Source organism: Cupriavidus sp. YAF13, from assembly GCF_052113425.1.
Classification (GTDB): Bacteria; Pseudomonadota; Gammaproteobacteria; order Burkholderiales; family Burkholderiaceae; genus Cupriavidus.
Window position 1 is genome coordinate 1 of record NZ_JBFRDD010000042.1, and the last position, 56,361, is coordinate 56,361.

Sequence of the window (56,361 nt, forward strand, 5' to 3'; positions counted from 1 at the left end):
GTTGATAGCAAGGTGCCGCTCGCGCCGGTACGGCAGGGCATCAAATGGCCGGGCAGCCACCGCCAGAGACAAAACCACGAAACCACCAAGTCAGGCAGGATCGTGGCGCTSCGCACCGCGAACGGCAGATGCCCGAACGCTCACCGCGCAAAGCGATSAGGGGCACCACCACGTGACCATTGGGTCATGCAGTAGCGATGTCCTTCGGGCCGGTTGGACATGCCAGCCAACACTCCGCGCCGTACGACGCAACCACTGCCACACATAAGCCTGATTGCTCTGCTCCCGGCAGGGCGGCTTTCTTTTCGTTAGTTTTCTTTGCCGGTCAAAGAAAAGTGACCGGCAGCCCCCGCAGGGGGATGTCGTATGGCTTTTGGGTCCAAAAACCATCGCCGCCCAAAGAAACAGCAACCAACCCCGCAGGGCAACATCGTATGGCCCTTGGGTTCAAAAACCAACACCGCTCAAATAAACAGCGACCAACCTTCCATCCCCCCTTACCCCCCATCATTCCCTCAACGCACACTCCACCACCTCCGCCCCCACCAACGTCTTCAAAACCTGCGGATCAATACTAACCAGATACCCCCTGCGGCCCCCATTGATATAGATCCGCTCCAGCGCCAACACACCCGCCTCAACAAAAACCGGCATCCGCTTGCGCGTCCCGAACGGCGACGTTCCCCCCACCAAATATCCACTGTGCCGCTGCGCCACCTCCGGCTTGCACGGCTGCACGCTCTTGTGCCCGGTTTGCCGCGCCAGGTTCTTGGTAGACACCGAACAGTCTCCATGCATCAGCACGATCAGCGGCTGCGCACGCTCGTCTTCCATGACCAGGGTCTTGATCACCGCGTGCTCCTCCACGCCAAGCTGGCGCGCCGATTCCCCCGTGCCGCCATGCTCGACGTAGGCATAGGCATGCTCGCCAAAGGCAACCCCATGCTGCTTGAGGAACTGGGTGGCGGGGGTTTCCGAAACGTGTTTGGTCTTGCTCATGATGGATGACGGATCGCAATGACCGCGCTGGCAACCTAGCCGCGCGGATGGTGGTGCTGGTGCAGCTCGCGCAGGCGCTCGCGCGCCACGTGCGTGTAGATCTGCGTGGTGGAAATATCGGCGTGCCCCAGCAGCAACTGCACCACGCGCAGGTCCGCGCCGTGGTTGAGCAGATGGGTGGCAAAGGCATGCCGCAAGGTGTGCGGTGACAGCGGCGCGTAGATCTCGGCTTCGCGCGCGTGGCGCTTGATCAGGTGCCAGAAGGCCTGGCGCGTCATGCCGTCGCCGCGCTGGGTGACGAACAACGCTTCGCAGGCACGCTCGCCCAACAGCGCAGGCCGGCCTTCGGCCAGGTAGCGGCGCAGCCAGTCGCCGGCCTCGGTGCCAAACGGCACCAGGCGCTCCTTGTTGCCCTTGCCGCCCACCACGCGCGCCACGCCCTCGTTCAGGCTGATCTCGATGGTCTTCATCTGCGTCAGCTCGGACACACGCAGGCCGCTGGCATACATCAGTTCCAGCATGGTGCGGTCGCGCAGGCCAAGCGGCGTGGCGGTGTCGGGTGTCTCCAGCAGCGCCTCGACCTGGGCTTCGGTCAGCGTCTTGGGAAAGCGCGGGGGCTGCTTGGCCGGGCGCAGCAGCAGGCAGGGATCGGCCGTGATCATGTGCTCGCGCAGCGCCCACTGGAAAAAGCGCTTGAACACCGTCAGGCGCCGGTTGGCGGACGAGGCGCGGGTTTCCAGGTGGCGCGAGGCGAAGTAGCCGTTGAGGGCGCTGTCGTTCACCGCCAGCAGCGCGCAGGTGCCCGAGGCATGCAGCCAGCGCGACAGCAGCGCCAGGTCGCGCCGGTAGGCGTCGATGGTGTTCTGCGCGAGGCCGTCTTCGAGCCACAGCGCGTCACAGAAGCGGTCGACCAGGGCCAGGTCGGCGAGCAGGGCTGGGCTGTCCTCGGTGTCGATGGTGTCGATGGCGGCTTTGCCGCTTTCGATGTCGTCTTCGATGTCGTCGAAATGGCCGCTGTCGTCGCTGTCGTCGCTGTCGTCGCCGTCGTCAATCTGCGCAATGTCGTTCATGCCAGCATCACCCCTTCGTGGCGCAGCAGCCAGCGTTTGATGTCAAGGAAGAAGCCGTCGCCGTCATGGTTGGCAAAGCCGCCGATGCCGCTGGCGCCAACCACGCGATGGCAGGGAATCACCAGCGGGAAGAAATTCGCCCCGCACGCCTGCCCGACCGCGCGCGGCGCGCTGGCGATCTGCCGCGCCACCGCGCCATAGGTGGTGACCTTGCCACGCGGCACGTTCGAGATCGCTTGCCAGACCCGGCGCTGGAACGCGCTGCCGACCGGCGCCAGCGGGATATCGAAGCGTGCGTCCGGATCGGCGTAGTAGGCCTCCAGCTGCCGCGCCAGGCGTTGCGTGACCGCGTTGGCCGGCTCGACGAGCTGCATGCTCGCGGGCAGGTAGACGATCTCGCGGACGAATTCGCCGTCGGTGCGCACGCCGATCTTGCCGAAAGGGGCTGGGAGGATGGCGTCGAAGATGGAGTCCATGGCAGGGGTGGGAAGCGCGATCCTGGATTTTAGAGCATGGCGGCGGCGCCGGGATGCGCGGTGGCGTGCGGGGCGCACCGCGGAAGGGCCATGCAACCAGTTTGACTGGGGTTTCCCCTTCCTTGAGTTCTGGTCTGGCTTATTATTTAATTCAAACTGAATTAATTAATGCCGCAGCCAGATGCAACGCCACCGCCACCCAGCGTGCAACGTGATGCGGGCGGCACTCATAACAGGTTTCGGAGACGACATGAACAGTGCCAAGGCCGGCCGCGGCGTGAATTCCGCCAGTTTGCGGCTGTACAACGAGCGCGCGCTGCTGCTGGCGCTGCGGCATGCCGGGGAGGCGTCCAAGGCGGACCTCGCCCGCATCGCGCAGCTCACCAACACGGCGGTGGGCAGCATCGTGCAGACGCTCACCGAGGATGGCCTGATTCATGTGGCCGGCCGCCGCCAGGATGGGCAGCGTGGCCAGCCGGCCAGCCTGATCCGCCTGCAGCCCAAGGGCGCGTTCGGCATCGGGGTCCGGCTGGACCGCGGCAGCATCGAGTGCGTGATGGTGGACTTTGGTGGCGAGATCCTCGCTGGCCGCGCTCACCAGATGGTCCTGCCTCACCCGGAGCAAGCGCTGGCGCTGGTGCGCGACGACGTGGCCGAACTGCGTGCRCTGCTCACGCCGGACGAGCGCAAGCGCCTGCTTGGCATCGGCGTGGCCCAGCCCTATAACCTCGGTGCCTGGCTGCGCGAGCTGGACCTGCAGGACGAGGCATCGCAGGCCACCTTCCGCGCCTGGGATGCCGTGGACTTCGCCGCAGCGCTGTCGGATGCCACCGGCCTGCCGGTGTTCGGCGAGAACGACGGCACCGCCGCTGCGGTGGCCGAGCTGTTCTACGGCAGCCACCACGCGCAGAGTTTCCTCTATGTCTTCGTCGGCCCGGCGATCGGCGGCGGCGTGGCGCTCAATGGCGACTGCGTGCGCGGCGTGTCGGGCAATGCCGGCGACATCGGCATGATGCCGGTGCAGCCCAGCAGCCTGGCCTCCGCGCCGCGCACCGGCAAGCGGCGCGACATCCTGCTGGCGCGCGCCTCGCTCAATGCGCTGACGCGCCACCTGCGCCACCACGGCGTGGCCATCGACGGCCACGCCGACCTGGAAGCGCAGGTGCGCGGCCAGCACCCGGCGGTGGCGGAGTGGCTGGACGACTGCATCGATGCGCTGGCGCCTGCCATGCAATCCGCGCTGGCGGTGCTCGACGTGCCGCTGATCATCCTTGACGCCGATATCGACGGCGGCCTGGTGCAGGCGCTGATCGAGCGCCTGCAAGGCGAGCTGGATGACGGCGCGCCCGAGGCACGGCGAGCGCCACGCGTGGTGCGTGGCTGCTTTGGTGCCAACGCCGGCGCGGTCGGTGCCGCGTCGCTGCCGATGTTCATGAATTTCTCGCCGCGGGCCGACATGCTCAAAGGCGCATCCGCCATGATTCCGGAGGCCAACCATGCCATCGTCTGATCTGTCCCTTTCGGCTGCTTCGGCTGCCTCGCCTATTTCGGCTGCTTCATCCGATACGTCCACCAAGGCGCCGCTGCTGGCGCTGCGCAATATCTGCAAGACCTTCCCCGGCGTGCGCGCGCTGCGCAATGTCGAGCTCACGGCCTACGCTGGCGAGGTCCACGCCCTGATGGGCGAGAACGGTGCCGGCAAGTCGACACTGATGAAGATCCTGTCCGGCGCCTACACCGCGGACCCCGGCGGCGAATGCCATATCGACGGGCAACGGGTGCAGATCGATGGGCCGCAATCCGCGCGCGACCTTGGCGTGGCGGTGATCTACCAGGAGCTCAGCCTGGCGCCTAACCTGAGCGTGGCCGAGAACATCTATCTGGGCCGCGCCCTGCAGCGGCGCGGGCTGGTGGCGCGCGGCGACATGGTGCGCGCCTGCGCGCCCACGCTGGCCAGGCTCGGCGCGGATTTCTCGCCCGCGGCGAACGTGGCGAGCCTGTCGATCGCGCAGCGCCAGCTGGTGGAAATCGCGCGGGCCGTGCACTTCGAGGCGCGTATCCTGGTGATGGACGAGCCCACCACGCCGCTGTCCACGCACGAGACGGATCGCCTGTTTGCGCTGATCCGCCAGCTGCGCGGCGAAGGCATGGCGATTCTCTATATCAGCCACCGCATGGCCGAGATCGACGAGCTGGCCGATCGCGTGACCGTGTTGCGCGACGGCTGCTTCGTCGGCACGCTGGACCGCGCGCACCTGTCGCAGGCGGCACTGGTCAAGATGATGGTGGGGCGCGACCTGTCGGGCTTCTACACCAAGACGCACGGCCAGCCGGTCGCGCGTGAGGTGATGCTGTCCGTGCGCGACGTGGCCGATGGCAGGCGCGTCAAGGGCTGCAGCTTCGACCTGCGCGCCGGCGAGGTGCTGGGGCTGGCGGGCCTGGTCGGCGCGGGCCGCACGGAGCTGGCGCGGCTGGTGTTCGGCGCCGACGTGCGCACGCGCGGCGAGGTCCGGATTGCCAGCCCGGCCAGCCCCGGCGGGCTGGTCACGCTGCCGGCCGGCGGCCCGCGCCAGGCCATCGATGCCGGCATTGCCTACCTGACCGAGGACCGCAAGTTGCAGGGCCTGTTCCTGGACCAGAGCGTGCACGAGAACATCAACCTGATCGTGGCCGCGCGCGACGCACTTGGCCTCGGCCGCCTGAACCGGCCGGCCGCGCGCCGCCGCACGACCGAGGCCATCGACACGCTGGGCATCCGCGTGGCGCATGCGCAGGTCAACGTGGGCGCGCTGTCCGGCGGCAACCAGCAGAAGGTGATGCTGTCGCGGCTGCTGGAAGCCCAGCCGCGCGTGCTGATCCTGGATGAGCCCACGCGTGGCGTGGACATCGGCGCCAAGTCGGAGATCTACCGGCTGATCAACGCGCTGGCCCAGAGCGGCGTGGCGATCCTGATGATTTCCAGCGAGCTGCCCGAAGTGGTGGGCCTGTGCGACCGCGTGCTGGTCATGCGCGAGGGCGCGCTGGCCGGCGAGGTGCGCCCCGCCAGCAGCGCGGCCGAAACCCAGGAACGCATCATCGCGCTGGCCACCGGCGCGGCCGCGCAGCCGGCGCCCGCATGGGCGGACGTGCCGCTCGCTGCCGCTGGCAGCGCAACCGGCATCACGCTGCATTGAGGCAAGGCGCGGCCTGTGCGCCGCCCACCAGAGACAGAACCATCGACGCCGGCGCAGCAACGCTGCGCAGCCGCCGGCGCAGGAGACAACCATGCATGAATCCATCACCCGTCCCGCCGCTTCCGCTGGCGCTTCATTGCCCGCGGCCACCCTCGGCCGCCTCACCACCCAGGAGCGCCTGCGCGCGCTTGGCATGCTGCCCGTGCTGGTGCTGCTGTGCATTGGCTTCTCGGTGCTGACCGAGAACTTCGCCGGCTGGCAGAACCTGTCGATCATCGCGCAGCAAGCCTCCATCAACATGGTGCTGGCCGCGGGCATGACCTTCGTGATCCTGACCGGCGGCATCGATTTGTCGGTGGGCTCCATCTTGTCGATCTCGGCGGTGGTGGCGATGCTGGTGTCGCTGATGCCGCAGCTCGGCATGCTGAGCGTGCCGGCCGCGCTCTTGTGCGGCCTGCTGTTTGGCCTCGTCAACGGCGCGTTGGTCGCTTTCATGAAACTGCCGCCGTTCATTGTCACACTGGGCACGCTGACGGCGGTACGCGGGCTGGCGCGGCTGGTCGGCAACGACAGCACGATCTACAACCCGGATATCGGCTTTGCCTTTATCGGCAACGGCGAAGTGCTGGGCGTGCCCTGGCTGGTGATCATCGCCTTCGCCGTGGTGGCGGTGTCGTGGTTCGTGCTGCGCCGCACCGTGCTGGGCTTGCAGATCTACGCGGTGGGCGGCAATGCCGAGGCGGCGCGCCTGTCCGGCATCAAGGTGTGGGTCGTGCTGCTGTTCGTGTACGCGGTGTCCGGGCTGCTGGCGGGGCTGGGCGGCGTGATGTCCTCCGCGCGCCTGTATGCGGCCAACGGGCTGCAGCTGGGCCAGTCGTACGAGCTCGATGCCATCGCCGCGGTCATCCTGGGCGGCACCAGCTTCGTGGGCGGCACCGGCTCCATCGTCGGCACGCTGGTCGGGGCGCTGATCATCGCGGTGCTGTCCAACGGGCTGGTGCTGCTGGGCGTGTCCGATATCTGGCAATACATCATCAAGGGCCTGGTGATCATTGGCGCGGTAGCGCTCGACAGCTATCGCCGCAAGGGCTCGGCGCGCACGTGAGGCCTGCGTGACCTGACCACCGGCTACTGGAGACACGATATGTCCAAGCAATACCAATACCTGGCGGCACTGGCAATGGCGGCAATGAGCCTGCTGTGCGCCGGCGCGGCCGCACAGAGCGCGCCTGACGCCGCACCGGCGAGCGCGGCCGCAGAGCGGCCGCTGAAAAAAGTCGGCGTCACGCTCGGCTCGCTCGGCAACCCGTATTTCGTCGCGCTGGCGCACGGCGCCGAAGCCGCCGCCAGGAAGATCAACCCGGATGCCAAGGTCACGGTGCTGTCCGCCGACTATGACCTCAACAAGCAGTTCTCGCATATCGATAGCTTCATCGTGTCGAAGGTGGACCTGATCCTGATCAATGCGGCCGACGCGCGCGCCATCGAGCCCGCGGTGAAGAAGGCCCGCAAGGCCGGCATCGTGGTGGTGGCGGTGGACGTGGCGGCGGCGGGCGCGGACGCCACGGTGCAGACCGACAACACGCAGGCCGGCGAGCTGGCCTGCGCCTTCCTCGCTGAGCGGCTGGGCGGGCGCGGCAACCTCATCATCCAGAATGGCCCGCCGGTGTCTGCCGTGCTGGATCGCGTGAAGGGCTGCAAGACGGTGCTGGGCCAGCATCCCGGCATCCACGTGCTCTCCGATGACCAGGATGGCAAGGGCTCGCGCGAGGGCGGCCTCAACGTCATGCAGCTTTACCTGACCCGCTTCCCCAAGATCGATGCGGTCTTCACCATCAACGACCCGCAGGCTGTCGGCGCCGACCTGGCCGCGCGTCAGCTGAACCGCCGTGGCATCCTGATCGCGTCCGTCGACGGCGCGCCCGATATCGAGGCCGCGCTCAAGGCCAACACGTTGGTGCAGGCCTCGGCCAGCCAGGACCCGTGGGCCATCGCCCGCACCGCGGTGGAGATCGGCGTGGGGCTGATGCATGGCCAGGCGCCCGCAAACCGCACCGTGTTGCTGCCGCCCACATTGGTGACGCGAGCGAATGTGAACGCGTACAAGGGCTGGGCCGCGCCGCGCTAGCTGGGCAGCGCTCCGCGCCCAACTGACAACCGAATTCCCCATAACCGACCAACCGACCAACCAACCGATCAACCGACTGGTGAAACCATGCCAAACAATGCTGTAGGCGCAGTCCCCGAATTCGACTTCGTGCTGTTCGGCGGCACCGGCGACCTGGCCACGCGCAAGCTACTGCCGGCGCTGTTTGACGCGCATTGCGTGGGCTCGTTGCACACGCGCGGGCGTATCCTCGCACTCGGCAGCCAGCCGCTCGGCCAGGATGCCTACCTGGCCATGCTGGAGTCCAAGGTGCGTCCGGCGCTGCCCGCTGCCGCCGCGGCCGAAGTCTGGCAGGCCTTTGTCGCGCGCATCCTTTACCTGCAGGTGGACGCCAACGTGCCGGACGGCTTCGATGCACTCGCCGAACTGGTGCGCGCTCGCGCCGCACCGGTGGTGGTGTTCTACCTGGCCACCGGCCCGCAGCTGTTCGTGCCGATCTGCGAGCAACTGGCCCGCACCGGCCTTAACCACGCAGGCGTGCGCATCGTGCTGGAAAAGCCGCTGGGCCACGACCTGGCGTCCTCCGATGCGATCAACTCCGCGGTGGCGCAACACTTTGCCGAAGACCAGATCTACCGCATCGACCATTACCTGGGCAAGGAGTCGGTGCAGAACCTGATGGCGATGCGCTTTGGCAACGTACTGTTCGAACCGCTGTGGCGGCGCGAATGGGTGCGCGATGTGCAGATCACCATCGCCGAGGAAATCGGCGTGGAAAAGCGCGGCGCGTTCTACGATGGCATCGGCGCGCTGCGTGACATGGTGCAGAACCACCTGTTGCAACTGTTGTGCATGGTGGCGATGGAGCCGCCGGCCAGCTTGTCGGAGGACGCGATCCGCGACGAGAAGCTGAAGATCCTCAAGGCGCTCAAGCCCATCGAGTTGAACGAGGTCGCCGAGAAGGTGGTGCGCGGGCAATATTGCCGTGGCGCGGCGGCCGGCGACGCAGTGCCGGGCTATGTGAACGAGCCCGCTGTCGCGCCCGGCAGCCAGACCGAGACCTTCGTCGCCATCAAGGCGGAGATCGCCAACTGGCGCTGGGCCGGCGTGCCGTTCTACCTGCGTACCGGCAAGCGCATGCAGTCGCGCCTGGCCGAGATCGTGATCCAGTTCCGCGACGTGCCGTACTCGCTGTTCCCGCGTCCGCTGGATCACGAGCCCGGCAACCGGCTGGTGATCACGCTGCAGCCGGAGGAAAGCATCCGCCTGCATTTCCTGGTCAAGCATCCCGGCGACACGCAGGCGCTGCAGCCTGCCACGCTGGACCTGCAACGCATGCTGCCGCGCGGGCAGGGCAATCGCCACGAGCGCAAGACCGGCGCTTACGAGCGGCTGCTGCTCGACGTGATCCGCGGGCGGCTCGGGCTGTTCGTGCGGCGCGACGAGCAGGCGCAGGCCTGGCGCTGGGTCGCGCCGATCCAGCAGGCCTGGGCGCAGAGCAATCTCGCGCCCAAGCTCTACACCGCCGGCACCTGGGGGCCGGCGGCGTCGAGCGCGCTGCCCTCGCGCGATGGCGCGGTGTGGCACGAAGAGCTGTGAGACGTCTGTGAGACGCGTTGTGAAGCCAGTCTGAAGCATGGCGCCGCGCCGGCGGTTGCCGGCGCGGCGGCGAGTACAGGAGTTGATTCGATGTCCACGATGTCCCCGATGTCCCCGATGTCAGAAAGGTCTCGTTCCCTGCCGACCTGGCAGCGGCTGCAAGCGCATGCGCACACCATCCGCCATGCCCACCTGCGCGACTGGTTCGACGGCCAGCAGGGCGAAGCCCGTGGCGCCAGCTTCGTGGCCGAGGCGGCTGGCCTGACGCTGGACTACGCCAAGAACCGCGTCACCGACACCACCATGGCGCTGCTCTTCGCGCTGGCCGACGAGGCCGGCGTGAGTGCGCGGCGCGATGCCATGTACCGCGGCGAAGCGGTCAACACCACCGAGCGCCGCGCCGCGCTGCATATGGCGCTGCGCGCGTGGCCGGAGGACGGCTTTCACGCGCAGGGCGTGGCGGTGGCCGGCGACGTGGCAGCGGTGCTCTCTCAGATGGAGCGCTTTGCCGACGCGGTGCGCGGCGGCACGTGGCGCGGCTGGAATGGCCGCCGGATCACCGACGTAATCAATATCGGCATCGGCGGCTCGGACCTCGGCCCGCGCATGGTTTGCCGCGCGCTCGCGCACCTGGACACCGAAGGGCCGCGCCTGCATTTCGTCGCCAACGTGGACGGCAGCGATCTTGCCGCCGTGCTCGCGCGGCTGGACGCCGCCAGCACGCTGGTGGTGGTTTGCTCCAAGACCTTCAGCACGCTGGAAACCATGGCCAACGCGCACACCGCGCGCACCTGGTTCCTGCGCCATGGCGTGCCGCAGGCACAGTTGGCCAGCCACTTCGTCGCGGTCTCCACCAACCGGCAAGCGGTGGCTGCGTTCGGCATCGACCCCGCCAATATGTTCCCGTTCTGGGACTGGGTGGGCGGGCGCTTTTCGCTGTGGTCCGCGGTGGGGTTGTCGATTGCGCTGGCCGTTGGCTTTGCGCGCTTTCGCCAGTTGCTCGATGGCGCCCGCGCCATGGACCGGCATTTCGCCGAGGCCGACGCGCCGCAGAACATGCCGATGATCCTCGGCCTGCTCGATGTCTGGTATCGCAGCTTCCTGGGCACCGGCAGCCGCTGCGTGGCGCCGTATTGCGAGCCGCTCGAATTGCTGCCGGCCTTCTTGCAGCAGCTCGAGATGGAGAGCAACGGCAAGTCCGTGCAGCTCGACGGCGCGGCCGCCGCGCAGGGCACCGCGCCGGTGGTGTGGGGCACCACGGGCACCAACGGACAGCACGCCTACTTCCAGATGGTGCACCAGGGCTCGCACTGGATGCCGGTGGATTTCATCGCCGCGCTGGAGCCGGTGCACCCGATGCCGGGCCACCATGGCAAGCTGCTCGCCAACTGTTTTGCGCAAGGCGAGGCGCTGCTGCGCGGGCGCACCGCGCAAGAGGTCAGGGCGCTCGGCGTGCAGGACGAAGCGCTGGTGCCGCACATGGTGTTCGAGGGCAACCGCCCCAGCAATACGCTGTTGCTGCAGCGGCTCGATCCGTATCACCTGGGCGCATTGATCGCGCTCTCGGAGCACCGCACTTTCGTGCAGGGCGTGCTGTGGAATATCAACTCGTTCGACCAGTGGGGCGTGGAGCTCGGCAAGCAGCTTGCCGCGCCGATCGCCTGCGAGCTCGACGGCGGGCCGGCCCGCCCGCATGATGCTTCCACCGCCGGCCTGATCCGGCGCGCATTGGCTGCTGCATCGGCCTGGCAAGGCTGACGCGCGGCAGTGCGCGCATACGGAAAACCGAGAAAGAGGATGCAATGACAACGACATCATGGCCAGCCTACGTCGTCTTCGGCGAGGCATTGACCGATATGGTCCACCAGGGCGGGCAGGACTGGCTCGGCCTGCCCGGCGGCTCGTGCTGGAACGTGGCCCGCGTGGGCGCGCGGCTGGGCGTGCCTACCGCCTTCGCCGGCGCGATCAGCGCCGACACGCTGGGCGACCAGCTGGCCGAGGCCAGTGCCGAAGCTGGCCTGGACCTGCGCTTCCTGCAGCGCGTGGAGCGCTCGCCGTTGCTGGCGTTTGTCGGCGCGCAGCACCCGCCGCAGTATTTCTTCGTCGGCGACGACAGCGCCGATCTCTACTTCGATCCCGAACGCTTGCCGCCGGGCTGGCGCCAGGCCGCGCGCACCGTGCACTTCGGCTCGCTCAGCCTCGCGCGCCAGCCGCTCGCCGCGCGCCTGTGCACGGAAGCCACGCAGGCCAGGGCCGCGGGCAAGCGCATCGCCTTCGATCCCAACTTCCGCACGCCCATGCGCGCGCCGGAGTATCAGGCCGCCTTTGCGCATATGGCTGGCCTGGCGGACTACATCAAGGTATCGGACGAAGACCTGCGCGGCCTGTACCCCGCGTTGGACGAACACGCCGCGCTCGCCGCGCTCAGGGCGCTGGCTCCGCAGGCGCGCGTGCTGCTGACGCGCGGCGCGGATGGCATGACGCTGCTGCACGGGGATGGTGCTTGCGAGCAGCCGGTCTTCGCCGTCGATGTGGTGGATACCGTTGGCTGCGGCGACGCTGCGATGGGCGGATGGATGGCGGGATTGCTGCTGGACCCCGAGGCGACGCTGGCGCGGCAGGCGCGATGGGCTGCCGCTACCGCGGCGGTGGCGGCCACGCGTGCAGGGGCGTATTCGCCGACCGTGGCCGAGGTGAGCGTGCTACTGGGCGAGGCGGCGGTTTTGGCCTGACAAAGCCGGATCTGCGTTGCCGTGCTCCCCTCTCCCCGGCCCTCTCCCCCTGAGGGGAGAGGGAGAGACAGCCGTCGTCACGGCGCGTGGCTTTGGCCTGTTCGGCGGCTTCGGCTAGTGCCGCGGGCTTGCCGCCAACATCACTGCTCCAGCTTGATGTTCTGCACCTTCACCAGCGTCTTCATCTTCTCGAACTCCTTCTTGATCTCTGCCGCATGCTCCGCCGGGGTGTTGCCCGAAGGTTCCGCGCCGGCAGTGCGCAGGCGCTGCTGGAAGTCCTTGTCCTGCAGCGCCTTGACCGCGGCTTCGTTCAGCTTCTTGATGACTTCGTCAGGCGTGCCGGCCGGGGCCACCAGGCCGTACCAGGCCGGGTCGTTCGGCTCTTTCAGGCCGAGCTCGCCGAAGGTCGGCACGTTCGGCAGGGAGTCGATGCGCTTGTTCCAGGCCACCACGATCGGGCGCAGCTTGCCGGCCTTGATGTAGGGCATCGAGGAGGGCAGGTTGTCGACCATGATCGGCACCTGGCCGGCCAGCACGTCGTTCAGCGCCGGGCCCGCGCCGCGGTAGGGGATATGGACCATGAAGGTCTTGGTCGAGACCTTGAACTGCTCGCCCAGCATGTGGCCGAAGGCGCAGGTGCCGGAGGTCGCGTACGAGTACTTGCCCGGATTGGCCTTGAGCACGGCCAGGAACTCCTTGTAGTCCTTGGCCGGGAAGTTCGGGTTGACCGCGATGACGTTGGCCACGTTGGCCAGGTTGGTGACGGGCTTGAAGTCCTTGATCGGGTCGTACGACAGCTTGGGGTTGCAGGCCGGGTTGACCGCCATGGTGGAGACCGTGGAGATGCCGATGGTGTAGCCGTCGGGCGCGGCCTTGGCGATGGCGTCGGCGCCGATCGAGCCGCCCCCGCCGGCGCGGTTTTCCACTACCACGGGCTGGCCCAGGATACGGCTCATCTGGTCGGCCGCGCCGCGGCCCACGATGTCCGTCGTGCCGCCGGGCGCAAACGGGATGATCAGCCGGATCGGCTTGGTCGGGAAGCTCTGCGCCTGCGCCACGGAGGCCGCTGCTGCCAGGCCAAGGGCCAGGGCGATTTTGCTGGTTTGCATGAGATCGTGTCTCCCGTCAAAGGACCGGGCGGGGATATCCGCCCAAGGTAAAGAACGCCGGCGACGCTGCCGCGGTGGCGGGGCTTTGAAGCCGGCGGCGTGAGTTCTGGCGGGCGGGCCTGAAGGCCGCCCGGGGGCTAACCGCCCAGGAGCCCGCGCTTGAGATCCCGGTCGACCGGATGGTCGCCAAGGAAGATGCGCAGCACGGCCTGGTAGAAATCTTCGCCCGGGATCGGCTTGCCGCGCGGCGTGCCGTTGATGGCGACCACGGTGCCGCCATCGGGCGAAAAGTCAAAATTGATCACATCGCCCTTGCGGGCGGTGCCCATCTGCTCCATGGTCTGGCGCAGCTGGAGCAGGCGCTCGGACAGCCTCTGGAACTGGATCTCGTTGTGGTTTTCGCGGATACCTTCGTTCAGGGCCTTGATAAAGGCATCGGATGGCACCTCGCGCAGCGGCCGGATCTGCAGGCGCTTGGGGCCGTGGGCGCCCAGCACCACGGTCGCGTTGCGCGCCTTCTCCGGCAGGTAAAGGGCGGCCACATAGCCCTTGATGATGAACATCGAGCGCAGGCCGGTGCCGTTGAGCTGCAGTTCCTTGCCGCCGACCCGGGTGGCGTCGTCGATCCGCATGCCCTCGATGTCATTGGCGCGCGCGGGCTCCGGCGCCATAGCCAGGGCGGCGCCCACGCAGAGGGTGAGCGCCAGCAGGCTTGCGCGGCGGACGAGCGGTTCGCACGCGAACAGGGTACGACGGGAAAACATAAAGGCTGGACGGTACGACGGAACGTGCCATAGTCCGCGATTTCTGAAACAATACCAATTGGTATCTGCCCTAGGCTGCACTTGGCGTGCGCGGCGGCCATCACAATAACTAAAACCAACCGATGTCTTCTGCTCTCCTGTTGGTGCCGGATTTCAGCCTGATCCTGATCGGCTGGCTGCTGGTGCGCTATTCCCCGTTCGACCGCGCATTCTGGGCTGGGGTGGAGCGCCTGGTGTATTTCGTGCTCTTCCCCGCGCTGCTGTTGCAGTCCACCAACAGCGCCAGGTTCGATTTTTCCTCCACGTCGGCCATGCTCGGCCTGTCGCTGTTGACCACCGCCTTTGGCATGGTTGGCGGCTACGCCGTCAAATGGGCGATGCGGCTGGCGCCGCTGGATTTCGCTTCCGGCCTGCAGACCGCGTTCCGCTTCAATTCCTATATTGGGCTGGCGTTGGCCGCGCGCCTGGGCGGCAGCGAGGGCCTGGCCATGATGGCGGTGATCGTCGGCTGCACGGTGCCGCTGTGCAATGTGGCCGCGGTATGGGCGCTGGCCCGTCACGGCGAAACCCGCCTGTGGCGCGAGCTGGCACGCAACCCGCTGATCCTGGCCACCGCAGGGGGCTTGCTGACCAACCTGGCAGGCCTGCACCCGCCGGAGGTGGTGGGCATGACGCTGGCCCGGCTGGGCTCCGCGTCCACCGCGCTGGGGCTGATGACGGTCGGCGCGGGCCTGCAGATGAGTGGGGTGACGGGGGCGATCGGGCCGGTGGCGTGGTGGAGCGGCGTCAAGCTGGTGGCCATGCCCTGCTTTGCCTGGGCGGTGGGGCGCCTGCTGCCGCTGACCGAGCTGCAGTCGCAGATCGCGGTGCTGTTCGCCTCGCTGCCGACCGCGTCGAGCGCCTACATCCTGGCCGTGCGCATGGGCGGCAACGGCCCGATGGTGGCGGCGACGATCTCGGTCATGACCGTGGCGGCCATCGTCACCACGCCGTTCTGGCTGTCTCTCGTCAGTTAGCTCGTCAGTTAGCGGGCGCTTGGGCCAGCGCCCAGTCGATATGCTCGCGCACCAGCGGGCTGGCCTCGGCCTGGCGCGCGCGCAGCGCCGCGCGGATGCGCGCGCACAGCGCCGTGTCGCCGCTGGCGAAGGCCGCGCGCAGGCTGTTGCCCAGCCCCACCGCCAGGTTGCGCAGCCAGCGTTCATGGCCGATGCGGCGGATCGGGCTGCCTTCCAGCCGCTGGTTGAATTCCGCCTCCGTCCAGCCGAACAGCTCGGCCATGTCGGGCGCGTCGAAGCCATTGCGCACGTCGAAGTCCGGCAGCGTGGCGCGGTGGGCGAACTTGTTCCACGGGCAAGCCAGCTGGCAGTCGTCGCAGCCATACACGCGGTTGCCCATTGGCGCGCGCAGTGCCTCGGGGATGGCGCCCTTGTGCTCGATGGTCAGGTAGGAGATGCAGCGGCGCGCGTCGATCCGGTAGGGCTCCAGGATGGCCTGGGTCGGGCAGATATCGATGCAGCGGCGGCAATGGCCGCAGTGGCCAGATTCCGGCGCGTCGGCGGGGAAGGGCACATCGACCAGGATCTCGCCAAGGAAGAACATCGAGCCGCCATCGCGGTCGAGCAGCAGCGTGTGCTTGCCGCGCCAGCCCAGCCCGCCCTGAGCGGCCAGCGCCACCTCCATCACCGGCGCCGAGTCGGTGAAGACGCGATAGCCGAACGGGCCGATGGCGGCTTCGATGCGGCTGGCGAGCTGCTGCAGGCGGTTGCGCAGCACTTTGTGATAATCGCGGCCCCGTGCGTAAAGCGAGACCACGGCGGTGGCGGGGTCGTCGAGTCGGGCAAGTTCATGGGCGCGCCAGTCGTGCGGGCCCGCAGCGGGCAGGTACGGCATGCGTGCCACGATGGCGCGCACCGTGCCGGGCACGAGTTCGGCGGGACGGGCGCGCCGCAAGCCGTGGTTCGCCATATAATCCATGTCGCCGTGGTAGCCCTGCGCCAGCCACGCCAACAATCCTGCTTCAGCCCGGCTCAGATCCACGTCGGCAATGCTGATCGCATCGAAGCCGAGCTCCGTGCCCCAGGCCCGGATCGAGCCCACCAGCGCCTCCAGCCCGGCGGCGTCCGTGCCTGCATGCACAACGGACGAAGCCAGGGGCGGCGCAAGGCCAGGCGCTGCCCCGTGGGCGGCGCTGCTGGCAGGAGGGGGCGAGGCGGTTGGCGCCTGGGCTGCTCGGTCGATCATTCCCGAATTGTACGCAATGCCCCTGCTCCAAGAACGCACACTCAACCTGCCCGACGAAGCGGCCACCGCCCGGCTGGGCGCGGCGCTGGCCGAGGCCGTGCGCAAGCTGCCGCCCCAGACCGTGCACCTGCAGCTCTCGGGTGACCTTGGCGCCGGCAAGACCACGCTGTCGCGCGCCATCCTGCGCGCGCTAGGCCACGCGGGCAAGGTGCGCAGCCCTACCTACACATTGTGCGAGCCGTATTCGGTCACGCGCGCCGATGGCTCGCCGCTGACCGCCTACCACTTTGACCTGTACCGCTTCGCCGATCCGGAGGAGTGGGCCGATGCCGGTTTTCGTGATTGTTTTGCCGAACCGGCCGTGAGCCTGGTGGAATGGCCGGAGAAAGCCGGGCGCTTGCTTGGGGAACCGGACCTTCACTTGTTGCTCCAATCGGACATCAGCGACGCCGACGACGCGGCCGAACGCCGTATCGTTACGCTTCGTGCCTATACTCAGACTGGACTTATCCTGCTTTGCGCATGCTGATCAAGCGACTCGCCACCGACCGACCCGACGATATCCAGCTGGCCCGCCGCAAATGGCTGGCGCAGTGCCTCAAGGCCGGCGCCGGCAGCGTGGTGCTCACGCTGGCCGGGCCGCAGATCGCCTTTGGCGCCGGCATCGTCGCGGTGCGGGTCTGGCCCGCCGAGGAATACACCCGCGTCACCATCGAATCCGATGAGCCGCTAGCCGCCGTCCACCAGATGATCCACGGCCCCGACCGGCTGGTGGTGGACATCGATGGCCTCGATCTCTCGCCCACCCTGCGCGAGCTGGTGGCCAAGATCACCTCCAACGATCCCTATATCCAGACCGTGCGCGTGGGCCAGAACCGGCCGCGCGTGGTGCGGCTGGTGTTCGACCTGAAGGAAAACGTCTCGCCGCAGGTGTTCACGCTGGCGCCGATCGGCAGTTACCGCAACCGCCTGGTGTTTGACCTGTACCCCGTCAACCCGCCGGATCCGTTGTGGACGCTGGTGCGCGACACCGAGGACAAGCAGCGCAGGTTTGCCGCCACGCAGCCCTCGGCCGGCGCGGACGGCGTGTCCGGCGCGCCTGCCTCCGGCGAGGAAGACGCCATTGGCGCACTGGTGCGCAAGTTCGAGGACAAGGGCGCCAACCCGGTGCCAGCCCTGCCGCCGATGGCAGCTGTCAAGCCCAGGCCGCCCGCGCCTTCCTCACCATCGGCGCCACCGGCACCGCCGCTGGCACAGAACAACCCGCCTGCGGCCCTGCCTGCCAACAACCCGCCGGCGGACCGTTCCTTCAAGATGCGCCGCCTGCTGACCGTCGCGATCGATCCCGGCCATGGCGGCGAGGATCCCGGCGCCACCGGCGCGTCCGGCTCGCGCGAGAAAGACGTGGTGCTGCAGATCGCGCAGCGGCTGCGCGCCAAGATCGATTCCCAGCCCAATATGCGCGCCATGATGACGCGCGACGCGGACTTCTTCGTGCCGCTCAACGTACGCGTGCAGAAGGCGCGCCGGGTGCAGGCCGACCTGTTCGTGTCCATCCATGCCGATGCCTTCCTCTCGCCGGAAGCCAAGGGCGCCTCGGTGTTCGCCTTGTCCGAGCGCGGCGCGTCCAGCACCGCCGCGCGCTGGATGGCCAACAAGGAGAATGCCTCCGACCTGATCGGCGGCGCCAACATGGGCAACAAGGATGCGCAGGTGGCGCGGGTGCTGCTGGACTTGTCCACTACCGCGCAGATCAACGACAGCTTGCAGGTGGGCAAGGCCGTGCTGGCGGAGATCGGCGGCGTCAACCGGTTGCACAAGGGCAGCGTGGAGCAGGCGGGCTTTGCCGTGCTGAAGGCGCCGGACATCCCGTCGATCCTGGTCGAGACCGCTTTCATCAGCAATCCCGAGGAAGAGCGCAAGCTCAACGACGAGAGCCACCAGGAGCAACTGGCCAACGCCATCCTGCGTGGCATCAAGAACTACTTCGCGCGCAATCCGCCGCTGGCGAAGAATCCGTCGGTGTAAGAGGCGGCGCCTGAAAACAAAACGGCCGGCAACATCGTTGCCGGCCGTTTGCCATGCAGCGCGCTGACGCGCTGACATTCAGGCGCGGGCGGTCGCCCCGTCGGGCAGCGCGTCGCGGCCGGCGTAACGCGAGGCAATCACCGAGCACACGATCAGTTGCAACTGGTGGTAGACCATCAGCGGCAGCACCAGCAGGCCCAGCGCCGGGTGGCCGGCAAACAGGATCTTGGCCATCGGGATGCCGTTGGCCAGGCTCTTCTTGGAGCCGCAGAACACCGCGGTGATCTCGTCTTCCACCGAGAAGCCGAGGCGGCGCGCGGTGAAGGTGGTGGTGGCCAGGATCACCACCAGCAGCACGGCGGCGAGCGCCATCACGGCACCGATGGTTTCCCAGCTGTACTTGTGCCACAGGCCGGCGGCGGTGGCGTCGCAGAACGACGAGTACACGATCAGCACGATCACGCCGCGGTCGATCTTGTTGGTGATCTGCTTCTTCTTGGCCAGCCAGCTGCCGATCAGCGGGCGGGCCAGCTGGCCGAGCGCGAACGGCAGCAGCAGTTGCAGCGCCACGCCGGTCAGCGCCTTGCCCAGCGGCATCGACGCGCCGCTGGCGCTGATCACCAGCCCCATCAGCAGCGGCGTGACGGCCATGCCGATCAGGCCCGAGATGGTGGCATTGAAGATCGCGCCGGGCACGTTGCCGCGCGCCATCGAGGTCATCGCCACGGACGACGACACGGTGGACGGCAATGCGCACAGGTAGAACACGCCCAGCAGCAGCTCGGCGGGCAGCATGTTGCGCAGGCCGAACATCAACGCCAGCCCGACCACCGGGAAGACGATGTAGGTGAAGCTCTGCACGAAGGCATGCAGGCGCCAGTGGCGCGCGCCGGCCACCAGCTTGTCGCGCGACAGCGCGGCGCCGTGCAGGAAGAACACCAGGGCCACGCCCAGGTTGGTGACCATGCCCAGGTGCAGCGGGCCATCGCCGGCGCCGATTTGCGGGGCCAGCAGCGCGATGCCGATGGCGCTCAGCATGATGAGCACGAACCCGTCGATCAGGTCGTAGATTTTCTTGAAGGGTGAGAGGATGGCGGACATGACGGCAAGGTTGGATTAGGGTTTCGCCTAGTATTGGACGTCAGTGACGCCTAGAATGCAAATTCATTTATCGCATCCATTCATCTCATAGACGCATGAATTACACATTGCGCCAGTTGCGGGTCTTCCTCGCCGTGGTCGGGCATGGCAGTTTCAGCCGTGCCGCGGATGCTGTTGGCCTGACGCAGCCCGCGGTCAGCCGGGGCGTTGCCGAGCTGGAAGAGGCACTTGGCGTGCGCTTGCTCGACCGCACCACGCGGGAGGTGGTGGTGACCGACGCGGGGCAGGCCCTGGCCCCTGCAATCGAGCGCCTGCTTGGCCAGCTGGACGATACGCTGGAAGAAACGCGCCAGCTTGGCGAGCGCTATCGTGGCCGCGTTGTGATTGCCAGTGCACCCACGATATCCGCGCGGCTGATGCCGCTGTATGTGTCGACCTGCGCGCGCCAGTATCCGGATATTCGCCTCAGCGTGCGCGACAACGTGCAGGCCGATGGCCTTGAGCAGATCCGCGCGGGGGCCGTGGACTTTGGCGTGTTGATCGATCCTTTGGCGCCGGAAGGCTTGACCATCGCGCCGCTGGCGACCGATCCGTTTTGCTTCGTGTGCCGGCGTGATCACCCGCTGGCCAATGCCGACTCGGTGCCGTGGTCCGCGCTGGACGGCATGCCGCTGGTGCTGCTGGATTTTGCCTCGGGCAGCCGGCCCCTGATCGACCGCATTTTCGCCAGCCATGGCGTGGCGCCCAGCGTGGTGCAGGAGCTGGGGCATTCGGCCAGCGTGTTCGGCATGGTCGAGGCCGGCATCGGCGCTTCGGTCCTGCCCTCGTTCTCGCTGCCGTTGCCCGCGGCATCCCCTCTGGTCTGGCGGCCGCTCACGCCGCGCGAGGAGCGGCGCATCGTCATGGTCTGCCGGGAAGACCGCTCCCTATCGCCCTCGGCCGCCGCCGTGTGGCAGATGGTGCAGAGCCTGCCATTGCCGGCCGAGCCGGCCATGCCGCAGTGACGGGCGCTCGCCCGGCTTAACTGCTTAACTGCGCGTTGCCGTGACCATCACCGCTTCCAGCGCAAAGCTGCCGTCGGCCTTGACCAGGTAGTGGTCGCGTACTTCCGCCGGCGCCAGTTGCCACAGGTGCTGGATGGCGGCCACCGCCACGGGCGGCGTGCGCATGCGCTGTACCCAGGTGGCGAACTCCAGCTCGATGCGCCAGGCGGGCGACACGCTGGCCGTGAAGCCCGCAGTCTCCAGCATCGCTTTCCACTCGGTACCGGTGTAGTCGCGGATATGCGACGGGTCGCGCAGCAACTCCACCGATTGCAGCCAGGTGTCGGGCAGCGGGTCGTCCGAGCCGGCGATATCGATCAGCACGACCTTGCCGCCCGGCTTGAGCACCCGGTGCATTTCCGCCAGCGCCGCCGGCACGTTGCGCCAGTGGTGCGCGCTCATGCGCGAGATCACCGCGTCGAAGCTGGCGTCGTCGAAGGGCAGCGATTCCGCGGCGCCCTGTCGGGTGCGGATATTCGCCAGCCCCTTGTCGCGCGCCGCGCCTTCCACTACGGCCAGCATTTCCGCCGACAGATCGTAAGCCGTCACTTGCTCCGCGACCCCCGCTGCGGCAAAGCTGGCGTGGCCCGCGCCGCAACCCAGGTCGAGCACCCGCGCCGCCGGCAGCGCCGCCAGTTCCTGTGCAAGCTGCTGCAAGTCCGCGCCCTGGGCGTGGACCGCGCTGGTGAGGTAGGCGCTGGCGGTGGCGCCGAACTGGGCGGCAACGAGTTCTTGTTGTTGCATGAGGCTCTCCTGGCGGCAATGGCCGCTGGTGGGTTCTGGTGACCGGGGACCGGGGGATGGGTGACGGGGGGACTTGCTCGCGTAGCGGGTTCGACGTACTGTAGCAGCCTGTTTTCCCGGTACAAGTCAGGGTTTTATCCTGGTATAAAACGCACCAGCTTTTGCCCGGCTACCTGCATCGCCCGCTCAGCCCCCCATGACAGAATACGCGCCAACCGATCCCGCCAAGCCACACGAACTCACGCGCGAAGCCGTGCTGGGCCGCTTCCTGCGGGCGCATCGCGAGCGTCTGGCCCCGGCCGAAGTTGGCCTGGCCCCCGGCCGGCGGCGGCGCACGCCGGGCTTGCGGCGCGAGGAGCTGGCACAGCTCGCGGGCCTGAGCGCTACCTGGGTGACGTGGCTGGAGCAGGGCAGGCCGGTGGCGCTGTCGGCCCGCGCGCTGGCCAGCCTGGCCGGCGCGCTGCGGCTGTCGCGCGCGGAACGGGCCTACCTGTTCGAGCTGGCTGGCCGGCGCGACCCTATGCAGGCGCAGGACGAACACGCGCCAGCAGCAGTCCTCGCCAGCGTGGAAGCCATCAACGGCCCGGCCTATCTGCTGGACCGGCAATGGAGCGCGCTGGCATGGAATGCCGCCGCCGCCGACCTGTTCGTGGGCTGGCTCGATCCCGCCAGCGAAGACCGCAACCTGCTGCGCAGCATGTTCTTGTCGCCGGGTTTGCAGGCATTGGTGGAGGACTGGCCGCACCGGGCGGCACGGCTGGTGTCGGAGTTTCGCGCGCACAGCATCCGCCATGCCGACGATCCGCCGATGCGCGCGCTGGTGGAGGGGCTGATTGCACAGAGCCCGGTGTTCCGCGCCGACTGGCTCTCGCAGGATGTCGAAGAGCGGCAGGGCGGGCGGCGGGGCTTTCGGCATCCGTTGCGCGGGCTGCTGCATTTCGAGCAGCTCACGCTGGTGCCGGCCGCCGCGCCGGGCCTGACGCTGGTGATGCTGATGCCGGCGTGAAGGGCGGCCGGCAAAGGCCGGGACGGCGTTACTTCGGCTGCATGCGGATGGCGCCGTCGAGCCGGATCACTTCGCCGTTGAGCATGGGGTTGGCGATGATGGATCCCACCAGCTTCGCATACTCGGCCGGGCGGCCCAGGCGCGGCGGGAACGGCACCATTTTGCCCAGCGCGTCCTGCACCTCCTGCGGCATGCCCAGCAGCATCGGCGTCTCGAACAGCCCCGGCGCAATCGTCATGCAGCGCACGCCGTCGCGCGACAGGTCGCGCGCGATGGCCAGCGTCATGGCGACCACGCCACCCTTGGAGGCCGCGTAGGCGGCCTGCCCGATCTGGCCGTCGAAGGCCGCCACAGATGCCGTATTGATGATCACGCCACGCTCGCCTTCCGCGTCGGGTGTGTTCTGCACCATGGCCGCGGCAGCCAGCCGGATCATGTTGAAGGTGCCGATCAGGTTGACGCGGATGGTCTTGTCGAAGGCGTCGAGCGGGTGCGGGCCGTTCTTGCCCACCGTCTTGTTGGCGGTAGCGATGCCGGCGCAATTGACTAGGCCGGCCAGGCGGCCCAGCGCGGTGGCGGCCGCCACGGCGGCCTGCCCGTCGGCCTCGCTGCTGACGTCGCAGCGCACGAACTTCCCGCCCAGCTCGGCGGCCAGCGCGGTGCCGGCGGCTTCGTTGAGGTCGGCGATCACTACCTTGCCGCCCGCGGCGGCGAGCATGCGGGCGCTGCCCTCGCCGAGCCCGGAGGCGCCGCCGGTGACGATAAATACGTTGTCGCGGATTTCCATCGTTGTCTTCCTCGCTTGGATGTGTGGTCTTTTGGTTTTCTGGCGCTGCAGATACGGCATGTTGGCATAACGTTTACGTAAACGTCAATTCGGCGTCAATTCGGCGATGCGATCTCCGCGGATGGCGGCGGCAATAAAAAAGGCGACCCGAGGGTCGCCTTTTCCACCTGCAGCGCCGGATGCGCGCGGCTTACTTCAGTGCTTCGAACACACGCGAAGTGATATCTTCCACGCTGCCAACGCCCGCGATCTTGCGGTACTGCGGCGGTGCCACCTTGGCGGCGGCGTCGCCATTGGCGGCCCACTTGGAGTAGTAATCCACCAGCGGACGGGTCTGTTGGGAGTAGACGTCGAGGCGCTTCTTGACGGTCTCTTCCTTGTCGTCGTCGCGCTGGATCAGCGCCTCGCCGGTGGCGTCGTCCACGCCTTCCACCTTGGGCGGGTTGTACTTGACGTGATAGGTGCGGCCCGATGCCACGTGCACGCGGCGCCCGCTCATGCGCTCGATGATGGCATCGAACGGCACGTCGATTTCCAGCACGTAGTCGATCGCCACGCCTGCTTCCTTCATGGCCTCGGCCTGCGGAATGGTGCGCGGGAAGCCATCGAACAGATAGCCGTCCTTGCAATCGGCCGCCTGCAGGCGGTCCTTGACCAGGCCGATGATGATGTCGTCCGACACCAGGCCACCTGCGTCCATCACCTTCTTGGCGGCCACGCCTAGCGGCGTGCCAGCCTTCACCGCGGCGCGCAGCATGTCGCCAGTGGAGATTTGGGGGATGCCGAACTTCTCGCAGATGAACTGGGCTTGCGTGCCTTTGCCGGCGCCAGGCGCGCCCAACAGGATCAAACGCATTACGGGTCCTCAGAGTTTTAAATCTTGTATGGCAGGGGGAATGGAAGGAGGGTAACGCCGAAACTTGACGCGAGGCTTACCAACGCCGTCGGGACGGCGCGCCTCAGGTCGGAGTCTGGTCTGTTGACGGCCGGCACGCTGACGCCTCTGCCGCTGGCGGCGGGCGGGTACCGATCGGGCTCACTTTTCATCTCCCCACCGAGCCTTGGCCGGGCGCCSGGGCGCCCGACGGCTCTGTATCGTCAAGCATTATGCCATGATGCGGCGCGAAATCGGCTTGCCGCTACGGTGACATCTGTCATGACTTATGTCGTAAGTCATGCGACGACCGCCGCAGCCGGCGGTCATCGCCAAGTGCGCTCAGGGGCCTTCCTGTGCCATGGCCTGCGCCCACAGCGCACGCACACGATCCAGGTCGGCCTGCGTGTCAACGCCCGGCGCGGGCACTGCCGCTGTTTCCAGCACGCCGATGCGCTCGCCATGCCACATCGCACGCAGCTGCTCCAGGGCTTCCGTCTGCTCCACCGGCGACAGCGCCAGCGTGGGAAAGCGCCGCAGGAATCCGGCGCGGTAAGCATACAGGCCAATGTGGCGCAATACCGGCATGGCTGGCAAGGCCACCTGGGCATTGGCTGCCGCCGCGGCCGGCACACCGGCCCAGGCGTCGCGGGCCCAGGGGATCGGCGCGCGGGAGAAATACAGCGCGCGGCCGGCGGCATCGCACACGACTTTCACCACATTGGGGTTGAACACCTCGGCAATCTCGCTGATCGGATGCGCAGCGGTGGCGATGGCGCAATCGGCATGGTGCGCCAGGTGCAGCGCTACCTCGTCGATCAGGCTGGGCTCGATCAGCGGCTCATCGCCCTGCACATTGACCACGATGGCGTCGTCCGGCAGGCCCAGCAATGTAGCCACTTCGGCCAGGCGGTCAGTGCCCGAGGGGTGGTCGGCACGCGTGATCACGGCTTCGATGCCGTGCGCCGCGCAGGCTGCCGCCACTTCGGGCGCGTCGGTGGCGACCACCGTGCGCTGCGCCGACGAGGCGTGGGCGCGCTCGGCCACGCGCACGATCATGGGCTTGCCGCCGATATCGGCCAGCGGCTTGTTGGGCAGCCGGGTGGAGGCCAGGCGTGCCGGGATGACGACGGTAAAAGCGGGCAGCGACATGGTGCGATCCGCTTATTCCGGCGAGACCAGCCGGCCCGGCACGGTCTGGCGCGCCTCATCGGCCAGCATGATGGGAATGCCATCGCGGATCGGATAGGCCAGTTTGTCGGCCTGGCAGATCAGTTCCTGGGCGGCGCGGTCATGTTCCAGCTTGCTCTTGCACAGCGGGCAGACCAGGATTTCAAGCAGCCGGTTGTCCATCTTGCGTTTCCTTGGTGTGGCCGGCGGCGGTCGCGGCGCCCGGCGCTGTGGGAGCGGCCTGGGCATGCGCGGCGACGGCGCGGCGAATTTTTTCGATCAGGCCCGCGTCGATCACGGGCGTGGTGGGGACGACCCAGATCCGCGGGTCCAGCGGGTCACTGAGGCGCTCGCATTTTACGGCATCCTTCTCGGTGATCAGGATCGCATCGGCCGCTTGCGCGGCAGGGTCGCCGGCGAACGGGTTTTCGGCGAAGTCGTAGTGGTCCGGCAGGGGCATGGTCTGCGGCGCGAGGCCGGCTGCGCGCAGGCTGGCGAAGAAGCGCTCGGGGTTGCCGATGCCGGCGGCGGCCAGCACGCGCTGCCCGGCAAACGCCGACAGCGGCTTGGCCATGGTCGGGTCGGCCAGTTGCCAGGCGTCGTCCAGCACCAGGCGCATGCCGTAGACATCCGGCTGGCCTGGGCTGGGGCGGAAGTCCGGGTCGTTGATCAGGGTGGCGTCGCGATGCCGCGAGAGCGATTCGCGCAGCGGGCCTGCCGGCAGCAGCAGGCCGTTGCCGCCCATGCGCGAATCGAACATCACGATCTCGAAGTCGCGTTGCAGCTTGTAGTGCTGCAGGCCATCGTCGAGCAGCAGCACGTTGACGCCGGGGTGCGAGACCAGCATGGTCTGCGCGCACAGCGCGCGGTCGGGGAAGACCCAGACCGGCACGTCGGTGGCGCGCGCGATCAAGAGCGGCTCGTCGCCCACGTCCTTGGCCTGCGAGGTGGGCTTGACCCGGCGCGGATGCTTGAGCTTGACGCCATAGCCGCGCGAGACCACACCCGGGCGCAGGCCGGACTCGGCCAGTGCATGGGCCAGCGCGATCACCGCGGGGGTCTTGCCGGTGCCGCCCACGGTCACGTTGCCGACCACCACCACCGGCATCGGCAAGCGCGTCGAGTGGTACCAGCCGCGCCGGTATGCCAGGCGCCGCCAGCCGCTGACCAGGCCGAACACCCACGACAGCGGCAGCATCAGCCAGGCGAACCAGCCGCGGCGCTGCCACTGGGCGGTCACGAAGTCGGCAAGGGCGTTGCGGGGAGCGGGCATGGGCGTGGTAGGCAGGGCTGGGCGGTAATGCTGCGTTGAAAAGGGCAGGGATGGGGCCGGGGACGGTAGCACGGCGCGCCGGCATGATCGCTTCATTGCGTCATTGCGGGGCAGCGCAGGCGAGCCACCCAGTCATTATGGGCACCTTGCGGCGCCCGCCGCAAGGTGCGGCTCGCAAGCGCGGGATTGCGTCCCCGCGCCGGGCCGCTCAGCGCGCCTGCGAGCTCTGCGTGGCGAAGGTCAGGCGGGGCAGCCCGGCCAGGCGGGCGGCTTCCATGACGTTGATCACGGACTGATGCGTGGCTTGCGCATCCGCATTGACGATCAGCACGGGCGGCTGGCCATCGGCCGGGGCCGCTACCTCGCGCAGGCGCTGGGCCAGGCTGGTCACGTCCTGCTGGTCCATGACCTGCTTGTTGATCGAATAGACGCCCTTGGCGGATACGGATACCACGATCTCGCCGGGGCGCTGCAGCGCCTTTTCGGCGTCGGCGGTCGGCAGCTGGATCTGCAGCTCGGTATAGCGCGAGTACGTGGTCGTGATCATCAGGAAGATCAGGATCACGAGCAGGACGTCGATCAACGGGATGAGGTTGATCTCCGGTTCTTCACGCCGCTGGCGGGATCGGAAGTGCATGGCGTATCAGGCGCGGCGCTGCGGCAGGATGGCGTCCAGGAAGGCGGTGGCGCGGAATTCCAGCTCGGCCACGTAGTCGTCCACGCGCCGGCGGAAGTAGCGCCAGAAGATCAGTGCCGGAATCGCGATGATCAGGCCGAAGGCGGTGTTATAGAGCGCCACCGAGATGCCATGTGCCAGCTGCTCGGGGCTGGCGCCGGCACCACCCTGGCTGCCGAAGATCTCGATCATGCCGATCACGGTGCCCAGCAGGCCCATCAGCGGCGCTACCGATGCGATCGTGCCCAGTGCATTCAGGTAGCGCTCCAGCTCGTGCGCCACGGCGCGCCCGGCTTCCTCGACCACTTCCTTGGCGGCATCGCGGGATGTATGCGGCTGCAGCACCACATGGCGCAGGCCAGCGGCCAGCACGCGGCCCAGTGGGGAATTCTGCTCCAGTGTGTTGACCACCTCCGGCGTAGCGCGGCGCTGGTGCGCCACCGACAGGGCTTCGTCGTAGAGCTTGGGCGGCAGCACCTTGCTGCGCTTCAGGCTGAGGAAACGCTCGACGATCAGCGCCAGGGCGATGACCGAGGCGAGCAACAACGGCCAGATCGGCCAGCCGGCAGCTTGAATGATGGAAAACACGTGGAACCCCGAGTCAACGGCTTGTGTGCTCATGCCAGGCGCCGCGGCCGTGCGCGCGCTGGCTATGTTCGAAAATGTTCGAAAAAATCAGGCGCCACTCTAACCCGCAGCACCGGGCGGGGCAAGACGCAGCATCGCGGTGTGTCTGCCGCGCATCGTGCGCGCGAGGCGCTGGAGGCGGCGACTGCCGGGATGTCCACATGGAACAGGGACAGCGCTGTGGATGAATTGTGGACAGAGGGCTGACAAGGCGGTCAAGTCACTGATTGATAAGGAAAAATTGTGGGCCGCCTAAAAAGCGGGCAGGCGGCGAGTGGCGCGGACATCCTTCGGGCACGCGCGAACCGCGCAAAACCGGAGTCCGCTCTATCCACATTAAAACAGGACAGTGCTGTGGACCGTTTGTGGACAGACGCCTGAAAAGAATGCTAAGTCATTGATTGGAAAGGTGAGTATACATAGTGCCTAAATAATGTGCAGGGCACGCCAGATGGGCTTCTCGAGGGCCTCCAACGCCCCGCGAATGAAAAAATCCCGGTATGTCTCTCACTTTCCACATTCCGCCGGGACAGTCTTGTGGACGGGTTGTGGAAAACTATCTGAGAAGCCACTTAAGTCATTGATTGAACAGCGCTTCATACATGCTGATTAAAAAATGGGCAATAGCCATTTGCACGGTGTTTTCCAGTCCCCGTGCTCAGGCTCGGGACATCGCCCTGCCATGCCATGCTAAGGAGGCCTTGCGATCTCTTTTGCCCGCCGGATGGGCACCTCCGGCGGGCAGGAAATAGTTTTCCACAGGCAGCGCGTTCTAGCCAAGGTTGTCCAGAGTTCCTGTGGATAACTTTGTGAACAAGCCTGGGGTGCAGCCGGTAAGTGTTTGACGCATAAGGGGTTTGCTTACATTGCCTAAAAAATAAGACAGCTGAAAGCGCATAAGAATCAAAGGCTTGTGTCAAGTCACGCGGCTTTGCGGGGTTATTGCCTCCCCCACTCCAAGAGACTTGACAGACCAGTTATGCTGTGGACATGTCAATTCCACGCCGCTTGCCCGGCCGTGCGCCATGTCAGAACCGTTGAACTTTTCGCGTGAAACCCAGCCGATGGCCCCTCCCGGGGCGCGTGAGGCGATTCCCGTCGGAGAGCTGAACCACGCGATCGCCCAGGTACTGGAACGTAGTTTCCCGCTGACCTGGGTCCGGGGCGAAATCTCAAATTTCACACGCGCCGCCAGCGGCCACTGGTACTTCTCGCTCAAGGACGCGCGCGCCCAGATTCGCTGCGTGATGTTCCGCGGGCGCAACCAGCATGTCGACTTCACGCCGCGCGAGGGCGAGGCGGTCGAGGTACGGGCGCTCGTATCCATGTATGAGGCGCGCGGCGAGTTGCAACTGGGCGTAGAAGGCATGCGCCGCGCCGGCCTTGGCAATCTGTACGAGGCATTCCTGCGCCTGAAGGAAAAGCTCTCGCAGGCCGGGCTGTTCGCGCCCGAGCGCAAGCGGCCGCTGCCGGTTCACGCCCGCACCATCGGCGTGATCACCTCGCTGCAGGCGGCGGCCTTGCGCGACGTGATCAGCACCCTGCGCCGGCGCGCGCCGCATGTGCCCGTCGTGGTTTACCCGGTGCCGGTACAGGGCGCCGGCGCCTCGGCGAAGATCGCCGCCATGATCGACACCGCCAGCGAGCGCAACGAATGCGATGTGCTGATCCTGTGCCGCGGCGGCGGCAGCATCGAGGACCTGTGGTCGTTCAATGAGGAGAGTGTGGCGCAGGCCATTGCGCGCTGCGCCGTGCCGGTGGTTTCCGGTGTGGGCCACGAGACCGATTTCACCATCGCCGACTTCGTCGCCGACGTGCGCGCGCCCACGCCCACCGGCGCCGCCGAGCTGGTCAGCCCGGACCGCAGCCATATGCTGCTGCAAGCCAGCCGCGCGCGCGACGCGCTGGCCCAGTGCATGCAGCGCCAGCTCGACCGGCGGGCCCAGAACCTTGACTGGCTGGCGCGCCGCCTGCGCAGCCCGCAAGCGCAGCTGCAGGAGCGCCGCCTGCAGGTCGACAACCTCATGCGTCACCTGCGCTCTGCGCTGCGCGATACCGTGGCCGCCCAACGGCACCGCCAGCAGGTGCTGGCCATGCGCTGGGCTGCCGGCCGTCCCGACCTGGCCCTGGCCCAGGCCGAGTTGCGCCGCACCGCGCTGCGCCTGCGCGATGCCTCGCAGCGCCAGGTTGAGCGCGCCGGGCAGCGCTGGCAGCGCGCCGCCGGCACGCTCGAGGTGCTGGCGCCGCAGCGCACCCTGGAGCGCGGCTACGCGGTGCTACTGGACCAGCGCGGACACGCCTTGCGCTCGCCGTTGGAGCTGCGCGCGGGCGCCGTGATCGAAGTCCACCTGGCCGAAGGCGTGGCCGATGCCAGCCTCGCCAGCGTCCAGCCCCGGCTGGCGGAACTCTAAGCCCGGCGCGCGTCGGCGGGCCGCCGACAGCGCTTGCATATCGATCAAACTAATATGGTCGAAGGGGCTTTGTCTGCCGCGTTTGCGCGGGTATGGCAAGTCCCCTACAATCGACAATTCCTGATCTTCAACCCCACAGAAAGAGACAGAACAATGGAACATACTCTCCCCCCGCTGCCTTACGCTCATGATGCGCTCGCTCCGCACATCTCCAAGGAGACCCTGGAGTTCCACCACGACAAGCATCACCAGACCTACGTCACCAACCTGAACAACCTGATCAAGGGCACCGAGTTCGAAAACTCGACGCTCGAAGACATCGTCAAGAAGTCCTCCGGCGGCATCTTCAACAACGCCGCCCAGGTGTGGAACCACACCTTCTACTGGGACTCGCTCAAGCCCAACGGCGGCGGCCAACCGACCGGCGCACTGGCAGATGCCATCAACGCCAAGTTCGGCTCCTTCGACAAGTTCAAGGAAGAATTCACCAAGACCGCGGTCGGCACCTTCGGCTCGGGCTGGGCCTGGCTGGTGAAGAAGGCCGACGGTTCGCTGGACCTGGTCTCGACCTCCAACGCCGCTACCCCGCTGACCACCGACGCCAAGCCGCTGCTGACCTGCGACGTGTGGGAACACGCTTACTACATCGACTACCGCAATGCCCGCCCGAAGTATGTCGAGGCATTCTGGAACGTCGTGAACTGGGACTTCGCCAGCAAGAACTTCGCTGGTTGATCTAGCGGTTGCTGCTACACAAGACGTTGAAAAATGGCCCCTGGATTCAGGGGCTTTTTTTGTCTCGATGGCGGACCGCGCCAGCGATGGTGGCGCTACCCATGCCGGCGACCGCGGCAGTCGCTCGAGACAATACGTTCTGGTGTCTCCGAGCTTACTTAGAGGCCATTTCAAAAAGATTCTGGCGTCGTTGCGCGGCCTTGCCGTACCACTTGTACTGTCTGCGGCCGCGCGCCTAGCCAGAACCGCTTCGCTTCATTTTGAAACAGCCTCTTAAAATGCATGGGACGATGCGCTCCCCGAACGGTTGGAAGATCACGAATTGTCCTGCGCCCAGCGCTCCACCAGCTCGGCGGGGATTGCCTGGAACACTTCATCGAAGCGCTTGCCAGTCAGCCGCTCGGCTTGCCTGAGCAGTAGCGCTACGGGGCTGCTGGGTTCATGTAGTTCGAACCATTGACGAGCGGTGCGGACGCCGGCCAAGGCGGCATCGCGGTCCCGCGGCATGTCGGCGGCTGCATGCTCGGTGGTCGCTATAGGGGAAAGACCACCTGCGGCACCGTCGCCTGTCGAGGCCGCGATGCTCAAATCGGGCCGCGGCGCGGCGGCGGCCGCGACATTACCCGTCATCGTGCCGAGTAGCTTGAGCAGCGGGCTCAGGTCAGGGCGGTCGTTCCGGAGGTTGGCTTTCGCCCAGCCGTCGATGGCAGCGGCATATCCTGCGGCTTCGTCCACTGCGAGGAGGGCGGGGCTGTGCTGCTGGCGCAAATCCTGCAATTGCAGGCGCACCGATTCCGGCGCCGGGGCGTCCACGGGCCGTGGCACACCGAGCGAACGCTCGACGTCCCGGACCTGCAGCCGAAGCGCGGCATTGCCCGTGATCGTCAACGCCCGCACGTCCCGCATCAGCCCTTCCGGGTCGGCCAGTGCGGCCAGTGCGTTGGCGCGCATGGCAGGATCGGCTTCGCCATCGACCATCAACTGCGGATGGATCGCATCCGGCCATTTCGTCAGCAGTTGCGCCAGCGCATCGAGGCCGTCTCTCAGCCCGGCCGTCTGGGCTAGCCGAGTACGGCACCGCAGCAGCAGCACCAAAATGCGGATGTCGCGCGTTCGCAAGAGCAGGCGCCGGCAGTCGCGCTCCAGCTCGGCCCAGTTGCAGGCTTCCGGCTCACTGACGAAGTCGCCGTACTGTGCGTCGGCCCTCGGAGCGGCCTTGGCCAGAAGTATGACGAATTCAGGGTCGTACTCCAGGTCATCGCCGCATGGCCTGTCGGGAGAGACCGGTTCCAGCAGCTCCGGGAAGGGAAATTCAGGTCTTGGCGCCGGTACGGGCTTGGTTTTGGCTTTCATGGTCAATGTGTCGCGTAGTGTTCGGGCTCGAACACCATGCCGGTGATGGCGCGGCTGCGATCCGGTTCGCCCAGCCATGTAGACCAGCCCAGGCGTTCCTGTGAGCCCAGGATGGCGGGTGGAGCAGAGTCAGGGATCACCTGCAGCTCGGCTTCCCAAACGAATTCATAGCCTACGAAGGCGCGCACCCATTCAATGAGCGTCGGAAGGTCCCGGCCGTTGGGCGTAAAGTTCAGGTACTGCTGCAGCCCGAGCGGACCGATCACCAGGCGGAACTTGTGCTGCCGGTCCGGTACCATCTCGCCAAGCATGGCGCCTTGCCCCATGACGCTTGGGGCGCCCGGATGCCCCAGGCGGCTGTGTTCGGCTGGATCGATGGCGATCCAGTGCAGCACATATTCTTCCAGCCTGACGGATACCCCGAAGAAGTGCGAGAGCGTGGCCGCAATGCCATCGGGATTGCGTGCTTCGCGCACCTGATGCGCACCGGCGGCGAGCCGCGCGTGCGGGGGCAGGGGACCGTGCGCGATCTCTTCGGCTTCGTTGCCCGTCAGCCAACCGATATAGCGGGAGAACACCTCGTCGTCGCGCCGATCGAGGCCCGCTGCGGCTTGCGAGCCTGCCCAGGCACGGTAGAACTGCGTGAAAGCGCGATGGTGGAACAGGTCCAGAAAATCGGCGGTGGTGCTGTCCCGGTGTGTTTCACTGCGCTCCCGTACGATTTCCGTCAGGTGGATCGGCAGTGCCCCATTCGGCCCCAGCATGCCCAGACCAAACAACTGCACCTTGAGCCGGCCAGGCAGCGGCTGCACCTGCGCGATCTCGCGGGGCGCGAAGGTGAGCGCGGCCTGCTGGCCAGCCCGGAATGGCTCGTCGCGCGGCCGGCTGGCTTGCCCGATCGGGGGCAAGTCAGGGTGCAGGGCGGACAGATGCCGCAGGAGCCCAAGAAAGCTCAGCTTCCACGGCGCCTGGCCGGCGTAGCTTCCCGGCGGCGCCGTGGCCGTTAGCGCTGGCGGCGCATTGTCGTCGTGTCCTTTGAACATGGCTACACGGCGCTACGGCCGCCCATGCGCACGGGCCAACGATGCACCAGGCCGCGTTGCATCGAGTGCAGTTCGGTCTGCGTGAAGACGTTGACCGACACGTGACGCGCCAGGAAATGCTCCAGCACCACGCCAAACAGGTATGGGCTGATGCCGGAGAAGCCGCCTTCGTCCACGGTAAGCTGGCACTGGATACCACGGCCGTAGATCAAAGGGCCGTTGCCCGGCAGCCGTCGCATGACCGGCTCCACCTTCGAGCCGATCAGGCTCTGGATCTGCGCCTGGTGCGCCAGATCGTCGCTCGCCACGAAAAGCCGAAGCATGTCACGCAGACCCTGGCCGCCTGAGCGATGCTCCAGGTCGGTCAGCGACAGGTAGTTGAAGCCCAATAGCCGAATCAGCCGCCAGGCCATTTCGCCGTCCGCATAAGGTGGCCGAGGTGCCGACGGCGCGCGGATCAGGCCGATTCCGTCCACGGGGATGGATGCCGCCGGGGTCAGGTCGTGCAGGCCATTGCGCGGTACCAGATTGGGCAAGTCGCGATTGGTGACCAGTGACTCCACCGACAGGTAGCGCAAGGTGTCCGGGTAAGGGGCCTCGTGCTGGTCCACCAGCGACACGAACAGCTCGGTACCGACGTATGCGGTGCGAGTGCCGTACTTGCGAGCCTGCTCCGAGATCAGCCGGCGCTCGCGCCGCAGGGAAAAGTAGCGGCCGTGATTGCCCTCGTCACTGTTCAGCGTGGCAAAGAGCGGCTGAAAGGCGATGCTGGCACTGTGCTGGGACTTCTGCCCGGAGAGCTGCTTGACGGCGTAGATTTCATAGTCGAGCGGATGCTGTCGGTCGGCGACCAGATGGAAGTCGGTGCGGCCGGGTGTGATCTCGATGCGATCGGTGCGTTTCGGGAACAGATTGACCACCGGTGTGCAAAAGAGCGCGAACTGGTCCCGGTCGACCTGGCTGATCAGATTGCCAGGCGGCGTTGACAGCAACACGACGATCTCGGCTTCCTTGCCGCGGATCTGGCCGAACCCTTGTGCCAGCTTGTTGAGACCGAAGAAGTAGAAGCGTTGCGGGCACGCGAAATACTCATGCAACAGGTTGTGCCCAAAGAAGTTGTTCCACGGCAACGGCAGCGCACCCTCGCCCGGACCCATGCCCACATAGCTGACGGCATCCTCTGCCACCGCGTAGGGGCGTTCGCTCATGGCGCCGGGTTGTCCAATCAGCGTGGCGACGCCGGCGCTGTGCAAGAGCTCGAACAGATGCGAGGCGATTTGGTCGTCCCCGCGCAGATAGACTGGCAACTGGTCCAGGCCGGGCAATTGATCGAAGGTGGCATCGCGCGTGCAGCGCAGGCGTAGGCGCAGCGCTCCCTGTACCGTCAGGTGGGCAGGCACATAGCGCTCCAGCCCGCGAATGTCCGGTGGAATGCCAGTGAGCCGGGCTTCGGTGATTTCGAGCGGCCACAGCGTTAGGGGTTGCGTGGTCCTGAATTGGCAGGCCGTCTTCTCGCCCGGCGCCGGCGCGGCATCGACCTGCGCGCCGCGCGGCACCTCCACGCCACGGGCAAAATCGCCCTCGATCCGGCTGGGGCGGAACTGTGCGACAGCAATCGACGGCGTCGGCGCCACGTAGTTCGGGTAGACCACCTCCAGCAGCCGCTGCGTAAAGCGCGGAAACTCCGCATCGAGCTTGATCTGGGTGCGCGCCGACAGAAAGCAGAACGCCTCGATCAGGCGTTCCACATAGGGGTCGGCCACCTCGGTGCCATGCATGCCCAGGCGCCTCGCTACCTTCGGGTGCTGATTGGCGAATTCCCCGGCCAGCTCGCGCATGTAGACGAGCTCGCGGTTGTAATAGTCGAGCAGTTGCGGATCCATGGCGTCAGGTGGTGTGAATCGATTGGACGCTCATCCGGCTGGTTTCCAGGTCGAGTGAGCTTTGGGCAGTGAATGCCATCGGGTATGGGTCCATATGGATCAGGCCCTTGATCTCGAACACCAGGGTGTTGTAGCGCTGCGGCGCGTCTTCTTTCAAAAGCGGCTTCACGTCCAGCGAGCCGGGAATGAGCCGGGGCTCGAAGTCCAGGATGGCGCGCCTGACGATGTTGACGATGTCGTTCCACTTACGCTCGGACAGGTAACTGCCGGCGACCGGCGGTACCCCGTAGTTGATCGTCGATGCAGCGGCAGCGCGATAGCGCTTGCGATCGATTTCATCCTCGCGGTTGGTGGTATTGAGCAGATAGGTGAGATCGCGCTGGATGATCTCGCGCATCTGGGCGCGCGTGACCGTGTATTCGTTTGCGCTTTCGGTCTGCCGTTGGGGCGCGTCGTCGCGCAGCCGGTCAAAGAGCGTCGGCAGCAGTTGCGTATTCGGGCGGCTTGGTACCCGTGGTGGGCGGTGGTCAGCCATGCCCGCTTACCAGCGTGAGGGTCGCCACATCGAGCATGGCCACATCGCCCGCATCCGTCATCCAGGTCTTCTGGCCGAATCCGATGACACCGGTTTCGCCTACTTCGGCCCAGTTGGTTTCGCGGGCGAGCCGGATGGCGTCGCTACCCTGCCCAGAGTCAGGGTAGCGCACCGGCATGAAGCCACGGCTGACCACACCGTCGGCGAACGTCACGGTGGCCGGGCGCCACAGCAGATCGAGCAAGCCGGCAGGCTCGGCCAGCTCAAGCTTGTGCATCTGGGAAAAAGGCAGCCAGGCGTAGCGGCCCGCAGCCACGATTTCGCAGGTCGGGCCCAGGCGCGTGTCGGTGTCGGTGATCCACGCGAAGCGCACACCGTCGTGCATGCCGGGCGAGGCCGGGACCTCCGACAGTGCCCGGTTGCGGCTGCCATCGGCGGCGGCGATTTCACCGGTTTGGGTTTGTAAGAGCGCGACGTGCAGCCCGGACATCCAGGCCGGGGCCGGCAGCAGGGAGCCGGGCGCGCGCCGGCCTGCGAAGACCTCGCACCGGAACACCTCCGCGCGGATCAAGTCGCGGTAGACATGCGCGGTTTGCGCAAAGTCGGGTGCGAGCCGCGTGGCCACCTGCAGTTGCCGGAGCGCGCGCGTCCAGTCGCCAACCACGCACAGCCACTGGAATAGCTGCCAACGGAAGTCAAATGAGCCGGGCTGCAGGCGCACCCGGCCTTCCGCCGCGGCGAGCGCGCCGGTGACCGAACCGGTTTGGCGCAGGACCGACGATAGCCCGGTGTCGAGTGCGCTTTCGGGGGCTTGCGTATCAAGCGCCATGATCGGGCTCCGGCGTTTGTGCTTGTGCTTGTGCAGGGCGGTAGGCGCTATCCATCGAGATGAGGTGGTGTTCGCGGCGGGTAAGGGGAGCGGCCACGTCACGGCGCCTGGTGGGCACGATGTCCCCCGCGAAGAGCCAGAGCACGTCCGGCGCGGGCGGGATCACAAAGAGCGGGTGGTCATCCAGGGGCTGCGGGGAGCCGATCAGGGCGTTGATGTGGCCGGCGGTGGCAAGCATGTCCATCAAGCTGTGGGCATCGTCGGCCTCGCGTGCGAGCGTCTGCAGCGGGTTCCGAGCGATCTGCGCCGGTACAACCGATGCCGCCCCAGTGCTGGCCTCCGCGTGGGCGCTCACGTAGTCGGGATCGCGCAGCGCCGCCTCGGCCTCGCGTTTGATCTGCTCGATCACGTCAGTCCGATCGGGGGCAGCAGCTTGCGCTGTGCGCTCGCCAGCCGCCGGTCTCAGCACCGAGAACGGATCGGCCGTGCCCGGGTGCATCCCGCCGAGCGCATCCCAAGACCAGGGCGTATCGCTATCGCGGTCGAATCCGGGGGCGGTGGCGCCGGTCCCTGCCGGGAGGGTCTGCGAGTCGCTCATGACCTTGCCTCGCTAGTGATAGGTTCAGGAATGGACCCGATGATAATCGAAAATCACGGCTAGACAAAATGCAAACGGATGTCATTAATTTCGGTCTACGCGGCGGCTTTGAATTAGGGATCTGTTGTCCTAATTGTTTTAGGACGTTTCCTATAAAAACGCCGATATGTCCTGAAAAACTCCGAGATTTTTCGCAATTCATATTAGGAAATTTCCGAATTTGTCATGTCTCGGTTTGAACGTCGTAAGTTACTGCGCCCCCATGCTGGACGTGATAAACGCGCGCGTATTGGTATTTGGCTACCTATTTGACTACCAAGGATCCACGGCGATCAGGCTTCCTATCCAGGTCAAGGAAGTCGCTCTGCGATGATTCGCGCAAGGGGTTTACGCATCTAATGGTTTTGCCATATCCTAAAAAAGAGTTAATCAAGAACTCCATCGGTCAAGCGCCGTCGATCATTCAAAAAATAGAGCAAGGCACCAAATGGACATTTCGCGTCAGGCGCTGTTCGGCCGACTCAATCCCACCCTATTCAAGGCGATCGAAAGCGCGACCGCCTTCTGCAAACTCCGCGGCAACCCGTACGTGGAGCTTGTGCATTGGCTGCACCAGTTGCTGCAGGCCCCCGATGGCGACCTGCAGCGGATCCTGCGCCATGCCGGCGCCGACCTGCCCGCCCTGGAAGCCGACCTGACGTGCGCGCTGGGGTTGCTGCCAGCCGGCGCCACGTCGATCAGCGACTTCTCGTTCCAGATCGAGTCCGCCATGGAGAGGGCGTGGGTCTACGCGACACTTGCCTTCGCCGATGACCACGTGCGCGGCGCCTACCTGCTGAGCGCACTGCTCAAGACGCCGGAATTGCGCCGAACGGTGCTGGGCATCTCGAATCAGTTCGCGAAGGTACGTGCCGATGACTTGGTCGAAGCCGTTTCCGCGTTGGTCGCGCAGTCGCCCGAAAGCCGGGAAGCGGCCTACGACGGTAGTGGCCTCGCACCGGCCACGCCTGGCGAGGCCAGCGGCGCCATGGCGCCCACGGGTTCCGGCAAGTCTGCCCTTGGCCAGTACTGCCGCGACCTGACCGAGGAGGCCCGCGCCGGCCGGCTGGATCCGGTGATTGGCCGCGAGCACGAGATCCGCACCATGACGGACATCCTGCTGCGCCGCCGCCAGAACAATCCGCTCTTGACGGGAGAGGCTGGGGTTGGCAAGACCGCCGTCATCGAGGGGCTCGCCCAGGCCATCGCTGCGGGCACGGTGCCGCCGAGCTTGAAGGATATCCGGCTCCTGAGTCTCGACGTCGGGGCGCTGCTGGCCGGCGCTAGCATGAAAGGTGAATTCGAGGCGCGGCTCAAAGGCGTGCTGGAGGAATCTGCCAGGTCCGAGAAGCCGGTGATCCTGTTTGTGGATGAAGTCCACACGCTGGTCGGCGCCGGCGGCCAGGCCGGCACGGGCGACGCTGCCAATCTGCTCAAGCCGGCGCTGGCGCGAGGCGCGCTGCGCACGATTGGCGCTACCACCTGGAGCGAATACAAGCGCCACATCGAGAAAGATCCGGCGCTCACGCGCCGGTTCCAGGTCCTGCAGGTGATGGAGCCAGAAGAGGCCAAGGCTGTCGCCATGGTGCGGGGGCTGGTCGCCACCTTCGAGGCGCACCACCAGGTGTTCATCCGCGACGAAGCGGTGCGTGCCGCCGTCAAGCTCTCCCATCGTTATATCCCCTCCCGGCAGTTGCCGGACAAGGCCATCAGCCTGCTCGACACCGCTTGTGCCCGAGTGGCGCTGTCACTGCACGCCCCACCGGCAGAAGTCGAACACCTGCGCCAGCAACTGGCCGCTGCCGACGCCGAATGTGCGCTGCTCGCCAAGGAAGCCGGCTTCGGCAAAGCCGATGTCGCGCGGATTGCCGTCGTAGATGCCCGGCGCGAGCAGATCGATGCCGGCCTGGCGCAGGCCGAAGCGCGCTGGGAGCGCGAACGAAGCCTGGCGAGCGACCTGGTTGCACGCCGGCTGGCGCTGGTCCAACCCCCGGCGATCGAGCCGGCGATCACGGCGCAGGTTCAGCAGTCTCTGGCTGAGCTCGAAGCCGACCTTCGTGCGGCGCAAGGAGATGCGCCGCTTGTGTACACGGAAGTGGACGAAGCCGTGGTCGCAGCCATTGTCGCCGACTGGACGGGCATCCCGGTTGGGCGCATGGTCGCGGACGAGGTGGCCACGGTCATGCGGTTGCCGCAGACCCTTGGCACTCGCGTCGTCGGCCAGGACCACGCGCTGGCCCAGCTCGGCGAGCGTGTCCAGACCGCCCGCGCGCAATTGACCGATCCCGGCAAGCCGGTCGGCGTGTTCCTGCTGGTGGGCCCTTCCGGCGTCGGCAAGACCGAGACTGCCCTGGCGCTGGCCGATGCCCTCTATGGCGGCGAACAGAACCTCATCACCATCAACCTCTCCGAATTCCAGGAGCCGCACACCATTTCGACCCTCAAGGGCGCACCGCCGGGCTATGTCGGCTACGGCGAAGGGGGCGTGCTGACCGAAGCGGTGCGCCGCAGGCCCTACAGCGTGGTGCTGCTTGACGAGGTCGAGAAGGCGCATTCCGACGTCCACGAAGTCTTCTATCAGGTGTTCGACAAGGGCTACATGGAAGACGGCGAAGGGCGCCACATCGACTTCAAGAACACCATCCTGCTGCTGACCAGCAACGCTGGCTCGGATCTCCTGGCGAATCTCTGCGACGCCCCGGCGCTGATGCCGGAGCCCGCCGCGCTGCGCGACGCGCTGATGCCGGAGCTGCGCAAAGTCTTTCCGGCGGCGTTCCTCGGCCGCCTGGTGATCGTGCCCTACCTGCCGCTTGCCGCCGAACACCTCGGCCGCATCGTGCGCTTGCACCTGGGCCGCGTCGTGGCACGCATGCACGACCAGCACGGCATTGCGCTCACCTATGGCGACGCCGTGGTCGAGTTCATCGTGGCGCGCTGCCCGGTTGGCGAAACCGGAGCTCGCCGTTTGATCAGCTTTATTGAGCAGGTTGTCCAGCCGCAACTGGCTCGCCTGTGGCTGTCGGCGATATCGGAGAAGCGCCAGGTGGCTGCGATCGACATCCGGCTGGCGGCAGAGCAGCCAGATGCGCCCGTACTGACCTATCACACTGAGTACCGTGCCGGCCACGACGCTGTTGGGCCGGAATGTCCCGAAGCCGAAGCGGCCTGAAACCGTGCGGCACGTCCTTGTAACCCCTCTTGTCACCCGTCGAGGAGACCCATGTCTGTTGTGAACAGTTCGCAGAAATTCATCGCGCGCAATCGTGCGCCGCGTGTGCAGATCGAGTACGACGTCGAGGTCTATGGCTCGGAGAAGCGCATCGAGTTGCCCTTCGTGATGGGCGTCCTGGCCGATCTGTCAGGCAAGCCCGCTGAGCCGCTGCCGCCGGTCGCCGACCGCAAGTTCCTCGAGATCGATATCGACAACTTCGACGAGCGCATGAAGGCGATGAAGCCTCGTGTTGCGTTCGCGGTTCCCAATACTTTGGCCGGCGGCGGCCAGTTGATGGTCGACATGACGTTCGAGAGCATCGAGGACTTCTCGCCAGCGGCGGTGGCCGGCAAGGTCGATGCGCTGCGGCAATTGCTGGAAGCCCGCACGCAACTCGCGAACCTGCAGACCTACATGGATGGCAAGTCGGGCGCCGAATCGCTGATCAATCAACTGCTGCAGGACCCCGCGCTGCTGCAGTCGCTTGCCAAGGCGCCCAAGCCCCAGGCTACGGATGGCGACGCCCAGGCGCCCCAGTCCTGACCGGAACGGCTACTTGCCAACCTGAACAACCTCATCAAGCAAGGACTCCATGGCTTCCGCCCAACAAAAGCAACAGCAAGCCCTCGCGACCGCAGAGCATTCGGACTTCGCCGCACTGATTGGCCGCGAGTTTTCGCCCAAGACGGACCAGGCCCGCGAAGCCGTCGATCTCGCCGTCAAGACCCTGGCCGAGCAGGCGCTCGCCAGCTCTTTCACCATGAGCGACGATGCGTACAAGAGCATCGAAGCCATCATCGGTGCCATCGACACGAAGCTCTCCGAGCAGATCAACCTGATCCTGCACCACCAGGACTTCCAGAAGCTGGAGTCGGCCTGGCGCGGCCTGCATCACCTGGTCTCGAACACCGAGACCGACGACAAGCTGCGCATCCGCGTGATGGATGTGTCCAAGGAGGACCTGCGTCGCACGCTGCGCCGGTACAAGGGTATCGGCTGGGACCAGAGCCCGTTCTTCAAGCGCATTTACGAAGAGGAATACGGCCAGCTCGGCGGCGAACCGTACGGCTGCCTGGTCGCCGACTACTACTTCGACCACACCCCGCCCGACGTGGAACTGCTGGGTTCGCTCGCCAAGATTTCGGCGGCCGCCCATGCGCCGTTCATCGCCGGCGCATCGCCGTCCGTGCTGCAGATGGACTCGTGGCAGGAGTTGGCCAACCCGCGCGACCTGTCCAAGATCTTCCAGAACCTGGAATACGCGCCGTGGAACAGCCTGCGCAACTCGGACGACGCACGTTACGTGGGGCTGGCCATGCCGCGCTTCCTGTCGCGCTTGCCATACGGCATCAAGACCAACCCGGTTGATGAATTCGACTTCGAGGAAGACACCGACGGCGCCGACCACCGCAAGTATGTGTGGAGCAACGCCGCCTACGCAATGGCGGTGAACATCAACCGCTCGTTCAAGCTGTACGGATGGTGCACGCTGATTCGCGGCGTGGAGAGCGGTGGTGTGGTGGAGAACCTGCCGTGCCACACCTTCCCGACCGACGATGGTGGCCTCGACATGAAGTGCCCGACCGAAATCGCCATCTCCGATCGCCGTGAAGCCGAGTTGTCGAAGAACGGCTTTATCTCGCTGGTCCACCGCAAGAACACCGACTATGCGGCCTTCATCGGCGCGCAGTCGATGCAAAAGCCGGCCGAGTACTACGACGCCGACGCGACGGCCAACGCCAACCTGTCGGCACGGCTGCCGTACCTGTTTGCCTGCTCACGCTTCGCCCACTACCTGAAGTGCATCGTGCGCGACAAGATCGGGGCCTTCAAGGAGCGCGAGGACATGCAGCGCTGGCTCAACGAATGGATCATGAACTACGTTGACGCCGACCCGGCCAACTCCTCGCAGGAGACCAAGGCTCGCCGTCCGCTCGCGGCCGCCGAAGTGGTCGTCGAGGAAATGGAAGGCAACCCTGGCTACTACAGCGCCAAGTTCTTCCTGCGCCCGCACTTCCAGCTCGAAGGCCTGACGGTGTCGCTGCGACTGGTGACGCGCCTGCCATCGGTCAAGGACGCTGCCTGAGAGTCGTCCGAGGCCTGAAATGTACCGGTAGTCCCACATCAGGCACCCCCGCCCCTGATCCCTTTGGGGCGGGGGCCTTGTTGTGGCTCTTGTCTGCAGTACCTGTCTTAACGTGAAGGAGTTTTGCAATGGCACAGGACATTTTCCTGAAGATCAACGGCATCGACGGCGAGTCGCAGGACACCTCGCACAAGAACGAAATCGAAGTGCTGGCCTGGGACTGGAGCATCGAGCAGCAGTCCACCATGCACGCGGGTAGTGGTGGCGGCGCCGGCAAGGCGACCGTGTCGGACCTGTCCTTCGACCACTTCATCGATCGCGCTTCGCCCAACCTGATGAAGTACTGCCTGACCGGCAAGCACATCAACGAAGCGGTGCTGGTCGTGCGCAAGGCCGGCGGCAATCCGCTCGAATACCTGAAGCTCACCATGACGGACGTGGTCGTTACCAAGGTGAGCCCGAAGGGTTCGGTGGATGACGAGTTGCGCATGCGCGAGAAGGTCTCCCTGTCGTTCTCCAAGATCAAGCAGGAGTACGTGGTGCAGAACGCCCAGGGCGGCAGCGGCGGCGCCGTGACCGCGGGCTACGACATCAAGGGCAACAAGGAAGCCTGATTGTCATGACCGTGCCCGCCGGCCACGCTTGACGTAGCCGGCGGGATCGCTGACCTGATCTGACCACCAACGGACATGGCTCTCTCACTGCGCTTCGATGACCTCTGGCATGCCTATCCGAAGCCCGGGTTCGGTGATGACGCTGCCCAGCGCCGGTCCCGGCTGGCTTTGTTCCGCCAGATTGGCTGGGAAAGCCGCGTTGACGATCCGGCCTGTGAGAACGCCTGCGCGATCCGAATGAGCCTTGCGTTGATTGAGTGCGGCGTCCATGTGGACGGCAACGATCCGATTCTGGTCGGTCGCTACAAGGGCATGAAGATCGAGACCAGCCGGGCACGCCTGGCCGAGCAGCTTAGCGGCCCGGCCTACCTGGGGGCGCCCCGCCAGATGGATATCCCCAACCTTGAGGGTCTGGTGACATGGACCGAGCAGGGGATCATTTCCTTTGACGAGACACCCGGCTGCGACGGCGGGCACATTGACTTGCTGCGAAACGCCTGGCTGGCCTCGGCGTTCGAATCGCATGACCTGAACCCTGTGTTGGAAGCTTCGACGCGTGGCATGACGTGGCGTGGCAACAAGCTCGGCTACGAGGACATGGGCTACGCCGACATGGCCGATGCGGATAGCAGCTGCGGGTTCCGCTCAACGCTTTACTTCTGGCCACTGGCCTGAGAGATGACTCATGCGCACGCGAAATGACGTGGAGAACCTCATTGCAAGACGGCGCCGGACAGTCAGCGTCTCCAGTGCAGCCATCCCCGATCTGCTCGGGCAACCGCAGCTGGAATTTGTGCGGCTCTCCGGCCATGAAGGTTTGAGCGAACTGTTTACCTACAAGGTGGATCTGCGGCCGGTCTCGCCAGCGGCCGAGCAGTTCCTCGCCGAGGCAGACCCCGATGACATGATCGGGCGCGAGATGACGGTGACGATCGAGCTCGATGGCATGGGCACGGGCCTGCTGGGCGGCATTGGTGCCGGGCATCGGGAGATCACCGGTGTCATCTCGGAGATCGAACAGGTTGGCGGCGCTGCGGAGAATCGTCTGTACCGGTTCACGCTGCGACCCTGGTTGTGGCTCGCCACACAGACTTCGGATTTCAAGCCCTTCCAGAAGAAGACAGTCATCGAGATCCTGGATGAGGTCCTGGCGGACTATCCGTTCTCGGTGGAGAAGCGTCTTGACGTCTCGATCTACCCCAAGCTGGTCTGGGAAGTGCAGCTCGGGGAAACCGATGCCCATTTCATCCAGCGCCTGACCGAAGAATATGGCATCACGTACTTCTTTGAGCATGACGGCGGGCACCATCGGCTGATCCTGGCTGCCGAAACGGGAGCGTATCGCAATTTCCCCAGTGAGGCCTATCACACGCTGCCCATCTATCCGCATGGATTCAAGGTGGATCAGGAACATCTGGTGCGCTTCGATCCGGTCAACCGCTTGCGCACGGGCAAGGTCACGCTGAATGACTATGACTTCCGCAAGCCGCGGGCGGACCTGACCACCGACAACAGCCAACCGCGCGAGACCGGCTTCGCTGACTTCGAGCGGTACGAGTACCCGGGCGACTATGTCGAGCCGGCGGTAGGCGACATGCGGGCGAGGATTCGCATGGAGGAGCGCCGTACCCGGGGCCGGCGCGTGCGCGGTGTCGGTGCCTTGCGTGGCGTGGCGCCGGGCTGCACCTACATGGTGAGCAATCACGGCAATCCCGCGTTGAACCGGGAGTTCCTCGTGACCAGCACGACGTTCGACCTGGAGGACGTCGGCGGCGAGTCCGGCAGCCGGCAGCGGTTTGCCTGCCGCGTGGCTTTTGAAGGCCATCCCACCGACGAAGTCTTCCGTCCGCCGCGTACGGTCGGCAAGCCGCGCGTCGCCGGCCTGCAGCGGGCGGTCGTGACCGGGCCGAAGAACCAGGAAATCTGGTGCAATGAGCACGGGAGCGTGAACATTCAGTTTGAATGGGACCGCTATGGGCAGCACGACGAGAACTCTTCACCGTGGATTCGTGTCGTCAACGGCTGGTCCGGCGATCAGTTTGGCGCGATGCATATTCCGCGTATCGGCCAGGAGGTCATTGTTGCCTTCCTCAACGGCGATCCGGATTGCCCGCTGATCGTCGGGCGGGTGCCGAACCAGTTCAATATGTCGCCGTGGGCACTGCCGGGGCAGCACGCGCTGTCGGGGATTCGAAGCAAGGAGTTGTTTGGAGAGCGTCACAATCACCTGTTGATGGACGATACGAAGGACCAGATACAGAGTCAGCTCTCATCGGATCATCGGCTCTCCCAACTCAACCTGGGTTATCTGACGAGCGTACCCGATCACGCCGGTCGCAAGGACCGCCGAGGAGAAGGCGCAGAGCTGCGGACCGACGGCCATATGGCGCTCCGATCAGGCGCGGGGACATTGGTCTCCAGTGAACTGCGTACGCACGGACAAGGTGCCGCGCTAGACCTGTCCGAGGCAATGGATCGCCTGCGCGGAGCGCTTTCGCTTGCGGAGCAGCTTCAGCAAGCTTCCGTCCAGGCTCAGGCGCAGCACGATGAGCAAGATGGTGTTGCCAAGGCGATTGCGCGCCAGAACGATGCGATCAAAGGAGACGAAAGCCCGTCCGGTATGCTGGCAGAGCCTCACATTGTTGTCGCCAGCGCGGCGGGTATCGTTGCTACAGCCACTACCGATACCCACTTGCACAGTACCAGGCACGCAACGATCACAACGGGAGAGCATCTGTCTCTGAACACCGGGAAGGGATTCTTCGCGAGTGTTCGCGGCATGTTCTCATTGTGCGCACATCTGCTAGGCGTCCGGCTGTTCGCTGCAAAGGGGCCGATCACCTTGCAAGCGCAGAACGATGTCATGCAGTTCTTTGCGAAGCTTGGCATCGACATCATCAGCACCGACGACAACATCCGCATTCTGGCCAAGAAGGAACTGCTGATCGGCGGCGGTAGCAGTCATACACGCTACAACGACGGCGGAATCACGCACCTCACGCGCGGAACAAATACCGCCCATGCCGCGGGGCATAGCTTCACCGGCCCTTCGACAGAGACCGTGGCGTGGCCAAAGCTGGCCAAGAGCTCAGTCTGTGAGTTCGGGATGCGCGACGCCGCAAGTAGTGGACAGGCCGTTGTGGCTGTGAGCTGAAGCAGATCATGATTCTCGAATACCTGGATAAGCATGACTGTCTGTTGCTCGACCCGCTGAACCTGGATAGCGACAGTGACTTGCATGGCCTGCCTCACAGCTCACTGGTGCTGGAACCGATGGGCGAGCAGAGGCACCTGTTTCCATGGCTGATAGATCTGCGAGGTCTGAGCGATGCGCAACGCAAGGCGCTGGCAGACCGCCATAGCTATGAGGCGTCGTCGGGTGTGGCACCCGCGATATCTGGCCTGATCTCAACCAGCGCGACATTCGATGAGACCCACAGCCATCTTGGTCGCAGACTCCTCCTTCTTGTTGAAGGAGAACCGAAGGCGCTGTTCCGCTACTACGATCCGAGAGTGTTTCAGCATCTGTTGCGCATTCTCGGGCCTCGCAAACAACGCTCACTCTACGGACCGATCACGAAATGGACTTACTGCTCCCTCGGCAAGGGATGGGTGACCGAAGCCGCTCCGCAAATCGATGACGAACGCAGTGAGACCTTCTCAAGGGAAGAAGCCTTGGCGTTGGGCCGCATCGTTCTTGTGAATGCCGTTCACGACGAGCTGGCGCGTGCCGGCGGCTTCACGGCATCTATGGACGCTATGCGCAGGATCGATGTCCTGCTGCAGCGTGGACAGGACCGGCACAAGCTTGATGGCATCGACTTGATTGCGTACGCGCAGCACAGCATGACAATCCATCCCGATCTGGAAGCCCATCCCGAGGTGGACGACCTGATCAAACGAAGTGCTGACGAACGTGGACTGTTTGCCGCGATGGCGAACCAATGGGACTTTGAAAAGCGCGCGCAGATCTCGAGCCATCTCGGCCTGCGCAATCCGGCATCGGACAGGGGATATCAATGAAGGGCTGTAAGTTCTGCGACAAGAGCGGACTGGCGATCTATCCGGTGCGCTACGGCATTGCGCCGGAGACGAGCAAGGTACCAGAGCCGACCGGGCCGTTTGCACAATGGATCACCGCGGTGCCGGTGGCACCCGCGAAGTACGTGCTGCGCCGCCTGCGAGCCAGCTATCTGTACTGTTGGAATGAAGCGGACAAGGCGCAGCCATTGAAGGGCTATATGGTGCTTCCTGAGGGGTATCTGTATGAATTTGACCCCAAGAAGCCCGCGCCATCCGCCGAGGAGGCGAAGTTCAATTGCGGGCAGGCGGGGCACGCCGCTATCGCCATGTGTGTCACGGTTCCACGCGCGGAGCAGGCGACCAAAGTCTGGCTAGGGGTCTCGGACACCGAGTGGACGGCGGCCACCATCGAGCGGCACCGCGATGCCGCATACCGCGACAAGCACATGCGTGTGCTTGACGTGCAGAAATGGTTGACCACGCAGAATCACCAGCACGCCGAGAGGATCGCGCAACTGGACAAGCAGGTCGCCGACTTCTATCTGACCAATCGTACCAAGCCAGCATCCTTTGACTTTGCGCCGTGGCCCTGGCACCCGGTCAATGATCAGTACGCAGCGTTGTGCGAAAGGACGGCCGCGCTTGAAGGCGTGAGGCCGGCGCAGAGCAAAGCCTTGTTCCTTGCCCTGCCAGACCCGGCTGGCATTGCCCAGGAGCTCTCCTTCCTGATGCAGTACGAACTGCAGCGCTTCAACAGCCGACCCGACTGGGCTCGTGAGGTGACGGTCAATGCCGCCATCCTGGGCATGAAGGATGCGGTCGAGCATAGCGCGGAGCTTGCAGAGCTGACCGCTGCGGAGAATCTGAAGGCACAGGCATACGGCAACGAAGGCGGTGCGATGGCGCTGGAAAACGCCATTGACTACGTCCGCGGGACCAAGCTTGCCCAACGCCATGTCGAGCGAATCGAAAAGGGATACGAGGTCACCGCCGAAGACCTGAAGAAGGTAAAGGACCAGGCGTGGGGACCCTACCTTGGCAAATACAACGAGCCGGCGCGCGCCAGTTTTGACAAGCGCTACAAGGAAGAGCTGGGGAAATTCGACCAGCGCATGATCCTGCCGCTGGCCAAGGCACATGCAGCCTGGTTGAAAAGTAGCCGAACGACGCATTACTTCACCTGCAACTTCGATACCGCGGATCTGGCCAGCGGCTTCGACTACGAAAGCGTCCTGACCCGGATGATCATGGGTACGGAGGACAAGCAACCGTGCAGCCTGCTCTATCAGGAATGGCTGGACGGCGACATCTCCGACCCGAAGAATCACCTGCTGCGCGCCCTGGGCATCAATAGCGACTCCCTCATCAACAAGCTGAAGGAGGGGGTTGCCGGCACTGGATCTGGCAGCGCTGCCCTGGGACAGCCTGATGGATAGCTATAAGCGTCTGGCGGAGGGGGCGGAGAAACTGTTTGGCCAGACGATGGAACAAAAGGCAAGCGCCGACAATCTGGCGCGCCTGGTCATGTACATCGCCGGCTCCGGCGCCGCGTTTCTGGGTCGCGGACTGGACAAGGCTGCAGGCAAGTCATGGATGACCCTGGTTGCAACGGTTGGCGTGCGCATCGGCAAGCCGATCGTGGTGGTCAATGTGGTGGGCACCAAGAAGAAGTTCCGCGAACAGCTTCTGCGGAGCATGCTGCGCCTGCAATCCGGTGCCGGAGGCAAGCCAGCCTATTCCGATAACCAGATCAAGAAGGCTGTGGCAGACGAGATGCGCCTGCTGCAGATCAAGGGCGAAGTACAGGAGGGAACCTTCAAGGGCCGGTTCCTGGTGGTGGTGGAGGGGGCGCATCTCGAGCGCATGCCGGCAGGTCTCAAACCGGAGGAGCAGGCAAGGTGGGCGGCAAAGTCCATACGCACGCTGGAGCAGTACGAGAGCAGCCTGGCCGCGCGCTTCCGGTCGACCATTACCAGCAGCATACGCCTGGGTGCGGTCATGGCACTGATCCAAGTCGCAGGCTTGTCGAAGGCCATCGGTGATGAAGAGAAGGCGTCTGGATGGGAAAAGTCGGAGAAGGGCTGGCGGATGCGCGCGGCGGGTGCAGCGCTTGCAGCGACGATCTGCGACGTTACGGAGAAGGTTCTGGAAAAGACGCCTTGGGGAAGGACGCCGCTTGGGCGGTTGCTGCGTATGCAGCCATTTGCGAACATCACTTGGATCGGCTTGGCTGGGCGTGTTTTTGGCGGGGGCGCGGCGGCGATTGTGGCTGTCTGGGACAGCGTCAACGCGATCGAGCAGTATCGCCAGGACAATTACGGTTTGGCCGTGCTCTATGGCCTCTCCGCGGGAATTGGGTTTTTCCTTGCCTTCGCTGCATTCTGGTCATTGTCTGGACCATTTGTCATCTTGGCGCTGATTGCGTTCTTCGCTCTGCAAGTGATTATCGGAATGGTGGTCGACAACAAGCTGCAAGAGTGGCTAAAGCGTTGCGTTTGGGGGAAATTCCAAGGCGAGAAACCCGATGAGGCTTTCAAGACAGGTCATCAGGAAATGCAGGAACTGCAGCAAGCATTAGGATAAAAAATATGACAATGGACTATACCGGGTACTCGCCAAAGTACAAGATAAACCGGACTCTGACCGAGCAGGAGCGCGAGGATCGGCTATTTCAGAAACGAAAGACGATGGTGAGCAAGAGCGAGGACGTGCGGGATTGGGATGCGCTGATCAGATTGAACTCGACATTCATCGAGGTGGTGGACAAATTCTATGCCTGGAAGGGATTCTCTTTTGCTTTCGTTTCTGTAATAGGTTGTGGATGGCTCGCAATGGTCACAGGTATGACGTTGCACGGATTGTTCGTGAAGGTGCACGAAGTCCCGGATAAGGTTGGAGAATTAATAGCATTCCTTGTTGCTATGTGGATTCTATCCATTGCACTTCTTACATTCCTAGGCTGGCTTGGTCACTTCGAGGCCTTTACCTTTACGCACTGGCCCGTGCGCTTGAATAGACACAATCGCATGGTTTACGTTTTCCGCCGCAAAAGCGCCGGGGGAATGCTGGCACTCAAATGGGATGACATCTATTTCTGTATGGGGCCTGGCCAGCCTTATGCAGGGCGGCCTTCGCTAGTCTGGGATATTCGCGGCCATGTGCTTGCGCCGGACAAGAAGACGGTACTCGATACCTTCTCGATGGGGATTCACTGCAGCAAGGACCTGCTGCCCACTCACTGGGAATACTTGCGCCGCTATATGGAAGAGGGCCCGCAGAGCATTCCGATGCCGCGCCGCTACCTGCCGATTGCGGAGAAGCGCGAGTCTTTCCTGTTTGCTGCCAAGGTGGCCTTCAGCAACTTCAGCTATGGCTATGCCTTCCTGCTGTTTGGCACGCCGTTCGCACTGATTACGTTGTTGGGGCGTTTGCTTTGCATGCCGACGAACAAGGTGCCGGTTTGGCCATGGGAGGTGGAGGAGGCGTGCCGGATCGAGCCTGGCGACCCGTATGAGCAGCGCGTTTCAGGAGAGTGAAAAATCAGAAGTGGGTCGATTTCGAGCCGAGGCAGCCAGGGCCGGCAGATAGTCGCGAGTTGAACGGTACTTGTGCGTGGGACCGATTCCAGCAATGCGCCACTGGTCTGGAGGTTCCCTATCGCATCGGTGGCTACCTGGGGTTCGCCGCGCYGTTTGCTTGGTCAGAATCATTTTTCATCCTGGCGCTGGTGGCCTTCTTCGCGCTGCAAGTGGTCATTGCACTGGTGGTCAATAGCCTGCTGCAGGAGTGGCTCGGGCGTTGTGTATGGGCGAAATTCCAAGGCGAGAAATCTGATGAGTCTTTCAAGGCCGGTCATCAGGAAATGCAGGAACTGCAGCAAGCATTAGGATAAAAAATATGACAATGGACTATACCGGTAACACGCCAAAGTACAAGATAGACCGGACTCTGACCGAGCAGGAGCGCGAGGACCGGCTATTTCAGAAACGAAAGACGATGGTGAACAAGAGCGAGGACGTACAGGATTGGGATGCGCTGATCAGATTGAACTCGACCTTCATCGAGGTGGTGGACAAATTCTACGCCTGGAAGGGGATCCTTTTTGCTTTCGTTTTTGTAATAGGTTGCGGATGGAGCGTAATGATCATATGGATGACGTGGTACGGATTGTTCGTGATGATCGACGAAATCCAGGATAGGGTTTGGGAATTAATATCATGCCTTGTTGCTATGTGGATTATATCCATTGCACTTCTTACATTCCTAGGCTGGCTTGGTCACTTCGAGGCCTTTACCTTTACGCACTGGCCCGTGCGATTGAATAGACGCAACCGCATGGTTTACGTTTTCCGCCGCAAAAGCGCCGGAGGAATGCTGGCACTCAAATGGGATGACATCTATTTCTGCATGGGGCCTGGCCAGCCTTATGCAGGGCGGCCTCCGCTAGTCTGGGATATTCGCGGCCATGTGCTGGCGCCGGACAAGAAGACGGTGCTCGATACCTTCTCGATGGGGCTTCACTGCACCAAGGACCTGCTGCCTGCTCACTGGGAATACTTGCGCCGCTATATGGAAGAAGGACCGCAGAGCATTCCGATGCCGCGCCGGTACCGGCCGATTGCGGAGAAGCGCGAGTCTTTCCTGTTTGCTGCCAAGGTGGCCTTCAGCAACTTCAGCCATGGCTATGCGTTCCTGCTGTTTGGCACGCCGTTCGCACTGATTACCTTGTTTGGGCGTTTGCTTTGCATGCCGACGAACAAGGTGCCGGTTTGGCCGGGGGAAGTGGAGGAGGCGTGCCGGATCGAGCCTGGCGATCCGTATGAGCAGCGCGTTTCAGGAGAGTGAAATTCAGGCACAGGTGGTCGATAGCAAGCTTCAGGAGTGGCTCAAGCGCTACGTTTGGGGAGAGTTCCAAAGCGAGAACCCAAACGAAGCCTTCAAGACCGGTCCTCAGGAAATGCAACAAGCATTGGAATAAAAACGTATGTCAATGGACTATACCGGGCAGACGCCAAAGTACAAGATAAACCGGCCACTAACGGAGCAGGAGCGCAAAGACCGGCTATCTCAGAAGCAGCCAGCAAGGGTGAGAAAGAGCGAAGACATACAAGATTGGGATGCGCTAATCAGGTTGAACTCGACATTCATAGAGGTGGTCGATAAGTTCTACGCTTGGAAGGGAATTATGTTTGCTTTTGCATTCATATTTTTTTCTGGTGCGATGCTGTTGACAATAGCAATAAGTCGACTCACATTGTTTGAACAACTTGCTGCATTTCCTGATGAGAGTGAGAAAATCATTCTCGGAGCAGTAGCAACATGGATAATAGCTATTCCATTTATTGTATTTACCGCTTGGGCGGCTCACTTCGAAGCCTTCACCTTTACACACTGGCCCGTGCGCTTGAATAGACACAACCGCATGGTTTACGTTTTCCGCCGCAAAAGTGCCGGAGGAATGCTGGCACTCAAATGGGATGACATCTATTTCTGTATGGGGCCTGGCCAGCCTTATGCAGGGCGGCCTCCGCTAGTCTGGGATATTCGCGGCCACGTGCTGGCGCCAGACAAGAAGACGGTGCTCGATACCTTCTCGGTGGGGATTCACTGCACCAAGGACCTGCTGCCTGCTCACTGGGAATACTTGCGCCGCTATATGGAAGAGGGCCCGCAGAGTATTCCGATGCCGCGCCGGTACCTGCCGATTGCGGAGAAGCGCGAGTCTTTCCTGTTTGCTGCCAAGGTGGCCTTCAGCAACTTCAGCTATGGCTATGCGTTCCTGCTGTTTGGCACGCCGTTCGCACTGATTACCTTGTTGGGGCGTTTGCTTTGCATGCCGACGAACAAGGTGCCGGTTTGGCCGGGGGAGGTGGAGGAGGCGTGCCGGATCGAGCCTGGCGACCCGTATGCGCAGCGCGTTTCAGGAGAGTGAAAAATCAGAAGTGGGTCGATTTCGAACTGAGGCAGGAAATGCCGGCAGATACCGCGACCGGCTTAGGTCATTTTGGAGTGAGAACATGAACTTGCCAATTATCACTGTGGGTGACACTACCACGCACGGCGGACGCGTCATTACGGGTTCCGCATCTCATCTCTTGCAAGGCCGGCCTATCGCCAGGCAGGGAGACCTGGTTGATTGCCCAGCGCACTACTCGGACGGGCGTCCACACGGTGTCAACGCCATCACCGAAGGAGACCCGGCCTTTCTCGTGGAAGGGCGGCCAGTTGCGCTGCACGGACATCGCTGCGAATGCGGTTGCGAGCTGATCGGCTCGCAGCTTGCCGACGTCGGAGGCTGAGCATGCGTCAGTTGTACCGCTTTTGGCCGATGGCGATTGCCTTGCTTGCTGGTTGCGCGGCCAGTCCTGTGCAGAATGAACAGATGAAGCTGGTTCTCCGTGCGGAAGCCAAGCCAACTGTCAATCCAGATGCAAGGGGGCGGGCGAGTCCTGTTCTGGTGCGCATGTATGAGCTGAAGTCCGATGGGACATTCGCAAACGCAGACTACTTCACGCTGCAAAGCTCAGACAAGACGCTGCTTCTTGAAGACCTCCTCTCTCGTGACGAGTTCATCCTTCGGCCGAACGAAACCCGCGATTTCGAAAGAAAGCTGAATCCGGCAACCACGGCACTGGGCTTTCTTGTTGGTTACAACGATCTTGGGAAGGCTACCTGGCGAACGGTCTACAAGCTGCCGCCAGCACCGGAAGCCGCGTGGTACAGGGCGGTAGTGCCGGCACGCAAGATCAAGCTGCAGGTGTTGCTTGATCAGTTGACCATCAACATTACAAAAATCGAGTGATTCAATGAGTTGGTATAACAAAGTCGTCTGGAGCGAAGGCCTCTTTTTGCGTCCACAGCTGTTCCAACAGCAAGAGCGCTATCTTGAGCATTACGCCCATAAGCGTAGCGCGGCGCTTGGCCCGTTCTTCTGGGGTTTCAACCAGGTTGACATCGATACCGAAGCGCTCGCGGTAGGGAAGCTCGTTGTCTCCGCTGCCGCCGGCATCTTTCCGGACGGTACGCCATTCGATGCGCCGGGGCAGGTTTCATCGCCAGCGCCGTTGGCGCTTCGGCATGAGCATGTCGGCCAGATGGTCTGTCTGGCCGTGCCGATCCGCACGCCGAACGCACAGGAGACCGACTTTGACGATGCCGCAGATTCGTTGGCGCGATTCCGGACATTTGAGGAAGATCTGCTCGACGCCAACTCGATCTCGCAGGGTCCGAAGCTGATCCAGCTGGCCGACCTGCGCCTGCGCTTGCTCACGGAGAAGGAGTTGACCAGCGCCTGGCTCGGCATGCCGCTGGCACGAGTCAGCGAGGTTCGTGCCGATGGTAGCGCCAGGCTTGACGGGACATTGATTCCACCGGTCAGCACCTTTGCTGCCAGCCCATTGCTGTACAGCTGGCTCACCGAAATTCACGGCCTGCTGCGCATGCGTGCTACTGCCATGGCCGAGCGCCTTTGCGCCGCGAGTATGCGGGGCGGGGATGCAGCGGAAGTCAGCGAGTATCTGATTCTGCAGCTGCTGAACCGTTATGAGCCAATTCTAACGCATCTGCTGGCTGCCAAGGCTGCCTCGCCGGAACTTCTCTATGTCCATTTGGCAGCGCTGTCTGGTGAGCTATCGACATTCGTGCGCACGCACAGCCGTCGACCTGTGGCGCATGCCGCTTACCGACACGATGCCCCACATAGTTGCCTGAAGCCGTTGTTCGACGACCTGCGCTTCCTGCTCAATGTGGTTCTTGAGCGTGCCGCCCAGAGGATTCAGCTTGAACTTCAGCCGCACGGCATCCGGCTGGCTGTGCTGGACCCTGCGGAGATCCAGCGCTTCACGACATTCGTGCTGGCTGTCGCGGCGCGAATGCCTGTGGATACGCTGCAGCAGCAATTTCCGGCTCAGGCAAAGGCGGGCCCGTCCGAGCGCCTGGTCGACTTGATACGGTCTCATTTGCCGGGGATTCCACTCCAGGCGCTTCCGGTACCGCCGCGGCAGATTCCGTTCAATGCGGGCTATGTCTATTTCGAGCTTGCCCGAGAGAATCCTCTCTGGAAGCAAGTTGAGAAATTTGGTGGGCTGGCGCTACATGTTGCCGGCGATTTTCCCGATCTGCAGGTTGACCTTTGGGGAGTTCGTAGCTGATGACTGCAAGGAACATGCACAATCCGGACGCATCGACGGAGTCAGGGGCCGGGCCTTACCAGGATGCTTCCGGCATCGGCATCGGCATCGGCATCGGCATCGAAAACGCCAAGTTCGCCCCTGAGAAGGGGGCTGCGCTAGCGGGCGGAAGGTCCCTCTTGCTAGACGCTGCCCGCCCGCTTCTGCGAGCACTTGCCGATGTCCCGGAGGGGTTGGACGAGGAGGATGTGCCACGGCTCCAGGCCCTGTTGACACGTGAAGTGCAACGCTTTCAAAGTTTGTGCGAAAGGGCCAATCTGCGCCGCGAGCATATCCTGGCAGCGAGCTATGCCTTGTGCACGGCGCTGGACGAGGCTGCACAGAAGCAGGCATGGGGCATACACAGTTGGCCGCAGCAAGGGTTGCTTGTCAGCTTGCACGGGGACACCGAGGGCGGCACCAAATGCTTTCATCTGCTCGGTCGGCTGGTGAACAGTCCCCACGAACATATGCCGGTCATTGAGGTGTTCTATCACGTTCTATCGCTGGGATTCGAAGGGCACTATGTCGGGCAGACCGATGGTCACCGGCAATTGGACGCGATCCGCCAGCGCCTCTTCCACCTGATCAGTGGCGCACGCGAGAGCGTGCCGCGCGAGCTTTCGCCCAACTGGCGTGGCGTGGACGCAGGACGACTCAGCGTGCTACGCACGGTGCCGGTATGGGTCACGGCGTTGGTGCTGGCCCTTGCGGTCTTTGGCTTGTTCGCCTGGTACAAATACCATCTGTTGCTCCGCACGCACGATCTCGAGCAGCAGATCCTCGCCATCGGCAAGACAATGCCGCCGGAGCCGCCCAAGGCGCTGCGCCTTGCCGAGTTGCTCAAGGACGAGATCGCCCGTGGGGTCGTCAGCGTGCAGGAGGACGCCACGCGCAGCGCTGTCACCTTCCGTGGCGACGACATGTTCGGCGGCGGGCGGGCCGAGGTAAGCGGCAAGATCTTGCCGCTGCTGGACAAGGTCGCGGGGGAGATCAACAAGGTCTCCGGCAAGGTGACCGTAATCGGCCACAGCGACAACGCACCCATCAAGACGGCCAGGTTCCCCTCGAATCAGGCGTTGTCCGAGGAGCGTGCCGCGACCGTGACGGAGTACCTGGCCAGCAAGGGCGTGGCCAAGGGGCGCCTCGAAGCCATTGGCAAGGGCGATATCGAGCCACTTACCGACAACAAGACGCCAGCCGCCCGAGCGAAGAATCGCCGGGTTGAGATCGT

Annotated in this window: 53 protein-coding genes (1 of these 53 only partly in view); 32 read left to right on the forward strand and 21 right to left on the reverse strand. The window is 64.7% G+C overall.

The window, feature by feature from the left end:
• Window positions 1-507: 507 nt before the first annotated feature.
• From AB4061_RS28360 to AB4061_RS28370, 3 genes are read right to left on the reverse strand one after another with little or no spacing between them, the layout of a single operon-like run.
• A complete protein-coding gene (locus AB4061_RS28360) occupies window positions 508-999 on the reverse strand; it encodes an aminoacyl-tRNA deacylase (RefSeq protein WP_441639574.1) in 492 nt (163 codons plus the stop codon).
• A gap of 35 nt (window positions 1,000-1,034) precedes the next feature.
• On the reverse strand, window positions 1,035-2,069 hold the full coding sequence (gene xerD, locus AB4061_RS28365) for a site-specific tyrosine recombinase XerD (protein WP_441639575.1): 1,035 nt from the start codon (window positions 2,067-2,069) through the stop codon (window positions 1,035-1,037).
• A complete protein-coding gene (locus AB4061_RS28370; RefSeq protein WP_441639576.1) occupies window positions 2,066-2,545 on the reverse strand; it encodes a methylated-DNA--[protein]-cysteine S-methyltransferase in 480 nt (159 codons plus the stop codon). The genes xerD and AB4061_RS28370 overlap by 4 nt, the downstream gene beginning before the upstream one ends.
• Window positions 2,546-2,795: 250 nt before the next feature.
• On the opposite strand from AB4061_RS28370, the gene AB4061_RS28375 reads away from it, so the two are divergent.
• From AB4061_RS28375 to AB4061_RS28405, 7 genes are all read left to right on the forward strand, one after another.
• Entirely contained in the window at window positions 2,796-4,055 is a 1,260-nt protein-coding gene (locus AB4061_RS28375; RefSeq protein WP_441639577.1) for an ROK family protein, read from the forward strand.
• On the forward strand, window positions 4,042-5,718 hold the full coding sequence (locus AB4061_RS28380) for a sugar ABC transporter ATP-binding protein (protein WP_441639578.1): 1,677 nt from the start codon (window positions 4,042-4,044) through the stop codon (window positions 5,716-5,718). Before AB4061_RS28375 ends, AB4061_RS28380 begins: the two co-directional genes overlap by 14 nt.
• A gap of 91 nt (window positions 5,719-5,809) precedes the next feature.
• A complete protein-coding gene (locus AB4061_RS28385) occupies window positions 5,810-6,823 on the forward strand; it encodes an ABC transporter permease subunit (RefSeq protein WP_441639579.1) in 1,014 nt (337 codons plus the stop codon).
• 39 nt (window positions 6,824-6,862) lie between these two features.
• The gene (locus AB4061_RS28390) at window positions 6,863-7,846 is read left to right on the forward strand and encodes an ABC transporter substrate-binding protein (protein ID WP_441639580.1); all 984 of its coding nucleotides are present in this window, start codon (window positions 6,863-6,865) and stop codon (window positions 7,844-7,846) included.
• 87 nt (window positions 7,847-7,933) lie between these two features.
• A complete protein-coding gene (gene zwf, locus AB4061_RS28395) occupies window positions 7,934-9,424 on the forward strand; it encodes a glucose-6-phosphate dehydrogenase (RefSeq protein WP_441639581.1) in 1,491 nt (496 codons plus the stop codon).
• A 90-nt stretch (window positions 9,425-9,514) separates the two neighbouring features.
• Window positions 9,515-11,182 carry a glucose-6-phosphate isomerase gene (gene pgi / locus AB4061_RS28400; protein ID WP_441639582.1) on the forward strand — a complete coding sequence of 556 codons (1,668 nt, stop codon included), beginning with the start codon at window positions 9,515-9,517 and terminating at the stop codon, window positions 11,180-11,182.
• 44 nt (window positions 11,183-11,226) lie between these two features.
• Window positions 11,227-12,156 (forward strand): carbohydrate kinase family protein, encoded by a 930-nt coding sequence (locus AB4061_RS28405; protein ID WP_441639583.1) that lies wholly within the window; start codon window positions 11,227-11,229, stop codon window positions 12,154-12,156.
• Between the two features lie 140 nt (window positions 12,157-12,296).
• Here AB4061_RS28405 and AB4061_RS28410 read toward each other — a convergent pair whose 3' ends face one another.
• Both AB4061_RS28410 and AB4061_RS28415 read right to left on the reverse strand, forming a co-directional pair.
• Complete coding sequence (locus AB4061_RS28410) at window positions 12,297-13,265, reverse strand: tripartite tricarboxylate transporter substrate binding protein BugE (protein ID WP_253930730.1); 969 nt, start codon at window positions 13,263-13,265, stop codon at window positions 12,297-12,299.
• Window positions 13,266-13,402: 137 nt separating this feature from the next.
• Complete coding sequence (locus AB4061_RS28415; RefSeq protein ID WP_441639584.1) at window positions 13,403-14,029, reverse strand: chalcone isomerase family protein; 627 nt, start codon at window positions 14,027-14,029, stop codon at window positions 13,403-13,405.
• A 122-nt stretch (window positions 14,030-14,151) separates the two neighbouring features.
• On the opposite strand from AB4061_RS28415, the gene AB4061_RS28420 reads away from it, so the two are divergent.
• Complete coding sequence (locus AB4061_RS28420) at window positions 14,152-15,045, forward strand: AEC family transporter (protein ID WP_441639585.1); 894 nt, start codon at window positions 14,152-14,154, stop codon at window positions 15,043-15,045.
• A 4-nt stretch (window positions 15,046-15,049) separates the two neighbouring features.
• Here the strand turns inward: AB4061_RS28420 and queG are convergent, their stop codons facing one another.
• A complete protein-coding gene (gene queG, locus AB4061_RS28425; RefSeq protein WP_441639586.1) occupies window positions 15,050-16,270 on the reverse strand; it encodes a tRNA epoxyqueuosine(34) reductase QueG in 1,221 nt (406 codons plus the stop codon).
• A gap of 16 nt (window positions 16,271-16,286) precedes the next feature.
• Between queG and tsaE the strand changes: the two genes are divergently transcribed.
• Together tsaE and AB4061_RS28435 are read left to right on the forward strand one after the other, a co-directional pair.
• Window positions 16,287-16,799 carry a tRNA (adenosine(37)-N6)-threonylcarbamoyltransferase complex ATPase subunit type 1 TsaE gene (gene tsaE / locus AB4061_RS28430; protein ID WP_441639587.1) on the forward strand — a complete coding sequence of 171 codons (513 nt, stop codon included), beginning with the start codon at window positions 16,287-16,289 and terminating at the stop codon, window positions 16,797-16,799.
• Entirely contained in the window at window positions 16,793-18,298 is a 1,506-nt protein-coding gene (locus AB4061_RS28435) for an N-acetylmuramoyl-L-alanine amidase (protein WP_441639588.1), read from the forward strand. Before tsaE ends, AB4061_RS28435 begins: the two co-directional genes overlap by 7 nt.
• A gap of 78 nt (window positions 18,299-18,376) precedes the next feature.
• Here the strand turns inward: AB4061_RS28435 and AB4061_RS28440 are convergent, their stop codons facing one another.
• Window positions 18,377-19,399, reverse strand: a complete 1,023-nt coding sequence (locus AB4061_RS28440; RefSeq protein WP_441639589.1) for a bile acid:sodium symporter family protein — start codon at window positions 19,397-19,399, stop codon at window positions 18,377-18,379.
• A gap of 95 nt (window positions 19,400-19,494) precedes the next feature.
• Between AB4061_RS28440 and AB4061_RS28445 the strand changes: the two genes are divergently transcribed.
• The gene (locus AB4061_RS28445; protein WP_441639590.1) at window positions 19,495-20,403 is read left to right on the forward strand and encodes a LysR family transcriptional regulator; all 909 of its coding nucleotides are present in this window, start codon (window positions 19,495-19,497) and stop codon (window positions 20,401-20,403) included.
• Window positions 20,404-20,427: 24 nt separating this feature from the next.
• Here AB4061_RS28445 and AB4061_RS28450 read toward each other — a convergent pair whose 3' ends face one another.
• A complete protein-coding gene (locus AB4061_RS28450; RefSeq protein WP_441639591.1) occupies window positions 20,428-21,186 on the reverse strand; it encodes a class I SAM-dependent methyltransferase in 759 nt (252 codons plus the stop codon).
• A 196-nt stretch (window positions 21,187-21,382) separates the two neighbouring features.
• Between AB4061_RS28450 and AB4061_RS28455 the strand changes: the two genes are divergently transcribed.
• The gene (locus AB4061_RS28455; RefSeq protein WP_441639592.1) at window positions 21,383-22,192 is read left to right on the forward strand and encodes a helix-turn-helix transcriptional regulator; all 810 of its coding nucleotides are present in this window, start codon (window positions 21,383-21,385) and stop codon (window positions 22,190-22,192) included.
• Between the two features lie 28 nt (window positions 22,193-22,220).
• Here the strand turns inward: AB4061_RS28455 and AB4061_RS28460 are convergent, their stop codons facing one another.
• From AB4061_RS28460 to AB4061_RS28490, 7 genes are all read right to left on the reverse strand, one after another.
• Window positions 22,221-22,979, reverse strand: a complete 759-nt coding sequence (locus AB4061_RS28460; protein WP_441639593.1) for a 3-hydroxyacyl-CoA dehydrogenase — start codon at window positions 22,977-22,979, stop codon at window positions 22,221-22,223.
• A 190-nt stretch (window positions 22,980-23,169) separates the two neighbouring features.
• On the reverse strand, window positions 23,170-23,835 hold the full coding sequence (adk, locus tag AB4061_RS28465; RefSeq protein ID WP_441639594.1) for an adenylate kinase: 666 nt from the start codon (window positions 23,833-23,835) through the stop codon (window positions 23,170-23,172).
• Between the two features lie 360 nt (window positions 23,836-24,195).
• Window positions 24,196-25,005, reverse strand: a complete 810-nt coding sequence (gene kdsB / locus AB4061_RS28470; protein ID WP_441639595.1) for a 3-deoxy-manno-octulosonate cytidylyltransferase — start codon at window positions 25,003-25,005, stop codon at window positions 24,196-24,198.
• A 12-nt stretch (window positions 25,006-25,017) separates the two neighbouring features.
• Window positions 25,018-25,206, reverse strand: a complete 189-nt coding sequence (locus AB4061_RS28475; RefSeq protein ID WP_441639596.1) for a Trm112 family protein — start codon at window positions 25,204-25,206, stop codon at window positions 25,018-25,020.
• Window positions 25,187-26,296 carry a tetraacyldisaccharide 4'-kinase gene (gene lpxK, locus AB4061_RS28480; RefSeq protein ID WP_441639597.1) on the reverse strand — a complete coding sequence of 370 codons (1,110 nt, stop codon included), beginning with the start codon at window positions 26,294-26,296 and terminating at the stop codon, window positions 25,187-25,189. The genes AB4061_RS28475 and lpxK overlap by 20 nt, the downstream gene beginning before the upstream one ends.
• A gap of 208 nt (window positions 26,297-26,504) precedes the next feature.
• Window positions 26,505-26,933: an ExbD/TolR family protein gene (locus AB4061_RS28485; protein WP_441639598.1), complete on the reverse strand. Its 429-nt coding sequence runs from the start codon at window positions 26,931-26,933 to the stop codon at window positions 26,505-26,507.
• Between the two features lie 6 nt (window positions 26,934-26,939).
• On the reverse strand, window positions 26,940-27,560 hold the full coding sequence (locus AB4061_RS28490) for a MotA/TolQ/ExbB proton channel family protein (protein WP_006157938.1): 621 nt from the start codon (window positions 27,558-27,560) through the stop codon (window positions 26,940-26,942).
• Between the two features lie 1,064 nt (window positions 27,561-28,624).
• Between AB4061_RS28490 and xseA the strand changes: the two genes are divergently transcribed.
• Together xseA and sodB are read left to right on the forward strand one after the other, a co-directional pair.
• The gene (gene xseA / locus AB4061_RS28495; RefSeq protein WP_441639599.1) at window positions 28,625-30,010 is read left to right on the forward strand and encodes an exodeoxyribonuclease VII large subunit; all 1,386 of its coding nucleotides are present in this window, start codon (window positions 28,625-28,627) and stop codon (window positions 30,008-30,010) included.
• Between the two features lie 153 nt (window positions 30,011-30,163).
• Window positions 30,164-30,745, forward strand: coding sequence for a superoxide dismutase [Fe] (gene sodB, locus AB4061_RS28500; protein ID WP_183031929.1), 582 nt, complete (start codon window positions 30,164-30,166; stop codon window positions 30,743-30,745).
• Window positions 30,746-31,060: 315 nt separating this feature from the next.
• On the opposite strand, the gene AB4061_RS28505 is transcribed toward sodB, so the two are convergent.
• Genes AB4061_RS28505 through AB4061_RS28530 form a run of 6 tightly spaced genes read right to left on the reverse strand, consistent with a single transcriptional unit; the run spans window position 31,061 to window position 36,986 of the window.
• Entirely contained in the window at window positions 31,061-32,098 is a 1,038-nt protein-coding gene (locus AB4061_RS28505; protein WP_441639600.1) for an ImpA family type VI secretion system protein, read from the reverse strand.
• Window positions 32,099-32,100: 2 nt separating this feature from the next.
• The gene (gene tssG, locus AB4061_RS28510) at window positions 32,101-33,141 is read right to left on the reverse strand and encodes a type VI secretion system baseplate subunit TssG (RefSeq protein WP_441639601.1); all 1,041 of its coding nucleotides are present in this window, start codon (window positions 33,139-33,141) and stop codon (window positions 32,101-32,103) included.
• Window positions 33,142-33,143: 2 nt separating this feature from the next.
• Window positions 33,144-35,024, reverse strand: coding sequence for a type VI secretion system baseplate subunit TssF (tssF, locus tag AB4061_RS28515; RefSeq protein ID WP_441639602.1), 1,881 nt, complete (start codon window positions 35,022-35,024; stop codon window positions 33,144-33,146).
• A 4-nt stretch (window positions 35,025-35,028) separates the two neighbouring features.
• A complete protein-coding gene (tssE, locus tag AB4061_RS28520) occupies window positions 35,029-35,559 on the reverse strand; it encodes a type VI secretion system baseplate subunit TssE (protein WP_441639603.1) in 531 nt (176 codons plus the stop codon).
• A complete protein-coding gene (locus AB4061_RS28525) occupies window positions 35,552-36,388 on the reverse strand; it encodes a type VI secretion system accessory protein TagJ (RefSeq protein WP_441639604.1) in 837 nt (278 codons plus the stop codon). The genes tssE and AB4061_RS28525 overlap by 8 nt, the downstream gene beginning before the upstream one ends.
• Complete coding sequence (locus AB4061_RS28530; RefSeq protein WP_441639605.1) at window positions 36,378-36,986, reverse strand: TagK domain-containing protein; 609 nt, start codon at window positions 36,984-36,986, stop codon at window positions 36,378-36,380. The genes AB4061_RS28525 and AB4061_RS28530 overlap by 11 nt, the downstream gene beginning before the upstream one ends.
• 487 nt (window positions 36,987-37,473) lie before the next feature.
• Here AB4061_RS28530 and tssH point away from each other — a divergent pair, with 487 nt between their 5' ends.
• From tssH to tssL, 18 genes are all read left to right on the forward strand, one after another.
• The gene (tssH, locus tag AB4061_RS28535; protein ID WP_441639606.1) at window positions 37,474-40,194 is read left to right on the forward strand and encodes a type VI secretion system ATPase TssH; all 2,721 of its coding nucleotides are present in this window, start codon (window positions 37,474-37,476) and stop codon (window positions 40,192-40,194) included.
• A 51-nt stretch (window positions 40,195-40,245) separates the two neighbouring features.
• A complete protein-coding gene (tssB, locus tag AB4061_RS28540) occupies window positions 40,246-40,779 on the forward strand; it encodes a type VI secretion system contractile sheath small subunit (RefSeq protein WP_441639607.1) in 534 nt (177 codons plus the stop codon).
• Window positions 40,780-40,828: 49 nt separating this feature from the next.
• On the forward strand, window positions 40,829-42,322 hold the full coding sequence (gene tssC / locus AB4061_RS28545) for a type VI secretion system contractile sheath large subunit (RefSeq protein WP_441639608.1): 1,494 nt from the start codon (window positions 40,829-40,831) through the stop codon (window positions 42,320-42,322).
• 128 nt (window positions 42,323-42,450) lie between these two features.
• A complete protein-coding gene (locus AB4061_RS28550; protein WP_043344077.1) occupies window positions 42,451-42,936 on the forward strand; it encodes an Hcp family type VI secretion system effector in 486 nt (161 codons plus the stop codon).
• A gap of 75 nt (window positions 42,937-43,011) precedes the next feature.
• Entirely contained in the window at window positions 43,012-43,611 is a 600-nt protein-coding gene (locus tag AB4061_RS28555) for a T6SS effector amidase Tae4 family protein (RefSeq protein ID WP_441639609.1), read from the forward strand.
• Between the two features lie 10 nt (window positions 43,612-43,621).
• Window positions 43,622-46,090 carry a type VI secretion system Vgr family protein gene (locus AB4061_RS28560; RefSeq protein WP_441639610.1) on the forward strand — a complete coding sequence of 823 codons (2,469 nt, stop codon included), beginning with the start codon at window positions 43,622-43,624 and terminating at the stop codon, window positions 46,088-46,090.
• Window positions 46,091-46,098: 8 nt separating this feature from the next.
• The gene (locus tag AB4061_RS28565; protein ID WP_441639611.1) at window positions 46,099-46,959 is read left to right on the forward strand and encodes a DUF4123 domain-containing protein; all 861 of its coding nucleotides are present in this window, start codon (window positions 46,099-46,101) and stop codon (window positions 46,957-46,959) included.
• Entirely contained in the window at window positions 46,956-48,395 is a 1,440-nt protein-coding gene (locus tag AB4061_RS28570) for a T6SS effector BTH_I2691 family protein (RefSeq protein ID WP_441639612.1), read from the forward strand. Before AB4061_RS28565 ends, AB4061_RS28570 begins: the two co-directional genes overlap by 4 nt.
• Window positions 48,388-49,542 (forward strand): hypothetical protein, encoded by a 1,155-nt coding sequence (locus AB4061_RS28575; RefSeq protein WP_441639613.1) that lies wholly within the window; start codon window positions 48,388-48,390, stop codon window positions 49,540-49,542. Before AB4061_RS28570 ends, AB4061_RS28575 begins: the two co-directional genes overlap by 8 nt.
• 5 nt (window positions 49,543-49,547) lie before the next feature.
• Window positions 49,548-50,495 (forward strand): DUF6708 domain-containing protein, encoded by a 948-nt coding sequence (locus AB4061_RS28580; protein ID WP_441639614.1) that lies wholly within the window; start codon window positions 49,548-49,550, stop codon window positions 50,493-50,495.
• Window positions 50,492-50,851 carry a hypothetical protein gene (locus tag AB4061_RS28585; protein WP_441639615.1) on the forward strand — a complete coding sequence of 120 codons (360 nt, stop codon included), beginning with the start codon at window positions 50,492-50,494 and terminating at the stop codon, window positions 50,849-50,851. The genes AB4061_RS28580 and AB4061_RS28585 overlap by 4 nt, the downstream gene beginning before the upstream one ends.
• Window positions 50,852-50,856: 5 nt before the next feature.
• The gene (locus tag AB4061_RS28590; protein ID WP_441639616.1) at window positions 50,857-51,804 is read left to right on the forward strand and encodes a DUF6708 domain-containing protein; all 948 of its coding nucleotides are present in this window, start codon (window positions 50,857-50,859) and stop codon (window positions 51,802-51,804) included.
• On the forward strand, window positions 51,779-51,937 hold the full coding sequence (locus AB4061_RS28595; RefSeq protein ID WP_441639617.1) for a hypothetical protein: 159 nt from the start codon (window positions 51,779-51,781) through the stop codon (window positions 51,935-51,937). Before AB4061_RS28590 ends, AB4061_RS28595 begins: the two co-directional genes overlap by 26 nt.
• A gap of 6 nt (window positions 51,938-51,943) precedes the next feature.
• Window positions 51,944-52,891: a DUF6708 domain-containing protein gene (locus tag AB4061_RS28600; protein WP_441639618.1), complete on the forward strand. Its 948-nt coding sequence runs from the start codon at window positions 51,944-51,946 to the stop codon at window positions 52,889-52,891.
• Between the two features lie 85 nt (window positions 52,892-52,976).
• Window positions 52,977-53,258: a PAAR domain-containing protein gene (locus AB4061_RS28605; protein ID WP_441639619.1), complete on the forward strand. Its 282-nt coding sequence runs from the start codon at window positions 52,977-52,979 to the stop codon at window positions 53,256-53,258.
• Between the two features lie 2 nt (window positions 53,259-53,260).
• Window positions 53,261-53,761, forward strand: a complete 501-nt coding sequence (gene tssJ, locus AB4061_RS28610) for a type VI secretion system lipoprotein TssJ (protein WP_441639620.1) — start codon at window positions 53,261-53,263, stop codon at window positions 53,759-53,761.
• A gap of 4 nt (window positions 53,762-53,765) precedes the next feature.
• Entirely contained in the window at window positions 53,766-55,109 is a 1,344-nt protein-coding gene (gene tssK / locus AB4061_RS28615) for a type VI secretion system baseplate subunit TssK (protein WP_441639621.1), read from the forward strand.
• A 14-nt stretch (window positions 55,110-55,123) separates the two neighbouring features.
• Window positions 55,124-56,361: the 5' portion of a type VI secretion system protein TssL, long form gene (gene tssL / locus AB4061_RS28620; RefSeq protein WP_441639622.1), read on the forward strand. The gene runs 13 nt beyond the window's last position; the window shows 1,238 of its 1,251 coding nt (coding positions 1-1,238); it begins with the start codon at window positions 55,124-55,126; its stop codon lies beyond the right edge, outside the window.

Bases quoted from the DNA above. Each gene is read 5' to 3' on its own strand.
- AB4061_RS28360 (WP_441639574.1), bottom strand. From the start codon at position 999: ATGAGCAAGACCAAACACGTTTCGGAAACCCCCGCCACCCAGTTCCTC.
- xerD (WP_441639575.1), bottom strand. From the start codon at position 2,069: ATGAACGACATTGCGCAGATTGACGACGGCGACGACAGCGACGACAGC.
- AB4061_RS28370 (WP_441639576.1), bottom strand. From the start codon at position 2,545: ATGGACTCCATCTTCGACGCCATCCTCCCAGCCCCTTTCGGCAAGATC.
- AB4061_RS28380 (WP_441639578.1), top strand. From the start codon at position 4,042: ATGCCATCGTCTGATCTGTCCCTTTCGGCTGCTTCGGCTGCCTCGCCT.
- AB4061_RS28385 (WP_441639579.1), top strand. From the start codon at position 5,810: ATGCATGAATCCATCACCCGTCCCGCCGCTTCCGCTGGCGCTTCATTG.
- AB4061_RS28390 (WP_441639580.1), top strand. From the start codon at position 6,863: ATGTCCAAGCAATACCAATACCTGGCGGCACTGGCAATGGCGGCAATG.
- zwf (WP_441639581.1), top strand. From the start codon at position 7,934: ATGCCAAACAATGCTGTAGGCGCAGTCCCCGAATTCGACTTCGTGCTG.
- pgi (WP_441639582.1), top strand. From the start codon at position 9,515: ATGTCCACGATGTCCCCGATGTCCCCGATGTCAGAAAGGTCTCGTTCC.
- AB4061_RS28405 (WP_441639583.1), top strand. From the start codon at position 11,227: ATGACAACGACATCATGGCCAGCCTACGTCGTCTTCGGCGAGGCATTG.
- AB4061_RS28410 (WP_253930730.1), bottom strand. From the start codon at position 13,265: ATGCAAACCAGCAAAATCGCCCTGGCCCTTGGCCTGGCAGCAGCGGCC.
- AB4061_RS28415 (WP_441639584.1), bottom strand. From the start codon at position 14,029: ATGTTTTCCCGTCGTACCCTGTTCGCGTGCGAACCGCTCGTCCGCCGC.
- AB4061_RS28420 (WP_441639585.1), top strand. From the start codon at position 14,152: ATGTCTTCTGCTCTCCTGTTGGTGCCGGATTTCAGCCTGATCCTGATC.
- queG (WP_441639586.1), bottom strand. From the start codon at position 16,270: ATGATCGACCGAGCAGCCCAGGCGCCAACCGCCTCGCCCCCTCCTGCC.
- tsaE (WP_441639587.1), top strand. From the start codon at position 16,287: ATGCCCCTGCTCCAAGAACGCACACTCAACCTGCCCGACGAAGCGGCC.
- AB4061_RS28435 (WP_441639588.1), top strand. From the start codon at position 16,793: ATGCTGATCAAGCGACTCGCCACCGACCGACCCGACGATATCCAGCTG.
- AB4061_RS28440 (WP_441639589.1), bottom strand. From the start codon at position 19,399: ATGTCCGCCATCCTCTCACCCTTCAAGAAAATCTACGACCTGATCGAC.
- AB4061_RS28445 (WP_441639590.1), top strand. From the start codon at position 19,495: ATGAATTACACATTGCGCCAGTTGCGGGTCTTCCTCGCCGTGGTCGGG.
- AB4061_RS28450 (WP_441639591.1), bottom strand. From the start codon at position 21,186: ATGCAACAACAAGAACTCGTTGCCGCCCAGTTCGGCGCCACCGCCAGC.
- AB4061_RS28455 (WP_441639592.1), top strand. From the start codon at position 21,383: ATGACAGAATACGCGCCAACCGATCCCGCCAAGCCACACGAACTCACG.
- AB4061_RS28460 (WP_441639593.1), bottom strand. From the start codon at position 22,979: ATGGAAATCCGCGACAACGTATTTATCGTCACCGGCGGCGCCTCCGGG.
- adk (WP_441639594.1), bottom strand. From the start codon at position 23,835: ATGCGTTTGATCCTGTTGGGCGCGCCTGGCGCCGGCAAAGGCACGCAA.
- kdsB (WP_441639595.1), bottom strand. From the start codon at position 25,005: ATGTCGCTGCCCGCTTTTACCGTCGTCATCCCGGCACGCCTGGCCTCC.
- AB4061_RS28475 (WP_441639596.1), bottom strand. From the start codon at position 25,206: ATGGACAACCGGCTGCTTGAAATCCTGGTCTGCCCGCTGTGCAAGAGC.
- lpxK (WP_441639597.1), bottom strand. From the start codon at position 26,296: ATGCCCGCTCCCCGCAACGCCCTTGCCGACTTCGTGACCGCCCAGTGG.
- AB4061_RS28485 (WP_441639598.1), bottom strand. From the start codon at position 26,933: ATGCACTTCCGATCCCGCCAGCGGCGTGAAGAACCGGAGATCAACCTC.
- xseA (WP_441639599.1), top strand. From the start codon at position 28,625: ATGTCAGAACCGTTGAACTTTTCGCGTGAAACCCAGCCGATGGCCCCT.
- sodB (WP_183031929.1), top strand. From the start codon at position 30,164: ATGGAACATACTCTCCCCCCGCTGCCTTACGCTCATGATGCGCTCGCT.
- AB4061_RS28505 (WP_441639600.1), bottom strand. From the start codon at position 32,098: ATGAAAGCCAAAACCAAGCCCGTACCGGCGCCAAGACCTGAATTTCCC.
- tssG (WP_441639601.1), bottom strand. From the start codon at position 33,141: ATGTTCAAAGGACACGACGACAATGCGCCGCCAGCGCTAACGGCCACG.
- tssF (WP_441639602.1), bottom strand. From the start codon at position 35,024: ATGGATCCGCAACTGCTCGACTATTACAACCGCGAGCTCGTCTACATG.
- tssE (WP_441639603.1), bottom strand. From the start codon at position 35,559: ATGGCTGACCACCGCCCACCACGGGTACCAAGCCGCCCGAATACGCAA.
- AB4061_RS28525 (WP_441639604.1), bottom strand. From the start codon at position 36,388: ATGGCGCTTGATACGCAAGCCCCCGAAAGCGCACTCGACACCGGGCTA.
- AB4061_RS28530 (WP_441639605.1), bottom strand. From the start codon at position 36,986: ATGAGCGACTCGCAGACCCTCCCGGCAGGGACCGGCGCCACCGCCCCC.
- tssH (WP_441639606.1), top strand. From the start codon at position 37,474: ATGGACATTTCGCGTCAGGCGCTGTTCGGCCGACTCAATCCCACCCTA.
- tssB (WP_441639607.1), top strand. From the start codon at position 40,246: ATGTCTGTTGTGAACAGTTCGCAGAAATTCATCGCGCGCAATCGTGCG.
- tssC (WP_441639608.1), top strand. From the start codon at position 40,829: ATGGCTTCCGCCCAACAAAAGCAACAGCAAGCCCTCGCGACCGCAGAG.
- AB4061_RS28550 (WP_043344077.1), top strand. From the start codon at position 42,451: ATGGCACAGGACATTTTCCTGAAGATCAACGGCATCGACGGCGAGTCG.
- AB4061_RS28555 (WP_441639609.1), top strand. From the start codon at position 43,012: ATGGCTCTCTCACTGCGCTTCGATGACCTCTGGCATGCCTATCCGAAG.
- AB4061_RS28560 (WP_441639610.1), top strand. From the start codon at position 43,622: ATGCGCACGCGAAATGACGTGGAGAACCTCATTGCAAGACGGCGCCGG.
- AB4061_RS28565 (WP_441639611.1), top strand. From the start codon at position 46,099: ATGATTCTCGAATACCTGGATAAGCATGACTGTCTGTTGCTCGACCCG.
- AB4061_RS28570 (WP_441639612.1), top strand. From the start codon at position 46,956: ATGAAGGGCTGTAAGTTCTGCGACAAGAGCGGACTGGCGATCTATCCG.
- AB4061_RS28575 (WP_441639613.1), top strand. From the start codon at position 48,388: ATGGATAGCTATAAGCGTCTGGCGGAGGGGGCGGAGAAACTGTTTGGC.
- AB4061_RS28580 (WP_441639614.1), top strand. From the start codon at position 49,548: ATGACAATGGACTATACCGGGTACTCGCCAAAGTACAAGATAAACCGG.
- AB4061_RS28590 (WP_441639616.1), top strand. From the start codon at position 50,857: ATGACAATGGACTATACCGGTAACACGCCAAAGTACAAGATAGACCGG.
- AB4061_RS28595 (WP_441639617.1), top strand. From the start codon at position 51,779: ATGAGCAGCGCGTTTCAGGAGAGTGAAATTCAGGCACAGGTGGTCGAT.
- AB4061_RS28600 (WP_441639618.1), top strand. From the start codon at position 51,944: ATGTCAATGGACTATACCGGGCAGACGCCAAAGTACAAGATAAACCGG.
- AB4061_RS28605 (WP_441639619.1), top strand. From the start codon at position 52,977: ATGAACTTGCCAATTATCACTGTGGGTGACACTACCACGCACGGCGGA.
- tssJ (WP_441639620.1), top strand. From the start codon at position 53,261: ATGCGTCAGTTGTACCGCTTTTGGCCGATGGCGATTGCCTTGCTTGCT.
- tssK (WP_441639621.1), top strand. From the start codon at position 53,766: ATGAGTTGGTATAACAAAGTCGTCTGGAGCGAAGGCCTCTTTTTGCGT.